At 62.4% G+C, this 57,396-nt stretch carries 54 protein-coding genes (1 of these 54 running past the window's edge); 28 read left to right on the forward strand and 26 right to left on the reverse strand.

Features of this window, described 5'->3' with window-relative positions:
- The first annotated feature begins 147 nt into the window (after positions 1-147).
- Positions 148-1,941: a hypothetical protein gene (locus QMK32_RS02580; RefSeq protein WP_283472790.1), complete on the forward strand. Its 1,794-nt coding sequence runs from the start codon at positions 148-150 to the stop codon at positions 1,939-1,941.
- Complete coding sequence (locus tag QMK32_RS02585; RefSeq protein ID WP_283472792.1) at positions 1,931-2,530, forward strand: class F sortase; 600 nt, start codon at positions 1,931-1,933, stop codon at positions 2,528-2,530. The genes QMK32_RS02580 and QMK32_RS02585 overlap by 11 nt, the downstream gene beginning before the upstream one ends.
- An 8-nt stretch (positions 2,531-2,538) precedes the next feature.
- On the opposite strand, the gene pyrE is transcribed toward QMK32_RS02585, so the two are convergent.
- The 8 genes from pyrE to QMK32_RS02625 form a co-directional block, all read right to left on the reverse strand.
- Positions 2,539-3,087, reverse strand: coding sequence for an orotate phosphoribosyltransferase (pyrE, locus tag QMK32_RS02590; protein ID WP_283472794.1), 549 nt, complete (start codon positions 3,085-3,087; stop codon positions 2,539-2,541).
- 95 nt (positions 3,088-3,182) lie between these two features.
- Positions 3,183-3,728, reverse strand: a complete 546-nt coding sequence (locus tag QMK32_RS02595) for a LemA family protein (protein ID WP_283472795.1) — start codon at positions 3,726-3,728, stop codon at positions 3,183-3,185.
- A 61-nt stretch (positions 3,729-3,789) separates the two neighbouring features.
- Positions 3,790-4,602 carry an SDR family NAD(P)-dependent oxidoreductase gene (locus tag QMK32_RS02600; RefSeq protein ID WP_502943509.1) on the reverse strand — a complete coding sequence of 271 codons (813 nt, stop codon included), beginning with the start codon at positions 4,600-4,602 and terminating at the stop codon, positions 3,790-3,792.
- A 79-nt stretch (positions 4,603-4,681) separates the two neighbouring features.
- A complete protein-coding gene (locus QMK32_RS02605; protein WP_283473164.1) occupies positions 4,682-5,500 on the reverse strand; it encodes a TtfA family protein in 819 nt (272 codons plus the stop codon).
- 67 nt (positions 5,501-5,567) lie between these two features.
- Entirely contained in the window at positions 5,568-6,557 is a 990-nt protein-coding gene (locus tag QMK32_RS02610; RefSeq protein ID WP_283472797.1) for a DUF5666 domain-containing protein, read from the reverse strand.
- A 76-nt stretch (positions 6,558-6,633) separates the two neighbouring features.
- The gene (gene clpB / locus QMK32_RS02615; RefSeq protein ID WP_283472799.1) at positions 6,634-9,180 is read right to left on the reverse strand and encodes an ATP-dependent chaperone ClpB; all 2,547 of its coding nucleotides are present in this window, start codon (positions 9,178-9,180) and stop codon (positions 6,634-6,636) included.
- A 96-nt stretch (positions 9,181-9,276) separates the two neighbouring features.
- Positions 9,277-9,900, reverse strand: a complete 624-nt coding sequence (locus tag QMK32_RS02620) for a response regulator (RefSeq protein ID WP_269302702.1) — start codon at positions 9,898-9,900, stop codon at positions 9,277-9,279.
- Complete coding sequence (locus QMK32_RS02625) at positions 9,897-11,081, reverse strand: sensor histidine kinase (protein WP_283472800.1); 1,185 nt, start codon at positions 11,079-11,081, stop codon at positions 9,897-9,899. Before QMK32_RS02625 ends, QMK32_RS02620 begins: the two co-directional genes overlap by 4 nt.
- 181 nt (positions 11,082-11,262) lie before the next feature.
- On the opposite strand from QMK32_RS02625, the gene QMK32_RS02630 reads away from it, so the two are divergent.
- The 3 genes from QMK32_RS02630 to QMK32_RS02640 all read left to right on the forward strand — a co-directional run bounded on the left by QMK32_RS02630 (position 11,263) and on the right by QMK32_RS02640 (position 14,268).
- Positions 11,263-12,348 carry an ABC transporter permease gene (locus QMK32_RS02630; RefSeq protein WP_283472801.1) on the forward strand — a complete coding sequence of 362 codons (1,086 nt, stop codon included), beginning with the start codon at positions 11,263-11,265 and terminating at the stop codon, positions 12,346-12,348.
- Positions 12,345-13,031, forward strand: a complete 687-nt coding sequence (locus tag QMK32_RS02635; RefSeq protein ID WP_283472803.1) for an ABC transporter ATP-binding protein — start codon at positions 12,345-12,347, stop codon at positions 13,029-13,031. Before QMK32_RS02630 ends, QMK32_RS02635 begins: the two co-directional genes overlap by 4 nt.
- A gap of 73 nt (positions 13,032-13,104) precedes the next feature.
- Positions 13,105-14,268: an FAD-binding oxidoreductase gene (locus QMK32_RS02640; protein WP_283472804.1), complete on the forward strand. Its 1,164-nt coding sequence runs from the start codon at positions 13,105-13,107 to the stop codon at positions 14,266-14,268.
- Positions 14,269-14,434: 166 nt separating this feature from the next.
- Here the strand turns inward: QMK32_RS02640 and QMK32_RS02645 are convergent, their stop codons facing one another.
- Entirely contained in the window at positions 14,435-15,463 is a 1,029-nt protein-coding gene (locus tag QMK32_RS02645; RefSeq protein WP_283472805.1) for an LLM class F420-dependent oxidoreductase, read from the reverse strand.
- Between the two features lie 67 nt (positions 15,464-15,530).
- On the opposite strand from QMK32_RS02645, the gene QMK32_RS02650 reads away from it, so the two are divergent.
- From QMK32_RS02650 to QMK32_RS02665, 4 genes are read left to right on the forward strand one after another with little or no spacing between them, the layout of a single operon-like run.
- Positions 15,531-16,493: a Zn-ribbon domain-containing OB-fold protein gene (locus tag QMK32_RS02650; RefSeq protein WP_283472807.1), complete on the forward strand. Its 963-nt coding sequence runs from the start codon at positions 15,531-15,533 to the stop codon at positions 16,491-16,493.
- Positions 16,494-16,504: 11 nt separating this feature from the next.
- Positions 16,505-17,554, forward strand: a complete 1,050-nt coding sequence (locus QMK32_RS02655; RefSeq protein ID WP_283472808.1) for a thiolase family protein — start codon at positions 16,505-16,507, stop codon at positions 17,552-17,554.
- The gene (locus QMK32_RS02660; RefSeq protein WP_283472809.1) at positions 17,555-18,724 is read left to right on the forward strand and encodes a thiolase family protein; all 1,170 of its coding nucleotides are present in this window, start codon (positions 17,555-17,557) and stop codon (positions 18,722-18,724) included.
- On the forward strand, positions 18,721-19,581 hold the full coding sequence (locus QMK32_RS02665; protein ID WP_283472811.1) for a TIGR03619 family F420-dependent LLM class oxidoreductase: 861 nt from the start codon (positions 18,721-18,723) through the stop codon (positions 19,579-19,581). The genes QMK32_RS02660 and QMK32_RS02665 overlap by 4 nt, the downstream gene beginning before the upstream one ends.
- Before the next feature lie 72 nt (positions 19,582-19,653).
- Here the strand turns inward: QMK32_RS02665 and QMK32_RS02670 are convergent, their stop codons facing one another.
- Positions 19,654-20,922, reverse strand: a complete 1,269-nt coding sequence (locus tag QMK32_RS02670) for a cytochrome P450 (protein WP_269302685.1) — start codon at positions 20,920-20,922, stop codon at positions 19,654-19,656.
- A 230-nt stretch (positions 20,923-21,152) separates the two neighbouring features.
- On the opposite strand from QMK32_RS02670, the gene QMK32_RS02675 reads away from it, so the two are divergent.
- On the forward strand, positions 21,153-22,283 hold the full coding sequence (locus tag QMK32_RS02675) for a steroid 3-ketoacyl-CoA thiolase (RefSeq protein WP_283472813.1): 1,131 nt from the start codon (positions 21,153-21,155) through the stop codon (positions 22,281-22,283).
- Between the two features lie 9 nt (positions 22,284-22,292).
- Here the strand turns inward: QMK32_RS02675 and QMK32_RS02680 are convergent, their stop codons facing one another.
- Positions 22,293-22,976, reverse strand: a complete 684-nt coding sequence (locus QMK32_RS02680; RefSeq protein WP_283472814.1) for a hypothetical protein — start codon at positions 22,974-22,976, stop codon at positions 22,293-22,295.
- A 204-nt stretch (positions 22,977-23,180) separates the two neighbouring features.
- Positions 23,181-23,600 carry a helix-turn-helix domain-containing protein gene (locus QMK32_RS02685; protein WP_269302679.1) on the reverse strand — a complete coding sequence of 140 codons (420 nt, stop codon included), beginning with the start codon at positions 23,598-23,600 and terminating at the stop codon, positions 23,181-23,183.
- A 259-nt stretch (positions 23,601-23,859) separates the two neighbouring features.
- Here QMK32_RS02685 and QMK32_RS02690 point away from each other — a divergent pair, with 259 nt between their 5' ends.
- Genes QMK32_RS02690 through ipdC form a run of 4 tightly spaced genes read left to right on the forward strand, consistent with a single transcriptional unit; the run spans position 23,860 to position 27,264 of the window.
- Positions 23,860-24,627 (forward strand): enoyl-CoA hydratase family protein, encoded by a 768-nt coding sequence (locus QMK32_RS02690; RefSeq protein ID WP_269302677.1) that lies wholly within the window; start codon positions 23,860-23,862, stop codon positions 24,625-24,627.
- 5 nt (positions 24,628-24,632) lie between these two features.
- Positions 24,633-25,457 carry a CoA transferase subunit A gene (locus QMK32_RS02695; RefSeq protein WP_442972315.1) on the forward strand — a complete coding sequence of 275 codons (825 nt, stop codon included), beginning with the start codon at positions 24,633-24,635 and terminating at the stop codon, positions 25,455-25,457.
- On the forward strand, positions 25,454-26,200 hold the full coding sequence (locus QMK32_RS02700) for a CoA-transferase subunit beta (protein WP_269302675.1): 747 nt from the start codon (positions 25,454-25,456) through the stop codon (positions 26,198-26,200). Before QMK32_RS02695 ends, QMK32_RS02700 begins: the two co-directional genes overlap by 4 nt.
- Entirely contained in the window at positions 26,197-27,264 is a 1,068-nt protein-coding gene (gene ipdC, locus QMK32_RS02705; RefSeq protein ID WP_283472817.1) for a (3aS,4S,5R,7aS)-5-hydroxy-7a-methyl-1-oxo-octahydro-1H-indene-4-carboxyl-CoA dehydrogenase, read from the forward strand. The genes QMK32_RS02700 and ipdC overlap by 4 nt, the downstream gene beginning before the upstream one ends.
- 56 nt (positions 27,265-27,320) lie before the next feature.
- Here ipdC and QMK32_RS02710 read toward each other — a convergent pair whose 3' ends face one another.
- From QMK32_RS02710 to QMK32_RS02720, 3 genes are all read right to left on the reverse strand, one after another.
- On the reverse strand, positions 27,321-27,599 hold the full coding sequence (locus QMK32_RS02710; RefSeq protein WP_283472819.1) for a DUF2277 domain-containing protein: 279 nt from the start codon (positions 27,597-27,599) through the stop codon (positions 27,321-27,323).
- Positions 27,600-27,632: 33 nt separating this feature from the next.
- Positions 27,633-28,208 (reverse strand): TetR/AcrR family transcriptional regulator, encoded by a 576-nt coding sequence (locus tag QMK32_RS02715; protein WP_283472821.1) that lies wholly within the window; start codon positions 28,206-28,208, stop codon positions 27,633-27,635.
- An 89-nt stretch (positions 28,209-28,297) separates the two neighbouring features.
- Positions 28,298-29,407 (reverse strand): ABC transporter permease, encoded by a 1,110-nt coding sequence (locus QMK32_RS02720; protein WP_269302667.1) that lies wholly within the window; start codon positions 29,405-29,407, stop codon positions 28,298-28,300.
- Between the two features lie 133 nt (positions 29,408-29,540).
- Here QMK32_RS02720 and QMK32_RS02725 point away from each other — a divergent pair, with 133 nt between their 5' ends.
- Positions 29,541-30,143: a TetR/AcrR family transcriptional regulator gene (locus QMK32_RS02725; RefSeq protein WP_269302665.1), complete on the forward strand. Its 603-nt coding sequence runs from the start codon at positions 29,541-29,543 to the stop codon at positions 30,141-30,143.
- A 306-nt stretch (positions 30,144-30,449) separates the two neighbouring features.
- Positions 30,450-31,838, forward strand: coding sequence for a cytochrome P450 (locus tag QMK32_RS02730; protein ID WP_283472822.1), 1,389 nt, complete (start codon positions 30,450-30,452; stop codon positions 31,836-31,838).
- Here QMK32_RS02730 and dinB read toward each other — a convergent pair.
- The 6 genes from dinB to QMK32_RS02760 form a co-directional block, all read right to left on the reverse strand.
- Positions 31,824-33,005 carry a DNA polymerase IV gene (gene dinB, locus QMK32_RS02735; RefSeq protein ID WP_283473165.1) on the reverse strand — a complete coding sequence of 394 codons (1,182 nt, stop codon included), beginning with the start codon at positions 33,003-33,005 and terminating at the stop codon, positions 31,824-31,826. The two genes, QMK32_RS02730 and dinB, sit on opposite strands and share 15 nt — an antisense overlap.
- Positions 33,006-33,115: 110 nt before the next feature.
- Entirely contained in the window at positions 33,116-34,264 is a 1,149-nt protein-coding gene (locus QMK32_RS02740; RefSeq protein WP_269302661.1) for an acetyl-CoA C-acetyltransferase, read from the reverse strand.
- Between the two features lie 12 nt (positions 34,265-34,276).
- The gene (locus QMK32_RS02745) at positions 34,277-34,906 is read right to left on the reverse strand and encodes a TetR/AcrR family transcriptional regulator (RefSeq protein ID WP_283472824.1); all 630 of its coding nucleotides are present in this window, start codon (positions 34,904-34,906) and stop codon (positions 34,277-34,279) included.
- A gap of 46 nt (positions 34,907-34,952) precedes the next feature.
- The gene (locus QMK32_RS02750) at positions 34,953-36,818 is read right to left on the reverse strand and encodes a Na+/H+ antiporter (RefSeq protein WP_283472826.1); all 1,866 of its coding nucleotides are present in this window, start codon (positions 36,816-36,818) and stop codon (positions 34,953-34,955) included.
- A 52-nt stretch (positions 36,819-36,870) separates the two neighbouring features.
- Positions 36,871-37,668: an SDR family oxidoreductase gene (locus tag QMK32_RS02755; RefSeq protein ID WP_186629594.1), complete on the reverse strand. Its 798-nt coding sequence runs from the start codon at positions 37,666-37,668 to the stop codon at positions 36,871-36,873.
- On the reverse strand, positions 37,665-38,861 hold the full coding sequence (locus QMK32_RS02760; RefSeq protein ID WP_283472828.1) for an acyl-CoA dehydrogenase family protein: 1,197 nt from the start codon (positions 38,859-38,861) through the stop codon (positions 37,665-37,667). Before QMK32_RS02760 ends, QMK32_RS02755 begins: the two co-directional genes overlap by 4 nt.
- 55 nt (positions 38,862-38,916) lie before the next feature.
- Here QMK32_RS02760 and QMK32_RS02765 point away from each other — a divergent pair, with 55 nt between their 5' ends.
- From QMK32_RS02765 to QMK32_RS02790, 6 genes are all read left to right on the forward strand, one after another.
- The gene (locus QMK32_RS02765) at positions 38,917-39,051 is read left to right on the forward strand and encodes a hypothetical protein (RefSeq protein WP_269302650.1); all 135 of its coding nucleotides are present in this window, start codon (positions 38,917-38,919) and stop codon (positions 39,049-39,051) included.
- Positions 39,048-39,884 (forward strand): enoyl-CoA hydratase, encoded by an 837-nt coding sequence (locus tag QMK32_RS02770; protein WP_084345462.1) that lies wholly within the window; start codon positions 39,048-39,050, stop codon positions 39,882-39,884. Before QMK32_RS02765 ends, QMK32_RS02770 begins: the two co-directional genes overlap by 4 nt.
- Positions 39,885-41,027: an acyl-CoA dehydrogenase family protein gene (locus QMK32_RS02775; protein WP_136170950.1), complete on the forward strand. Its 1,143-nt coding sequence runs from the start codon at positions 39,885-39,887 to the stop codon at positions 41,025-41,027. It abuts the gene before it with no gap.
- Positions 41,024-41,998, forward strand: coding sequence for an acyl-CoA dehydrogenase family protein (locus QMK32_RS02780; RefSeq protein WP_283472832.1), 975 nt, complete (start codon positions 41,024-41,026; stop codon positions 41,996-41,998). The genes QMK32_RS02775 and QMK32_RS02780 overlap by 4 nt, the downstream gene beginning before the upstream one ends.
- Positions 41,995-43,074, forward strand: a complete 1,080-nt coding sequence (locus QMK32_RS02785; RefSeq protein ID WP_283472833.1) for an acyl-CoA dehydrogenase family protein — start codon at positions 41,995-41,997, stop codon at positions 43,072-43,074. Before QMK32_RS02780 ends, QMK32_RS02785 begins: the two co-directional genes overlap by 4 nt.
- A 263-nt stretch (positions 43,075-43,337) precedes the next feature.
- Complete coding sequence (locus QMK32_RS02790) at positions 43,338-43,970, forward strand: acetoacetate decarboxylase family protein (protein WP_502943511.1); 633 nt, start codon at positions 43,338-43,340, stop codon at positions 43,968-43,970.
- Between the two features lie 6 nt (positions 43,971-43,976).
- Here QMK32_RS02790 and hsaB read toward each other — a convergent pair whose 3' ends face one another.
- From hsaB to hsaA, 4 genes are read right to left on the reverse strand one after another with little or no spacing between them, the layout of a single operon-like run.
- Positions 43,977-44,543, reverse strand: a complete 567-nt coding sequence (hsaB, locus tag QMK32_RS02795; RefSeq protein ID WP_269302641.1) for a 3-hydroxy-9,10-secoandrosta-1,3,5(10)-triene-9,17-dione monooxygenase reductase subunit — start codon at positions 44,541-44,543, stop codon at positions 43,977-43,979.
- Positions 44,544-45,443 carry an iron-dependent extradiol dioxygenase HsaC gene (gene hsaC, locus QMK32_RS02800; RefSeq protein ID WP_283472834.1) on the reverse strand — a complete coding sequence of 300 codons (900 nt, stop codon included), beginning with the start codon at positions 45,441-45,443 and terminating at the stop codon, positions 44,544-44,546.
- Between the two features lie 3 nt (positions 45,444-45,446).
- Positions 45,447-46,325 carry a 4,5:9,10-diseco-3-hydroxy-5,9,17-trioxoandrosta-1(10),2-diene-4-oate hydrolase gene (gene hsaD, locus QMK32_RS02805; RefSeq protein ID WP_283472835.1) on the reverse strand — a complete coding sequence of 293 codons (879 nt, stop codon included), beginning with the start codon at positions 46,323-46,325 and terminating at the stop codon, positions 45,447-45,449.
- On the reverse strand, positions 46,322-47,503 hold the full coding sequence (gene hsaA / locus QMK32_RS02810; protein ID WP_283472836.1) for a 3-hydroxy-9,10-secoandrosta-1,3,5(10)-triene-9,17-dione monooxygenase oxygenase subunit: 1,182 nt from the start codon (positions 47,501-47,503) through the stop codon (positions 46,322-46,324). The genes hsaD and hsaA overlap by 4 nt, the downstream gene beginning before the upstream one ends.
- Positions 47,504-47,658: 155 nt before the next feature.
- Here hsaA and QMK32_RS02815 point away from each other — a divergent pair, with 155 nt between their 5' ends.
- Both QMK32_RS02815 and QMK32_RS02820 read left to right on the forward strand, forming a co-directional pair.
- A complete protein-coding gene (locus QMK32_RS02815; protein ID WP_269302633.1) occupies positions 47,659-48,801 on the forward strand; it encodes a 3-ketosteroid-9-alpha-monooxygenase, oxygenase component in 1,143 nt (380 codons plus the stop codon).
- Positions 48,798-49,121, forward strand: coding sequence for a hypothetical protein (locus QMK32_RS02820; RefSeq protein WP_269302631.1), 324 nt, complete (start codon positions 48,798-48,800; stop codon positions 49,119-49,121). The genes QMK32_RS02815 and QMK32_RS02820 overlap by 4 nt, the downstream gene beginning before the upstream one ends.
- Before the next feature lie 48 nt (positions 49,122-49,169).
- On the opposite strand, the gene QMK32_RS02825 is transcribed toward QMK32_RS02820, so the two are convergent.
- Complete coding sequence (locus tag QMK32_RS02825) at positions 49,170-50,801, reverse strand: FAD-binding protein (RefSeq protein ID WP_283472838.1); 1,632 nt, start codon at positions 50,799-50,801, stop codon at positions 49,170-49,172.
- Between the two features lie 115 nt (positions 50,802-50,916).
- Between QMK32_RS02825 and kstD the strand changes: the two genes are divergently transcribed.
- The 4 genes from kstD to QMK32_RS02845 form a co-directional block, all read left to right on the forward strand.
- Positions 50,917-52,584 (forward strand): 3-oxosteroid 1-dehydrogenase, encoded by a 1,668-nt coding sequence (gene kstD, locus QMK32_RS02830; protein ID WP_283472839.1) that lies wholly within the window; start codon positions 50,917-50,919, stop codon positions 52,582-52,584.
- Positions 52,581-53,441 carry an enoyl-CoA hydratase ChsH3 gene (gene chsH3, locus QMK32_RS02835; protein ID WP_283472840.1) on the forward strand — a complete coding sequence of 287 codons (861 nt, stop codon included), beginning with the start codon at positions 52,581-52,583 and terminating at the stop codon, positions 53,439-53,441. The genes kstD and chsH3 overlap by 4 nt, the downstream gene beginning before the upstream one ends.
- Positions 53,442-53,482: 41 nt before the next feature.
- Positions 53,483-55,216: a cholesterol oxidase substrate-binding domain-containing protein gene (locus tag QMK32_RS02840; RefSeq protein ID WP_283472841.1), complete on the forward strand. Its 1,734-nt coding sequence runs from the start codon at positions 53,483-53,485 to the stop codon at positions 55,214-55,216.
- 122 nt (positions 55,217-55,338) lie between these two features.
- A protein-coding gene (locus QMK32_RS02845; protein ID WP_283472842.1) for a putative bifunctional diguanylate cyclase/phosphodiesterase crosses the window boundary here: on the forward strand, positions 55,339-57,396 show its 5' portion. The gene runs 246 nt beyond the window's last position; 2,058 of the gene's 2,304 nt are visible here — the first part of the coding sequence; the start codon lies at positions 55,339-55,341; its stop codon lies off the right edge, out of view.

The following is a 57,396-nucleotide window of genomic DNA, read 5'->3' on the forward strand; positions in this document are numbered from 1 at the left end:
TATAACCAAACCCGAAGTAAAGCTTTGAAGACCGTCAGGTCCGTTACGGTCTTGGAACGCTCGTATGCATGTCTCACTGACTTGAATTCCGTGTCGGGGCGGAAATACGGCGGCTCAGACCGCTACCGACTGAAGGGCTCCACATATATGTCGCACAAATCGATCTCTAGGTCTCGGCGTGCCCGCATTGCCGCGGCCGGCGCGGTAGTCGCAATGTCGTTGACGGTCGCCGCACCCGGCATCGCCTACGCAGAAGATCCCACTACGCCTCCCAGCGTCAGCGAAGAGACGACACCGACCGACGAAACGGCCCCTGATACCGGCGAGAGCGCATCCGAGAGCGTGGTGCCCAACGCCGCCGTTCCTGCGGCCAACGAGGGTGACGCCGCCGAGGTCGGACCGATCGCCCCCCTCGAGGCACCGTCCGCCGAGCGCCCACTGCCTCAGGTCACGGCCGGCGTAGTCATCAACGACGACGGCACCGCGACAATCGACGTCGCCGTCGTCCCGCAGCTATCCGAAGCGGAGAAGAAGGCGCTCGCCGACGCAGAGATCGCCAGCAAGGCCGCCGCAGAAGCCTCGGTCGCCGCCCAGACTCGCTACGACGCAGCAGTCGTCGCAGCAGCAGCCTCCGACACCGCGGCAGCCAAAGCCGAGCTCGATGCCGCAGGCGCCGCGCTGACCGCGACCGACGCCACGAAGGCAGCAGAAGCGGCCAAGGTTGCCAGCATCGCGGCCTCCGCCGCGGCCACCGTAGCCAAGGACGACAAGGCAGTGTTGGATGCCAAGGTCGCCGAAACGAAGACCGCCGCCGAAACAGCGAAGTCAGAAGCCGAGTCCGCCGAGAAAAAGGCAATCGAACTCGAGGCCACAGCCGCAGCAGCGGGTGACCCCGAAGCCGTCGCAGCCGCCGCCGAAGCACGGGCAGAGGCCGACGCGAAAGCAGAAATCGCGTTGACTGCACAAGCCGACTTCGACAAGTCGACGACGGAATTGCGCGAGTCCGTGGCCGCCGTCGAAGAAGCGTTCAAGAAGTTCAACCTCGCGAAGGTGACCGCAGCCGTCCGCGCGGCAGTGGCTACCGCGGCCCGCTCGGCCTCACTGGCCGTCGAGGCCAGAGCGACTGCGGAAGCGTCCGCGGCTGCAGACGCCAGAGCAACCGAGCTCGAAGCAGATGCTGCGGCGAGCACTGAGGAGGCCGCAGCCGCGACCAAGGCCGCCGAGGAAGCACGGACTGCCGCAACCAAGGCTGCTGCAGATCTGAAGACAGCGGAGGCCGAGGCCGCCGCTGCAGCCGAAGCTGCCGCGACTGCAGGTGACAACGTCGCCGATCTGGAAGCGAAGGCGACCGCAGCAGCCGCAGCACTCACCAAAGCCGAAGCCGACGCCACCGCCGCGACGGAGAAGGCCGACGCGCTCGCAGCCACCGCGGCCACCGCGGAAGCAGACGCAAAGACCAAGGCCGAGGCAGTGACCGCAGCGAAGGCCGAGGCTGCAACGGCCAAGACCGCAGCCGAGACCGCAGCCAAGGCCGAAGCAGACCTGAAGAATAAGGCCGCCGAGCTCGCCGCCAGTGGCCCGAAGCTCAGTTTGACCATCAACCTCGGTGGAACCGCACACGACGACGTCGACAGCACCAAGGTCGACGAGACCACCGTCGTCGTCGACGAGACCGGCGTCGAACTGATCGGTGTCTTCAACGAAGACGGTTCCTTCACCGTCGCCGACTACTTCACCACGAACGACCAGGGCGTCATGATGGTTGCCGGTGAATTGCCTGCCGTCGATCTGGCGCTGGGCGATTCAGCCGATTCGGCATCGAGCGGTTCTTCCGACTCCAGTACTCTGCCGGCGATCCTTGCCGGTGTCGGAGTCGTCGCCGTGGCCGCAGTCGGTGGCGGACTATACCTGCGTCGCCGCAACGGTGCCGATGCTTCGTAGATCCATCTGGGTCACCACTGCGGCACTACTCATCGCTGTATCCGGTTGCGCGAGTGACGGTTCCGACGTGAGCGGTCCCAGCAGGGAGTCGGTGGAGGCGCAGATTTCTGCGCCTTCACCGACTGCCGCGGTCGTCGATCCGGCCCAGCCCGACGCCATCGAACTGCGATCGTCCGACGGCGTCACCTACATGAGCAGCCCGGTCAATCCGGACGGACTCTTCCGCGGAGGAGACAGTGGACAGGTACTGAATCCTGTCGACGAGCGACCTGCATGGTGGGCCGAGAGCGGGCTACCGGGGACTGATGCTCAACAGACCGTAGTGGTTGTGGGCCACAACTATTCGAAGAAGGACGCACCGTTCAAGGCGCTCGGCGTCGCACAGCCGGGCGACCGAGTCGTACTCGATACCCCCAACGGAATTCTCGAGTACGCAGTGGAAAGCGTCGGCCCACTGCCGAAGGGTTCGCTACTGGGCGACAACGACCTTCGCCGCTCGGTGCCGGGAAGGTTGATCCTCGCCAACTGCGACGTTCGCGGCGGCGAACCGACGAACGACAACTTCATCGTGGTCGCTCAGTTGTTGTAGTTGGGCTCCTACAAACCTAGATCGCCCAGTCCGAGGAGCGAGCGATATTCGAGCCCCTCGGCGGCAATGACGTCGTGGGCGCCAGTTGCCCTGTCCACGACGGTGGCAACTCCGACGACCGTCGCACCCGCCTCCCGCAGCGCAGCGACGGCGGTCAGCGGCGAATTGCCGGTTGTTGTGGTGTCTTCGACAACCAACACGCGCTTGCCGACAATGTCGGGTCCCTCGATCTGGCGCTGCATTCCGTGCGCCTTCGCTGCCTTCCGCACGACGAACGCATCGATCGGGCGACCCGGCGCATGCATGACCGCGAACGCAACGGGATCGGCGCCCATCGTCAATCCGCCGACCGAGTCGAAATCCCAGTCCGCGACGAGTTCACGCATCAACGAACCGATCAGCGCGCTCGCTCGGTGATGGAGCGTCGCACGGCGTAGGTCGACGTAGTAGTCGGCCTCTTTCCCCGAAGACAACGTCACCTTGCCGTGAACGATGGCAAGTTCGCGTACGAGGCCGGCCAATTCGGCCCGCTCGGCATTGTCGGCGCTGATGGCCATGAAGAAATCCCTTCGGTCGTCTCCGGAGAATCTACCGACTCCTCTGTCGGTCGACCGACAGAGGATCAGGCAAGCTGCGCGGGCATGTTGTCAGATTATTCGCCGGCCGACGCGGCATGCTCGACGAACGGCTCTGGATCCGGCACCTTCAACGCCTCCGCTACCAACTTCGACGGGAACGTCGTACGCGCCAGCGAGAGTCGGTATGCGTTGTCGTTGTACACCCGCACTGCGCCTGCGATCCGTTTCTCGGTCGTCTCCAGATCCCCGGCCGGACCTTGAAAGGCCCAAGTGGTCTTGAGCTTGGGATGCATGTCCGACTCCGCGAGCACCGAGTGCACGGCGGCGGACAGCGCATTCTCCGCTGCAGCCTGTGCGTTGAGACCCAGTTCGCGTTCGCGGACTGCTTTGGACCACGACCGAGCACCGACCAGGGCCCGGACCGTTTTCCGATCGAGGCCCGAGGACTCGACGGCAGCGATGAACGGCTCCAGCTGAACGTGGCGGCGATCGAGTTCGACGGTCACGAGATGTCGACTCGCAGCGGTGCGCGAGGAATAGCGTCGGACCCGCCGTCCGAGGCTCACTATGTAAGCAAGAAGAACGAGTACGAGGATCGCAAGAACCACGAAAACAGTCACGAGGTATGAATTTATCGGTGTTCGGCCCGACACGCCCGCAGGCTCGCCCGCGTCGCGCGAATCAGGTCCGTCCGCGTCCTCGTCCGACAAGGTTGGTCAGCTTCCGGACCACACTTTTCGGCACCTTGCTGCCGACGGCCGTCAGTACTTTGTACTGCGCTCCGGGAATGCTGATGACCTTGCCTTTGTCCAGATCCTTCATCGAGGTCTGCACGACCTGGTCGACGTTCAACCACATGAAGCGCGGGATCGAAGACATTTCGATACCCGCCCGCTGATGGAACTCGGTCTTGATGAAACCAGGGCACAAGGCCTGAATCCGAACGCCGGTGCCGGCGAGACCACCGGACAATCCTTCGGAGAACGAGATGACGTATGCCTTCGACGCCGAGTAGGTAGAGCCTCGTCCAGCCAACAAGCCGGCCACACTCGCGACGTTGATCACGGTGCCCTTGGCCGCGGCAACCATCGACGGAAGCGCTGCTCGAGTGAAGTGCATGACGGCAGTGACATTGACGTCCAACTGCGACTGCAGCAGTTCGGGGTCCGCGGTCCAGAATTCACCCGAGGTACCGAAGCCCGCGTTGTTGACCAAATACTCGACTCCCAGTTCCAAACGCGCGATCACGGTCTCGCGCCCGGCCGAGGTTGCCAGATCCACGGCAATGATCTCCGAGTTCGCACCGAATCCGACGCGCAGATCGTCGGCGAGGGCTCGCAGCTTCAACTCGTTGCGAGCGACGAGCACGAGGTCGTATCCACGCGATGCCAGATGACGTGCAAATTCGCCGCCGAGTCCCGAAGTGGGACCGGTGACGAGCGCGACGGGGCGCGATGCGGGTGCGGACACAGGTTCGATCGACTCAGCAGTCATAGACGTGAAGGCTATCTTCTCGCAGCTACTTGTTGGCGTCTTGAAAGAACCCGATGTCGTTCCGATCGATCGATTGCCCTCAGGACTCGCGTCGGCGCCGTTCCGCGTCGCGATTGATCGGAGTCGGGCCGCTCGGGCGTCGCGGCGGGTCCACGGGTGCGGATAAGGGCGGGCGCGGAGCCTGCCGAGGTGCGGGTGCCGGTGCCGGTGCGGGTGGGTTCGGCGCATGCCCGCCCCCGTCGGCGTCGGAGTCGGGGCGGCGACGCGGCAAGTCGGCTCGGGGAGCGGCAGGGCGGTTCCGGACTGGTGGCAGTACGTGAAGAAGTCCCGACAGTCTCGCCACCGCGTCGATAGCGGCATCCCAATCTCTACCCGTGCTGCCCAGCGGCACCGACCCCAGTGCCCATTCACTTTCGCTCCACAGTAACGACACGTGCGCCGGGACGGACTCGGTGAAGGCCGCCATACGCTGATCGCAGACCCGGCGAGCGATTTCGATATCTGTGGCGAACACGACGCGCGGGCCGATCGACCCGAGCAATTCCATATCCTTCTCACGCGGAGGCGGAGTCGATTTGAGACGAAGATCGATATCGACGTCGGACCCGACGGGACGCTTGACCGCCACGATGGTCGAAGTCTCCTCGACGTCGAAGAGCACGAACTTCTCGCCCCTACGGACACCGCGGACTACGTCGAGAGCAATCGCATCGTCGAGCTTGGCCAGCGCTGCCCGATGAAAATGAGAGATCAGTTGATCATCCGTCGGGGCGTACGTATAGCCCTGGGCCTTCGCCCACATCTGTCGAACTCGCCCGAGCTGATCGCGGCGCGACCGATCGACATAGAGAAGGGCGACCGCGCCCGCAAGCGCGATCACTGCTAGTCCGAACCACATAACCGTCATCGGTGATCACCTTATAGCGTGCTGGGTGGGGTGCCTGCGTCGATGGAGCCGGGAGGGTTCAGCCACCGAATTTGGGCACTTCGATGATGACCTCGGCCGTGATGGATCCGCCTTCGACAGGTGCACCATTGACGACGACCAAGGATCCGACCTTCAGATCGGAGAGGTCGAATCCCGACAGGGAGATAACCTCGGTCTGCGGGGTCGTAGTGACCGTTACCGGAGCGCCGTCGACACCGTTGATCGAGATAGTGGCGCCGTCGATCGCAGTGATGGTTCCGACCGCAGCACCCGCCCCACCGAGTATCTCCGGAATCCCACCGGGCACGAGTCCACCGGGCGCCGAAGGAACGACGGGCGCGCGAGGCGGTGTACTGGGCAGCGGAGCCGAACTCTGGGGCAGCGTCCTGGTGATTCCGGGCGACGCAGTGACCTCGGAATCCGAGGACCGATTGGTGAGAAAGAGAATCCCAGCGAGTATCACGACGACAAGGACTGCCAGGGCAAGGAGTGCAACGAGCCACTTGTTGGACGAGTCACCGCCGGAACCACCGCCCGAGGCCTCGACCGGTGTCTCCCCCGTGTAACCGGGAGGCTGACCATACTGCTCCGGGTTTACCGCGTACTGCTGGTTCGCTGCATACTGCTGGTTCGCGGCGTACTGCTGGTTGGCTGCGTACTGCTGGTTGGGGTCGTACGGGGGCATGGCCTGAGTAGGGTTCGGCTGCTGTGGATACGGCTGCCCGTACTCATGACCCGGTGACTGCGGAAAACCGAACTGCTGAGTGGACTGGTCCGGATACGGCTGGCCAGTTGGGTAAGGCTGTGTACCGGGGTAGGGCTGGCCAGTCGGATAAGTCTGCCCAGCGGGATAAGTCTGGGAGTCCGGGTACTGCTGATACTGCTGGCCACCCGGGTGCTGCTGGGGTTGCCAGACCTCGGTGGGCTGATCGTTCTCGGATCCCTCGGGCAACGGGTTCGCGGTGCCATCTGCCCAGGACCGATCGCTGCCCCGAGGCCGATCACGCGGCTCATCCGGATTCGTCATGTTCACGAGGGTACGTCCGAAGTAGGGCCCACCGGAAAGTATCCGGTGGACCCTACTTCCATCAGCGAAGCATTCGTCAGCTCAGGATCAGCTGATCCCCGTCGGGAGAAACGTCCACCGAGACGGGGTCACCGTCGCGGACCTTGCCCGCCAGCAGCAGCTTGGCAAGCTGATCCCCGATTGCCTGCTGAGTCAGCCTGCGCAGCGGACGAGCCCCGTACAGGGGGTCGTAGCCGCGCGACGCCAACCACATCTTCGCCGCCGGGGAGACCTCGAGCGTCAGCCGTCGAGCAGCAAGACGCTTGGCCAATTGGCCGAGCTGGATGTCGACGATCGACTCGAGCTGTTCCTCGGACAAAGCGTCGAACACGACGACGTCGTCGAGACGGTTGACGAACTCGGGCTTGAACGCCCGCCGGACCGCATCCATGACCTGTTCCTTGTCACCACCTGCCCCGAGATTCGAGGTGAGGATCAAGATGGTGTTGCGGAAGTCGACCGTGCGGCCCTGGCCGTCGGTCAACCTGCCCTCGTCGAGCACGGCGAGCAGGATGTCGAAGACGTCCGGGTGCGCCTTCTCGACCTCGTCGAACAGCACGACGGTGTACGGACGCCTACGGACTGCTTCGGTGAGCTGCCCGCCTGCTTCGTACCCGACGTAGCCGGGAGGTGCACCGACCAATCGCGCTACTGCGTGCTTCTCGCTGTACTCGCTCATGTCGATGCGAACCATTGCGCGTTCGTCGTCGAACAGGAAGTCCGCGAGCGCTTTCGCGAGCTCGGTCTTGCCGACGCCGGTCGGACCGAGGAACAGGAACGATCCCGTCGGACGGTTCGGATCGGCGACCCCGGCGCGTGCTCGGCGGACCGCGTCGGACACCGCTTGGACGGCATCCTTCTGGCCGACGACGCGCTTACCAAGCTCGTCTTCCATGCGCAGCAACTTCGCCGTCTCACCTTCGAGCATCCGACCTGCGGGAATTCCGGTCCAGACCGCGACGACATCGGCGACGTCGTCCGGGCCGACCTCTTCCTTGAGCATGAGCCCTTCCTGCGCGGGCGTCGACTCGGTCTTGGCTGCGAGTTCCTTCTCGAGAGTCGGGATCCGGCCGTAACGCAGTTCCGCGGCCTTGCCGAGGTCACCGTCGCGCTCGGCGCGTTCGGATTCACCGCGTAGGTTCTCGAGCTCTTCTTTGAGAACACGCACGGAGTCGATAGCCGTCTTCTCGTTCTGCCAGCGGGTGCTCAACTGGTTGAGCTTCTCCTGGGAGTCCGCCAACTCGGCACGCAGCTTCTCGAGCCGAGCTTTCGACGCGTCGTCGGTTTCCTTCTCGAGTGCCATCTCTTCGATCTCGAGCCGACGAACCGACCGTTCCACCTCGTCGATTTCGACGGGCCGCGAGTCGATTTCCATGCGCAGCCTCGACGCAGCCTCGTCGACCAGGTCGATCGCCTTGTCCGGTAGGAACCGTGCGGTGATGTAGCGGTCGCTCAGTGTGGCGGCAGCAACGAGAGCCGAGTCGGTGATGCGAACGCCGTGGTGCACTTCGTAGCGCTCCTTGAGTCCACGCAAAATTCCGACGGTGTCCTCGACCGAGGGTTCGCCGACGTAGACCTGCTGGAATCGCCGTTCGAGGGCGGCATCCTTCTCGATGTACTTGCGGTACTCCTCAAGTGTCGTGGCTCCCACGAGTCGCAGTTCACCGCGGGCGAGCATCGGCTTGATCATGTTGCCTGCGTCCATTGCGGACTCACCGCTCGCGCCTGCGCCGACGATGGTGTGCAGCTCGTCGATGAAGGTGATGATCTGCCCGGCGGAGTTCTTGATGTCGTCGAGTACGGCCTTGAGCCGTTCCTCGAACTCACCGCGGAACTTGGCGCCCGCGACCATCGAGCCGAGGTCGAGCGACACCACGGTCTTGCCCTTCAGGCTTTCCGGCACGTCGCCGGCGATGATCCGCTGCGCAAGTCCTTCCACGATGGCTGTCTTACCGACACCGGGCTCGCCGATGAGGACGGGATTGTTCTTGGTACGGCGCGAGAGGACCTGGACGACGCGCCTGATCTCGGTGTCGCGGCCGATGACCGGATCGAGCTTTCCTTCGCGAGCCTGAGCAGTCAGATCGGTGCTGTACTTTTCGAGGGCCTGGTAGGTGCTCTCGGGATCTGCGCTGGTGACGCGCGCACTCCCCCGGACGGCCTGGAATGCGTCACGTAGCTCGTTGGCGCCCGCACCGTGGCCGGTGAGGAGGTTGGCGACATCGGAACCACCGGTCGCGAGGCCGACCATCAGATGTTCGGTGGAGACGTACTCGTCGTCCAGTTCGGTCGCCAGCGCCTGTGCTGCGGTGATGGCCGCAAGCGCCTCACGTCCGAGCTGCGGAGTGGTTGTCGAGCCCGTAGCGGAGGGCAGGCGGTCGACCAATTTTTGTGCTTCGGTACGCACTGCAATCGGGTCGACACCGACGGCCTTCAGCAGGGGCGAGGCGATGCCGTCTGTTTGGTCCAGCAACGCCACCAACAAATGCGACGGGCGAATATCCGGGTTTCCCGCTGCGGACGCGGCTTGCAGAGCGGCACTGAGCGCGGCCTGCGTTTTCGTTGTGGGGGTGAAGCTGTCCACTGGTCACCTACTTTCTCGACTGAGCGTTTCGTGTGTCGCTGGATGTAACACTACTCAAGTTGAGTCTGTTCCGCTCAAGTTCGCTGATGCGCTCTTTCAGCGACGCATCAGCCCGCGAGAAGTCGCGGCGGCAACCGCCGAGGTCCGCGAATCCACGCTCAACTTGGTGTAGATGTGCGCGAGGTGAGACTTGACCGTGGCTTGACTCAAGAACAATTTCTGACTGATCTGCAGGTTGGAGAGGCCGTCTGCCACCAACCCCAGTACCTCGATCTCCCGCAGAGTCAGCGCGTTGTCCGGCGTCCTCATCCGGTCCATCAGTCGTGAGGCGATCGAGGGTGCGAGCGCGGACTTGCCCGATGCCGCGGTGCGAACTGCAGCCGCGAGCTCCTCGGGGGGCGCATCCTTCAGCAGATAGCCCGCTGCCCCTGCCTCGATCGCGGCAAGGATGTCTGCGTCGGTGTCATAGGTCGTCAGCACCAACACATGCGGCCCGTCCGGGCGAGCACTGATCACCGCGATAGCTTCGGCACCGTGCATTCCGGGTCCGAACTGCAGGTCCATCAGCACGACGTCGACGTCGAGTTCGGCGGACACTTCGATCGCTTCCTCGGCGGTCCGTGCCTCGGCGATCACCTGAAAGTCGGGTTCGGTCTCCAATACGGCCCGCAATCCGGCGCGCACAACCGGGTGATCGTCTGCCAGCAGAAGGCGAATCATGCTCGCACCTCCAACGGCAGAGTGACGGCGATAGCGGTGCCCTCGCCGGGAGCGGTCTCCACCACCATCGTCCCGTGCAACGAGCGAGCCCGCGCGCGCATCCCCGGTAGCCCGAATCCTCGATCTGTGCGAGGAGGAAGCGCATCAGGATCGAAACCCGTTCCGTCGTCGACGACATCGAGGGCGACTTCGGTGTCCATGTAGCTCAGTGTCACCGCCACTCGGTCGGCATTACTGTGCTGAACGGCGTTGGCGAGGGCAGATTGCGCGATCCGAAGCAATGCGACCTCGTGCGCGATCGGCAGCGGAACCGGAGTGCCGGACAGCGTCCAATCGACCACCGGTCCACCTGCATGAAAGGCATTGGCGCACACGCGTTCCAAAGCTGCAGACAACGAACTGTTCTCGAGGTCGGGTGGGGTGAGGGCGCGAACGAAACGCCGCGCTTCCTCCAGATTGCTCACTGCTGTCTCCCGCGCATGGACGACGTGTTCTCGCGCTTCGTCCGGCCGCTCGGGGAGCATTCGTTCCGACGCACGCAGCAGTAACTGGATACTCGACAGACCCTGCGCCAAGGTGTCGTGGATTTCACGGGCGAGACGCTCGCGCTCTGCGAGGGCCCCTGCCGCATGCTCGGCCGCTGCCAGTTCTCCGCGGGTCGCAGTGAGCTCCTCGATGAGTCTGCGCCGCTGTTCACTCTCCCGGTACAGAGCGTCGTAGCCGAATACCACCGCGACGGCGACCGTCGCTCCGAGCGCCGGTCCGATGACGACTCCCACTGTGAGTGCACCTTGATGCCAGGAGAAACCACCGATCGCCGCGATCGTCGTCGCCACAACTGCGGTCAACCCCCATTTTGGGGAGAGCAGGTGTAGTTGCAGGAAGTAGAGCGGAAACGCGACGTAGACGGCCTCCGGACTCAACACGAGCAACGCGATCCACAGGACACCTACCGCTACCAACCACTGCGCGGCCGCCGAACGAGAGGTCCGCGCCCTCGGCCACAACGCACCTGCCGTGTACACCGCGCCGAGAAGCACCGCGATGACGACTATCGCGACCACGTCCGGCGCATCGTCCAGAACTGCCCGCACGATCGAAAGCGCAACCAATGCGACGAACATCAGATGGAGGCAGCCGCGCAGTACGCGAACGAGTGGGGTGAGCGAAGACGGATCCATAGACACCCCACCTTATCGACGTCGGCCGAGCAAACGCATCGTCCGAAAGGTGTAGCCGGCCCTCCCCCTAAAGGCCTCACCTATGCAGTCTGCCGGTCGATGCCATCCAAGCAGGTTCCGACCAGAGTTGAGCTCAGTCACCGGGACCCGATTCGGTGGCACGCAAGGAGAGGCAAAAGTCGTGTTCGTCGCCTGGAGAGATCTACTGTTCGCCAAGGGTCGGTTCGCCCTGATGGGCACCGTCATCATCCTGATCACCATGTTGGTCGGCCTGTTGTCCGGACTCACCGCAGGGCTCGGTAAAGAAAGCACATCGGCCATTACCGGTTTGTCCGCGGACCGTCTGGCATTTTCCCAACCTGCCGAGGGTAAGTCGGTGTCGTTCACCGACTCCACAGTCACAGAATCCATGTGGCAACAGTGGTCGAGCGTCGACGGGATCGACCGAGCCGATCCACTCGGCATCACCACTACCAAGGCCGAGGCCGGTGAGGACAGCGCTGCAATCTCCGCTTTCGGCGTACAGCAAGGCTCGGCACTGGCGCCGGAATCGGACCGCATAGTTCCCGGAACTGCTGTGCTGTCGACTTCCGCAGCGGATGAACTGAACGTAAACACCGGCGACGACTTCAGCCTCGGTGGGCAGCGTCTAACCGTCGCAGCGGTCGATGGTGACGCGTCCTACAGCCACACCCCGGTGATCTTCATGGACCTGGCAGCTTGGCAGACTCTGACCGGCGGCTCGTCGACCGGCCCTCTGTCGGCCACCGTGATCGGCTTGACCACCAGCGGCGACACTGCCGACCTGGCAGCAGCCGACACGCAGATCGGCACCGACACCGTGACCACGTCCGATGCCAAATCTGCAATCGGTTCCTACACCTCGGAAAATGGTTCGCTCCAGCTGATGCGCGCTTTCATGTTCGCAATCTCAGCCCTGGTCATCGGTGCATTCTTCACCGTGTGGACCATTCAGCGCACCGGCGACGTCGCGGTACTCAAAGCCCTCGGTGCCTCCACCGGCTACCTGTTGCGAGATGCACTGGGCCAAGCAGTCGTACTTCTGGTTGCAGGCACTGCAATCGGAACCGCACTGGCCGCCGGCGTCGGAGCACTGGTCGGCGGGACAGTCCCGTTCGTACTCGATATCGGCACAGTGGCACTACCCGCACTGGTCATCATCATCCTCGGCGCGATGGGCGCCGGGTTGTCCATCAACCGCATCACCTCGGTTGACCCACTTACTGCACTCGGGAGCGCACGATGAGCTTGAACCTGACCGACATCACACTCACTTACCCCGACGGCGCCGGCCGCCTGACCGCGTTGGACAGCGTGGACTTGACCGTGGAAAAGGGCACGATGACAGCGATCATCGGACCGTCCGGCTCCGGAAAGTCCAGTCTGCTCGCAGTCGCCGCAACCTTGATCACGCCCGATCATGGGCAGGTTGTCATCGATGGAGTATCGACCGAATCGCTTTCCCGCGGCGCCTTGACCACTCTGCGCCGCAACAAGGTCGGCATGGTTTTCCAACAACCGAACCTGCTTGCTTCGTTGACCGCAGTCGAGCAGCTACAGGTCATTGCACACATCAACGGTGACTCGCCGCGGGCTGCGAAAGAAAAAGCGTTGGCGATGCTCGATTCGGTCGGGCTGAGCAAGGAAGCCGACAAGCGACCGAACCAGTTGTCAGGTGGTCAACGTCAGCGGGTCAACATCGTCAGGGCCATGATGAACGACCCCGCGGTGTTGCTCGTCGACGAGCCCACCAGCGCGCTCGACCAAGAACGCGGTGCGGCAATCCTGGACCTCATCACCACCCTGACGCACCGCAACGCGACCGCTACAGTGGTCGTCACGCACGACCACTCTCACCTATCCGCCATGGACGATGTCGTCGAAATCGTCGACGGAGTTCTGCGGACCTCGGTGAAGAGCGGCGCCTGATCGAGGAGAGGTCGACGATGGTCACCTCCGTTCGTCTAGGTTGGTAGGCGGCTACTGGGACGGAGGTTGGTTCATGCAAAACGAGCGAGCAATTGCCCTGATCCGGGCCGGTTTCAAATCGGTGCAGGCCGCCGAGGATGGTCCGGATCGGTTGGCTCGCTCCTTTTTTGCACACCTGTTCGCACAGAATCCGGACTTCCGGACGCTCTTTCCGGTGTCGATGGATCAACTTCGTCGCCATTTCATTCTGGCTCTGGGCTACATCTTCGACAATCTCGACAAGACGGACCGGGTCGAACCGTTTCTGGAGCAACTCGGACGCGATCACCGAAAGCACGCAATCACCGGTGCGCACTTTCGCGCAGGGCAGTCCGCACTCATTGCAGCCTTCCGTGGTTTCGTAGGTAACGAGGTGTGGACCGAAGAAGTCGAAGCAGCCTGGGCCGACACGCTCGATGCAGTGAGCTGCAGCATGACGGTAGCAGCAGACAACGACGAGTTGCCGCCGTATTGGGGTGCAACCGTCGTTGAGCACCACCGGGTACTCGACGATCTGGCGATCATTCGACTGAAGGTCGACGCCTCGATTCCCTACTACCCCGGCCAGTACGTCAGCGTTCGGATTCCACAACGCCCCAATCTGTGGCGATACCTCTCGCCTGCGATTCCCAGTAATCCACAGGGGGAGATCGAATTTCACGTTCGCCGCGTATCGGGAGGATGGGTCAGTCCCGCGATGGTCTCCGAGGTGTCGGTCGGCGACAGGTGGGCGATAAGCCCTCCGCTCGGCGGCATGTCCATCGATCGGAACAGCCCCGAGGACGTGCTGATGATTGCCGGTGGAACCGGGATCGCGCCGCTACGAGCGCAGATCATGGGCATGGCATTGCGCAGCACCAACCCACGGGTTCACCTGTTCGTCAGCGGCGTATACCCGTGCGATCTGTACGACATCGAAACGCTGTGGCAGATTTCGCTGTCGAATCCATGGTTGACGGTGATTCCGGTGACCGAAGATTACGAGGACCCTTGGTGGCACTCCGGTCCGACGCGTGAACTGCCATGGGGAATGCACCGTCAACTCTACGGTCGGATCAGCACTGTCGTAACACAATTCGGCTCTTGGGCGGATCGGCAGATTCAGATATCCGGATCCCCCTCGATGGTGCGTACGACCATATACGCGCTGCGCAGAAACGGTACGCCGATGGAGCACGTGCAGCACGATCCACTCTAGATACTGTCGCCCCTTTCAGTGCGGATCCCGCCGATCCATCAGTATCACCCTGTGCCCCAGTTCAATCGAGCTAGCTACGAAGTTCAGAACAGCTGATAGAACGGCGACCCGCAGATAAGTCTGCGCACTGGTATCGACGGTCATAGCTCCCAATCTAGAACGCGTTCTACCCCATGAGCAAGGCCCCGAGTTCATGTACTCGATCTGGAGTATCCGCGGACACCAGAAGCATCGTGACGCCCGCATCCTCCCACCGCTTCACCTCTTCGCGGACGTAATCGGCATTTCCGATGATCATCGTTTCGGCAACCATCTCATCGGGCACCATCGCGGCGGCCTCGTCCTTACGCCCGGACTGATAGAGCTTGCCGATTTCGGCGACTTCGTGGTCGTAACCCATTCGGTTGTACACCTGGGCGTGAAAGTTCAATTCGGGCGCGCCCATGCCCCCCACGTACAGCGCGATGGTGGGTTTGAGCCGCGCGATGGTGGCAGCTCGATCGTCGGTGAGCACTACCTGGCAGGTGGCAGCAACCTCGAAATCGGCCCGGCTGCGTCGCGCGCCCGGGCGCGCGAACCCCTCGTCGAGCCACCCGTTGTACATCGGTGCAAGCCGCGGCGAATAGTAGATTGCCAGCCAGCCGTCGGCGATCTCGGCGGCAAGGGCAACATTCTTGGGGCCTTCCGCGCCCAGCCAGATCGGCAGATCCGCGCGCAGCGGATGCGTGATCGGCTTGAGCGGCTTGCCCATTCCCGTTCCGTCGACCGGCAGCGGATAATGCGGGCCGGCACTGGTCACCGGCGCTTCGCGGACGAGAACCTGCCGCACGATGTCGACGTATTCCCGAGTCCGAGCCAGGGGCTTGGCGAACGGTTGCCCATACCAACCCTCGACGACCTGGGGGCCCGAAACGCCCAGGCCCAGGATCGCTCGCCCTCCACTCAAGTGGTCCAGCGTCAAGGCGTGCATGGCGCAATTCGTCGGTGTACGAGCGGACAACTGCGCAACCGAAGTGCCGAGCTGCACCGATTCCGTCCGTGCGCCCCACCAAGCCAACGGAGTGAACGCGTCCGAACCCCAGGATTCGGCGGCGAAGATGGCGTCGAAGCCGGCGGCCTCGGCCGCGTCGACCAGTTCTCCCGTACCGGCAGGAGGCTGCGCACCCCAGTATCCGAGCTGCAATCCGAGCTTCATTCACGAGCCTTCCTGTAGCGCGGCCTTGCCACCATAATGAGAACCTGTTCTACTGAAAAATGTGACTATGGTGAGTACACCACTCAGCGCGCCCTTGAACAACGCCTTCGACTACACCCGCTCTGTCGGGCCTACCATCGGGGCATTTTTGACGGGCCTGCGCCGCAAGCAAATAATCGGCGGACGAGGAAGCGACGGGCGGGTATACGTACCCCCACCCGAATACGACTCCGTCACAAAAGAACCCATCACCGACTTCGTCGACGTCGGTTCCACAGGCACCGTAACCTCTTGGTCCTGGGTAGAGACTCCCTACGACGACCATCCACTCGACCACCCTTTCGCCTTCGCACTGATCCAACTCGACGGCGCCGACACCTCGCTCCTGCATGCCGTCGACGCCGAGTCTGCGGACCGGATGTCCACTGGAATGCGCGTACAACCGCGATGGGCGCAGGACCGTACCGGCGACATTCACGACATCGTGTGCTTCGAACCTGCGGAGCTAACGGAAGAGTCCGGACCGGAACCTGAAGGTGCGACCGGTGAACCCGTCGAGATGATCACCACCCCCGTCCGCCTCGAGTACACCCACACTGCCTCGGCCGAGGAAAGCTACTACCTTCGCGGTCTCGCCGAAGGGCGCTTCCTCGGAGGCCGGACAGATTCCGAGGGCAAGGTCTACGTCCCGCCGCGCGGCGCAAGCCCAACAGACGGGCGGCCGACGACGGAGAAGGTCGAACTACCAGATCACGGCATCATGACGACCTACTGCATCGTCAATGTTCCGTTCAAGGGCCAGAAGATCAAGCCTCCGTACATTGCGGCATATGTGCTGCTCGACGGCGCCGACATTCCGTTCCAGCATCTGATTCTCGAATGCGATCCGGCGGACGTCCGGATGGGAATGCGCGTCGAGGCCAAGTGGAAGCCGCGCGAGGAATGGGGTTACACGCTCGAGAACATCGAGTACTTCCGGCCGACGGGCGAACCCGACGCCGAGTACGACACCTACAAGCACCACCTCTGAGGGGCGAGAGCATGACCGATATCGCAGTGGTGGGCTTCGCACAGGCACCGAATGTCGCACAGACGGCGGGTACCACCAACGGCGTCGAGATGCTGGTTCCATGTTTCCAGCAGCTGTATGCCGAATTGGGAATCACGAAGTCCGACATCGGATTCTGGTGCTCGGGTTCTTCCGACTACCTGGCCGGACGGGCTTTCTCTTTCATTTCCGCCATCGACGCCATCGGTGCGGTCCCGCCGATCAACGAGTCTCACGTCGAGATGGATGCGGCATGGGCACTGTACGAAGCCTGGATCAAACTGATGACAGGCGAGGTCGAGACAGCGCTGGTGTACGGCTTCGGAAAGTCTTCGGCGGGGACTCTGGCGAAAATTCTTGCGATGCAACTCGATCCCTACCTCGTCGCTCCACTGTGGCCGGATTCGCTGTCCATCGCCGGACTCCAGGCGCGGGCCGGAATCGACGCCGGGAAGTGGGACGCGCGAGCAATGGCCGAGGTCGCCGTCCGCAACCGTGCCAGCGCTCATCCTTTGGCACAGTTGTCCGGCAACCTCGACATCGAGAAATTGCTACAGGCGGACTACATCGCAGACCCCCTGCGCGCACATGATTGCGCACCGGTGACCGATGGTGCGTCGGCGATCGTCCTCGCTGCGGGTGACCGTGCGCGCTCCCTTCGCGAAAACCCCGCGTGGATAAGCGGGATCGAGCATTTGATCGATTCGCCGAACTTCGGCGCACGGGATCTGACGACGGCGCCGTCGGCATACAACGCCGCAGTGAAAGCGTCGGGCGGTGATCTTGCCGGCATCGAGCTGGCCGAACTGCACGCACCGTTCACCCATCAGGAACTGATTCTGTCCGACTGGCTCCCCGAGACCGCGACGATCAATCCCTCCGGTGGCACGCTGGTGGGAAACCCGATGTTCTCCGCCGGACTCGAGCGAATCGGCCATGCGGCGTCGAGGATCTTCGACGGCAGTGCCGGTCGGGTTCTCGCGCATGCAACGAGCGGCCCACTGCTACAACAAAACTTGGTAGCCGTCATGGAGGGAAGATAAGTGAGCAAGCAACCCGCTGCGGTACTGGGTACCGGCCAGACTCACTATGTCGCCAAGCGACACGACGTCTCGATGTCCGGACTAGTGCGCGAGGCGATCGACCGCGCGATGATCGACGCCGAGGTGTCGTGGGACGACATCGATGCGGTCGTCATCGGCAAGGCACCTGATCTGTTCGAGGGCGTCATGATGCCCGAGTTGTTCATGGCCGACGCCATCGGCGCCACTGGCAAGCCGCTCCTGCGCGTCCACACTGCCGGTTCGGTGGGTGGCTCGACGGCCATCGTGGCGTCGTCGTTGGTGCAGTCCGGGGTGCACAAACGTGTTCTCGCCGTCGCTTGGGAGAAGCAATCGGAGAGCAATGCCATGTGGGCCTTGTCGATTCCGGTGCCGTTCAACATGCCTGTCGGTGCTGGCGCCGGCGGATACTTTGCCCCGCATATCCGCTCGTATATTCGCCGATCGAATGCACCCGAGCACATCGGCGCGATGGTGGCGGTCAAGGACCGGCTCAACGGTAGCCGGAATCCCTATGCGCACCTGAAGCATCCGGATATCACGCTGGAGTCGGTTCAGGCGTCACAGATGCTGTGGGACCCCATCCGGTACGACGAGACGTGCCCGTCGTCCGACGGGGCCTGCGCGGTGGTGATCGGTGACGAGGCCACGGCCCACGCTCGTGAGGCGGACGGCAAGAAGGTCGCGTGGATCCACGCTACGTCTATGCGCACCGAGCCGACGACGTTCGCCGGACGCGACCAGGTCAGTCCCCAGGCGGGCCGCGATGCGGCTGCGGCACTGTGGAAGGCAGCGGGAATCACCGATCCTCTCGAAGAGATCGATGTTGCTGAAATTTACGTTCCGTTCTCGTGGTTCGAACCGATGTGGCTCGAGAACCTCGGATTCGTGCCCGAGGGCCAGGGATGGAAACTGACCGAGGCAGGCGACACCGCCATGGGCGGTAAGCTCCCGGTCAACTGCTCCGGCGGCGTTCTGTCGTCCAACCCCATCGGGGCGTCGGGAATGATCAGGTTTGCCGAGGCGGCAATGCAGGTTATGCACCGCGCGGGCGACCACCAGGTGGACAATGCCAAGAAAGCCTTCGGCCACGCCTACGGCGGAGGGTCCCAATATTTCTCCATGTGGGTCGTAGGGAGCGAACAGCCATGAAGTACACGGTCGGTATTGCAATGACACCGCTACACGAACTGCCGGTGCTGGCGAAGACAGCCGAGGAGTGCGGTTTCTCCTCGATCGCACTACCGGATTCCTTGTTCTACATGGAAACACAGACGACGGATTATCCGTACACACCCGATGGCTCACGAATGTGGAATGCCGAAACTCCATGGGTCGATCCGCTCATCGCGGCAGCTGCAATGGGTGCGGTGACCTCGACCATCGAGTTCTATACCCAGGTCCTCAAGCTCGGGTCTCGCAATCCGGTTCTACTTGCCCGCCAAGTAGGTTCGGTTGCCGCACTGACCGACAATCGATTCGGATTCGGTGTCGGGATCGGCTGGGCTCCAGAGGAATTCGAATGGTGTGGGGCACCGTACGCCAGGCGTGGCAAACGAGTCGACGAGATGATCGAGGTCCTCAAGGCGATCCTCGGCGGCGGCATGGTGGAGTACCACGGCGAGTTCTTCGATTTCGACAAGCTTCAGATGAGTCCGGCACCTACGAAGCCGGTTCCTTTCTACGTCGGCGGTCACACCGATGTGGCGCTACGACGCGCTGCTCGAGTAGGTGACGGGTGGACGTCGGCGATGATCAAGTTCGACGATCTGGTCACCGTCATCACCCGCCTGCGAGAACTCCGAGAAGAGTACGGCACGGCCGACAAGCCGTTCGAGATCCAGACCGTGTGCATCGACCGCTTCGGTAAGGACGGTTACGCCGAACTGGAAGACGCCGGTGTCACCGACATCATCTCGGTACCGTGGGTATTCGACGGCATCGCATTCGACGGTCCGCTGGAAGCGAAGCAGGACTCGCTTCGGAAGTTCGCGGAGAAGTTCATCTAGACGCCATACGAATACGAGAGCGGCAGTACGTCTTACGAAGACGTACTGCCGCTCTCGTGTTCACTACCAGGTTTAGTGCGGGACTGGGCAGCCGCCCTTGTAGTCGACCTGAAATTCCTTGACTCCGTTGAGCCAACCCGAGCGTAGACGCCGGGGATCGCCGAGCTTGGAGATGTCGGGGATGTGGTCGGCGATCGCGTTGAACATCAGATTGATCTCCATCCGCGCGAGATTCGCCCCGATGCAGTAGTGAGCGCCGTGGCCACCGAAGCCGAGGTGCGGGTTCGGGTCTCGTAGGATGTCGAACTTGTACGGATCCTCGAAGACGTCTTCGTCGAAGTTCGCGGAGCCGTAGAACATCACGACTCGTTCACCGGCCTTGATCATAGTGCCGTTCAGGTCGAAATCCTGATTCGCGGTGCGCTGGAAGGAGGTGACCGGGGTGGCATAACGGACGACTTCGTCGGCCGTGGTGTCCGGGCGCTCCTTCTTGTACAACTCCCACTGCTCAGGATTGTCGATGAACGCACCCATCCCATGGGTGAGCGCGTTGCGGGTGGTCTCGTTGCCCGCGACGGCAAGGATGATCACGAAGAAGCCGAATTCCTCGGGTGCGAGGTGATCACCGTCGATGTCGGCGTTGATCAGGGTGGTGATGATGTCGTCCTTGGGGCACTTTCGACGCTCGTCCGCGATGCCGTACGCGTACCCGAGGATCTGGGTCGACGCCTCGACCGGGTCGATGTCGAACTCCGGGTCGTCGTATGCGGTCATCTCGTTGGACCAATCGAAGATCTTCTTGCGATCCTCCTGCGGGATCCCGAGCAGATCGGCGATGGCCTGCAACGGCAACTCCGAGGCGATTTCGGTGACGAAGTCACCGGTTGGATTCTCTGCCGCCTTCTTGACGATCTCCTGCGCACGACGCTCCAACTCGTCGTGCAGGCCACCGATCGCTCTAGGGGTGAATCCCTTGGCGACGATCTTGCGGGTCTTGGTGTGCTGGGGAGCGTCCTGGTTGATCATCACGAACCGCTGCAGTTCGACCTGCTCGCGTGTGATGTCGTCGTTGAATCGCGGCATCGCGGTGTTCTCGAAGCTCGAGAAGACGTCGCTGCGCTTGGAGATCTCTTTGATCTCGGCATGCTTGGTGACGACCCAGTATCCGTCGTCGTCGAATCCACCGACGTTGCGCGGCTGCGGGCACCACCAGACCGGAGCTGTTTTGCGAAGCTCGGCGAACTCTTCTACCGGTATCCTCTGTTCGTAGATACTGGGGTCGGTCGGGTCGAAGCCCTCCGGCAAATCGGGACGAATGAGGTCCTGATGTAGGTCTGTCACTTGCTCTCCTGACAGTTTCTTGGGTCGATACACAGGCTGCGGTCCTGTTCGGGGCCTCCGAGCAGGCTGCGCTGCTGCTCGGAGCCACTTTCACGGGCCGCGCTCTTTTGGAACACGTTCTAGCTTTATTCAAACACAAGGGGTCGAGATAGGGAAGAAGATACGGTCAACGCCCATTAACAGTAAGATGGAACCTGTTCTACTTTTGATTGAAGAGAGAGGAGCCCGCAGTGGGCAATCCCGTTATCGTCGAGGCCGTCCGTACACCGATCGGCAAGCGAGGTGGATGGCTGTCGGGTCTGCACGCTGCCGAATTGCTCGGCCTTGCCCAGACCGGCGCAATCGAGCGACTCGGCGTCGCCCCCGAGTTGGTCCAGCAAGTCATCGGCGGATGTGTCACCCAGGCTGGTGAACAGTCGAACAACATCACCAGGACTGCATGGCTTCACGCGGGCCTGCCGTGGCAGAGCGGTGCAATGACGATCGACGCTCAGTGCGGCTCGGCGCAACAGGCCAACCACCTGATCGCCGGTTTGATTTCGATCGGAGCCATCGATACCGGAATGGCCTGCGGTGTCGAAGCCATGAGCCGCGTTCCTCTCGGAGCCAATGTCGGCGAGAACGCCGGACCGAGACGGCCGGATTCGTGGAGCATCGACATGCCGAATCAGTTCGAAGCCGCAGAGCGGATAGCACGACGCCGCGGCATCACCCGAACTGACCTCGAAGTCCTCGGCGTTCGGTCGCAGGCCCTCGCCAAGGCGGCATGGGAGGAGGGTCGCTTCGACCGTGAAGTTATGTCGGTACAGGTCGGGGACGAGACCGTGAGCCGGGATCAGGGCTTGCGTGACACGACAGCGGAATCGCTGGCGAAGCTCAAGCCCGTGATGGACGGCGGAATGCACACTGCAGGTACCTCGTCTCAGATTTCCGACGGCGCCGCCGCCGTCATCCTGATGGATGAGGATCGAGCCAGAGAGCTCGGTTACACCCCTCGTGCACGCATAGTCTCGCAGTGCCTGGTCGGAGCGGAGCCCGAGTTCCACCTCGACGGCCCGGTGCAGGCCACCACGCGGGTCCTCGAGCAGAGCGGGATGAAGATCGGCGACCTGGACCTGTTCGAGGTCAACGAGGCGTTCGCTTCGGTTCTACTGTCCTGGGCTTCGGTGCACAAGCCCGACATGGACAAGGTAAATGTCAACGGTGGAGCCTTGGCAATCGGTCACCCGGTCGGCAGCACCGGTTCTCGACTGATCACGACGGCGCTACACGAGCTCGAGCGCCGCAACGGTTCGACAGCATTGATCACCATGTGCGCAGGTGGGGCATTGTCCACCGGCACAATCATCGAACGGATCTGAACCTCTCGACTATAAGTCACAGTGATTCGGGGGCATTTTCGTGTCGGGCAGCGTCACATCATCGCTGCCCGGCGCGAGCCATGGAATCCACGTTTCGGTGATCAAGCGCCCGTCTCCAGTGAGAATCGCGTCGGGGTCGGGATCTACGAGTACCGGAAATGCAGTGACTGCGTCGAGTTCGATGTTCTTTACGAGCTTGCCGTTCTCGAGCGTGTAGCGGACCGGTACTCGGCAGGACTCGGCGTCGAACGCCCACGGCGCGCCGAGGTAGATCATGCCTCTGCCCATCTCGTCGAGTGCTGTCACCGATCCGTCGACCTCCACCCGCAGCGCCCAGTAGGCGGGTAGCTCGACGTCGAATTCGAATCGGGTGGGCGCATCTGGTCCGGTCAACTGAATCATCAGCAGCGCACCCTGACCCGGGTTTCGTGACGGGACGATGATGTCGAAGGAGCCGAACGGATAGAACACTGAGTCGAACGGTCCACTGATGGCGTTGTCAATTCCGGTTGCGCACGCCATCCGTAGTCGTACCGCTGCAGCGCCGTCTTCGGAGTGCAGCGTTACCCACTCGGACGGGTGCGGAGCAGGTCGGCCGTTCGGGGTATAGGACAACACCGCGCGCAGGAGTGGCTGCTCGATGGCAATTCCACCGTCGCGTGCATCGAACGTTTCCCTGCGATCGTCCGTCACTGTAGTACTGCCCTCCAACGCCTCGCCAGCACTATCGACGGCGAACCAGCGACTCGACCATCCTGTGTTGAGGATTCAACCGCATCAGCTACTTTTCAGCAACCCTCAAGTTTCCTGAACAGCTGGCCTCGGGCATACCTATCTACAATTCTGCGTGCGAATGCCGTGCAAGACGCGCCCCATCCGGTGCCGTCCGGCGGAACCTCATCCGGTGCCGTCCGGCGGAACCTCCGGGAGACCTTCACTGGCTCGCAACTTCTCAGCCATCGAACTCAACAGGTTTTGCGATTCCTCGGACAGGTCGAAAGCCCTGATCGACAGCCTACGAAGGCCGTAGCCCTTCAGTTGCGCTAGAAGTTCGAGATCGTGATCGACTTTGGCGGCGTAGATGTCATTGAAGAAGTAGTCCGGTTCGACCTTGAAGAAGCGAGCCAGTGCGGCCACCGTTTCGTTCGACGGGTTGTTGCGCTGACCGGACCGGAGTTGCGAAATGTACGGCTTGGAAATCTGATGTCCGTTGCCGGCGAGCGCGTCGGCAACTTCGGCATTGGTGTGGGGCCTGCGGCCAGGGGGATGCACGACACTGAATAGCTTGTTCAGACGTGCCGCGAAGTCGATGGACATCGGGATATTTCATCCTTCCGAAACGGAGAGGCACCGCCCGCATGAGGCGCCGTAACGATAACGAAATGATAACCCTATACCCGGTAGTCGACCGTTTTCCCCTGATCGACGGACATGTTGATCTTGTAATTCGAGGCAAACCGTCGAAACGAGGCTTTCGGGCAGGACCCCGAACCCTCGAGAAGACCGATATCGCTGTCTTCGTGTTAACCTACCAAGCACTTGCTTGTTTTTCAGCTTACGTGAGGATCCTTGATCAATGGCAATCACTTCGAGCACCACCGACGGAATCACCGTCGTCACGGTCGACTACCCACCCGTCAATGCGTATCCGACGCAGGGATGGTTCGACTTCGCTGACATAGTCACCGCAGCAAGCCGCGACGAGAACACACGCGTCGTGGTCGTGCGAGCCGAGAACCGCGGGTTCTGTGCGGGCGTCGATATCAAGGAGTTCGCGCGCGACTCCGGGCACGGTCGCCTCATCGACGCCAACCGGGGATGTGCCGCCGCATTCGCGGCGGTCTACGACTGCGCAGTACCGGTCATCAGCGCCGTGCAGGGCTTCTGCCTCGGCGGGGGCATCGGGATCGTCGGTAACTCCGACATCATCGTGGCTTCCGACGACGCAACCTTCGGACTCCCCGAGGTCGACCGTGGCGCCCTGGGCGCGGCGACGCACCTGTCCCGACTCGTCCCACAGCACCTGATGCGCGCGCTGTTCTTCACCGCGTCCACCATCACCGCGCAGCAGTTGGAGCACCACGGCTCGGTCTACAAAGTGGTTCCGCGAGCGGAACTGGACGATACGGCGTTGGAAATCGCACGCGATATCGCCGCCAAGGACCCGCGGGTGATCCGAGCCGCGAAGGAAGCACTCAACGGTATCGATCTGCAGCCGGTACACAGAAGCTACCGCTACGAGCAAGGCTTCACCTTCGAACTGAACCTGTCGGGAGCAGCCGACGAGATCCGCGCATCGTTCGAGGACGATCTCGCACGCGCCAAAGGAGCAGCAGGAAAATGACAGCAATGCGCAACAAAGTGCTTACCGCCGACGACGTCGCGGGCCGGCTGAAGAGCGGCATGACGATCGGCATCGGGGGCTGGGGATCGCGTCGTAAGCCGATGGCCCTCATCCAGGCGATCCTTCGCTCGGACGTGACGGATTTGACTGTCGTCAGCTTCGGCGGACCCGACGTCGGCTTGCTCTGTGCCGCAGGGAAATTGAAGAAGCTCTACTTCGGCTTCGTCTCCCTCGACTCGATTCCGTACGACCCCTACTTCTCCGCAGCCCGGACAGCCGGAGCGATCGAGATACGCGAGCTCGACGAGGGCATGGTCAACACCGGCCTCCAGGCTGCCGCACAGCGACTACCGTTCCTGCCGATGCGTGCAGGTCTCGGTTCCGATGTGCCGAAGTACTTCCCCGAGTTGAAGACCGTTGTCTCGCCGTACGACGACGGCAGCGAACTCATCGCGATGCCTGCTCTCGAACTCGACGCCGCGCTGGTTCACCTGAACCTCGCCGACGCCCACGGCAACGCCGCATACCTCGGCCCTGACCCGTACTTCGACGACTTGTTCTGCCTCGCTGCCGAACAGCGTTTCGTCTCCGTCGAACGCATCGTCGATACCGCAGACCTCGTTGCTAGCGCTCCCCCTCAGGCTCTCCTGCTGAACCGAATGATGGTCGACGGCGTCGTGGAGGCACCGGGCGGTGCCGGATTCACCTCGTGCGTACCTGATTACGGTCGCGACGAAGAACTCCAGAAACAGTATGCGGAGGCAGCGTCCGAACCCGACGGGTGGAAGCGCTTCGCTCAGCTGACAAATCAGGAAGGGGCGTCCGCATGAGCGGCATCGACATCACCCGGGCGGACATCTGCGCAGTTGCATGCGCGGACATGTTCGCAGGCGCAGGCGAGATCATGGCAAGTCCGATGGGCCTCATGCCCAGCATCGGCGCCCGCCTGGCCAAACTCACCACCGAGCCCGACCTACTCCTCTCCGACGGAGAGGCGTATCTCATGGCCGACACACCGGCACTCGGTGCCACCGGCGCGATCGAGGGATGGATCCCGTACCGGAAGGTATTCGACGTTGTCGCCAGCGGTCGACGTCATGTAGTGATGGGCGCCAACCAGATCGACCGGTTCGGCAACCAGAATATTTCGCACTTCGGCCCGCACGACAAGCCGACGCGACAGATGTTCGGGTCCCGCGGCGCCCCCGGCAACACGATCAATCACCGCACCAGCTACTGGATTGCGCGGCACTCGGCACGCGTCTTCACCGAGACCGTCGATCTGGTGTCCGGTGTCGGTTACGACCGCATCACCGACAACGCAGGGTTCGCCCACCACGATCTGCACCGGGTCGTCACCAACTTGGGCGTATTCGATTTCTCCGGCGAGAACCACGCGATGCGCCTGCTCTCGGTGCATCCCGGAGTCACCGTCGACGAGGTGCTCGAGAACACCGGATTCGAACTCGACACTGCCGATGTCACAGACTCCAGGCTCCCCACCGACGAAGAGATGACCCTGCTCGGCGTCATCGATCCCAAGGGGTCGCGTAGCCGCGAGGTCAAGGGATGAGCGGCCTTCGCACGCCGCTGACCGAACTGGTCGGCATCGAACATCCCGTCGTTCAGACCGGCATGGGCTGGGTTGCCGGGCCGCGTCTGGTCGCGGCCACCGCCAATGCGGGCGGCCTAGGCATCCTGGCATCGGCGACGATGACCTACGCCGAGCTCGAAGCGGCAGTGGCGAAGACGAAGACGTTGACCGACAAGCCCTTCGGCGTCAACATCCGTGCAGATGCCACCGACGCTCGTCAACGCATCGATCTCCTGATTCGGGAGAACGTGCGTGTCGCTTCCTTCGCACTGGCACCCAAGGAAGAACTCATCGCGCTGCTCAAAAAGGCAGGCGTAGTAGTAATTCCATCGATCGGTGCTGCCAAGCACGCCAAGAAAGTTGCAGCCTGGGGCGCGGACGCAGTCATCGTCCAGGGCGGCGAGGGCGGCGGTCACACCGGACCGGTCGCGACGACGCTTCTGCTCCCGTCCGTGCTCGACGCCGTCGACATCCCTGTGGTGGCGGCAGGCGGCTTCTACGACGGCCGCGGCCTCGCTGCGGCACTGGCCTATGGTGCGGCGGGCGTTGCGATGGGTACCCGATTCCTGTTGACGCAGGAGAGCACGGTCCCCGATTCGGTGAAGCAGGAGTACCTCAAACGGGGTCTGCAGGACACGACCGTCTCGCGACGCGTCGACGGCATGCCGCACCGGGTGCTCAACACCGAGCTGGTGACGAGCCTCGAACAGTCGAACCCCGCTCGTGGCCTGTTCGCCGCTGTCGGTAATGCTGTCAAGTTCAAGTCGATGACCGGTATGACGTGGTCGAATCTCGCCCGCGACGGAATTGCGATGCGCCGCAGCAGCGATCGGACGTGGCAGCAGATCATCATGGCTGCGAACACCCCGATGCTGCTCAAAGCAGGCCTGGTCGACGGCGATACGCGTGCTGGTGTGTTGGCTTCGGGTCAGGTTGTCGGAATGATCGAAGACCTGCCGACGTGCGCCGAGCTGATCTCCGCGATCGTCGAGGACGCTGTGCGTCGTATCGACGACATCCAGAAGTTCACGACCGTTAGCTGATCAACCTTCTGTCACCGCCCTCCACCGATATCGCCACCTGCCAGACCAGCCGAGAGCTAGGAAGCGGAAGCCTTTGCGGCAGTCCGCGCCTGGACCTCGGGCCTGCGCAGGGGCGGGACGGTGGGGGGCGGTCGACGTCTATCGGGCAGCGCGTCGAGCAGCCGGTGCGTCGTGGCAGTTACCTCCGCAACGGCCTGCTCGAATGCCTCCCGGGTGGCGTCGGATGTCTTCTGGACGCCACTGATCTTGCGAACGTACTGTCTTGCCGCGGCCTCGATCTCATCGTCCGTGGCGTGCGGTTCGAGCCCGCGCAGGGTCGTGATGTTTCGGCACATGGACGCCACGATAGTCCTGGTCGTGCGATCCTTCTAGTGCCTGAGAAGTCCTTCGAGCGCCCGTAGGCACAGTGCGCGCAGATCATCTTCGGAGATGGTCCGGCGGTCCATCCAGTCGAGGCATACAGCCCGCACGAACGACACCCAACCCCGTAGCGCCGTTCTGAGAACCTCGTCCTCTCGGACCTCCGGGGGAAGGGCGGCAAGGATGCGATCCTGCTGCACCCCTAGTTCGGCCGTCACCATCGCCTGGATCTCGGTGTCTCCGGACATCGCCCCTCGGTTGACCGCGCGAACCCCGTGTTCGTGGGCGAGCACGTAACCGATATATGCATCGAGCCCCGCTGCAACCTGCTCGGTGATCGGGAGCGAGGTATCGGGGGCTGTCATCTCGAGAATCCGTGCCGACTCGACGCGAATGATCTCGGCGAAGAAGTCACGCTTCGAGGAAAAGTAGTGGTACATCAAGCCGCGTGAGACCCCTGCGAGGTCGGCGACTTCCTCGATCCACACGTCTTCGTACGGCCGCTCGGCAAACAGGCGGGACCCGATGTCGAGCAATTGTGCGCGTCGCAGATCAGGTGACAGGCGTTTACGTGGGCTGGACATCGTGTGTGCGATGTTACTCGGCAGCACTTCGAGACAAAGATGGACGTGGACTCCGCCGAATGCTCGGAGAGTCCACGCCCATTGTCGGGTCAGTGTGCGGCGTGCGCCGCAACATCCTTCGACGTCTTCTTGGGCCGGTGGGTGAAGACCAGCAGTGCCACGGTGAGGACGAGCCATCCGCCCAGGATGAACAGTCCCTTGTCGACGCCAGTACTACCGAAGTAAACGATGGAACGGGCCGCATCCATCGCCCCTGAGCCGATCCAGAAGTTGCTGACGCCCGACCAGAATCCGGGGAGGAAGTCGACCGGGATAGCCGCACCTGCGCTGGGGAAGTTCAGGAAGATCATGAGGAGCATCACCACCATGATCGCGGCGTGGCCGAATACCTTGTTGGCCAGGATACTGACCAGTCCGACGGTGAAGGTATAGGTGAAGATCACCGCGAGCATCGCCAGGTTCTCCACGAACGAAGCTGCGTAGAACCCCACGAATATCGACGACACGAGGTACGACAACGCGATACCGATGACGGACATCGCAGCGAGAATTCCAAGCTTGGGTCGCATCCGCATGGCCGGGGCAACCTGTGCGAGGACGGTGATCGTCAGATAGCCGATGATCGTGGACACGACGAGCAGGTAGAACAACGCTTGGCCGGTGGGGTCATCTGGTGCGAGCGGCGCGTGATCGACGATGTTCGCCGGCTGTCCCTGGGCGGCGGCGAGTGGTTGGGTCAACCCCTCGACGGCTTGCACGAGCACCGGCCCCTCAGCAGACGCGACGTGCACGGTCATAGGTGAACCCAGTTCGATGACGCCGGCAATCTCGCGGCCTTGCAGGCGTTCGATCGCTGCAGCGGTGTCTGTCGATGTCTGGAGGTCGAACTTGCCCTCGACTTTGCTCGCGAGTCGATCGACGAGTGCGGTGGTGGAGGACTCCGGACCGGTGACCACTATTTCCACATTCCGGGGCGTCGGATTGTGAAAGGCGCTCACATAACAGAGCGCGAACATCACGGCGAAGAAGATCGGAAACACCATCGCTTCGACGACGGAGCGCCACGCGGTCCGACTTTCCCCGGCGGCGGGCGCCGATGCTTGGGAATGCTCCAAAATATGAGCGGGTGCGATGGCTTCGGTGTCGGCCCCGAAGGCCTGATCCCAGTCGGGATGCCGGTGGTCACTGGAGTGTGGCATGCGCAACAGACCTTTCAGTTCAAGTGTCAACGATGATGACAAACAACAGTCAACAGTGTTGACCATGCATTTGTCAACACTGTTGACTACAATGGTTTCCCGAGGAGCGTTACATCGATCAAAGGACGCAGCAATGTCGGCAGAAATCTCGGACGAGGGTGCCCGGTCGGGTACCGCCCACAACCGCCAAGCCGTACAGGCCGCCGCGACGCAACTGTTCGCCGAACAAGGCTTTGCCGCCACCGGGGTCCGCGATATCGCCAGACATGCGGGCGTGGATCCAGCTCTCGTCATTCGATATTTCGGGTCCAAGGAAAAACTCTTCATTCGCACGATGACGATGTCCGACGCGTTCGTAGAGGTCATGCAGGGACCACTCGACGAATTGGGTAGCGCCTTGGTCGATTTCGTCGTCCGCAGAACACGTCAGCGACAGGTGGGCACTTCGGCTGCCGTCTACGCAGCACTCGTTCGCGCATCCGACCGCCCAGTGGTCCGCGAACACCTGCAGGAGGCGATCGAGCAGATGATCATTGCGCCACTCGCTCCGCGACTGTCGGGGGGCGACGCCGAGTTACGGTCTCATCTGCTCGCAGCGCAGCTGTCCGGGTTGATGACCGCCCTGTACGTCGTCGAGAGTCCGTGGCTGCTCGCAGCATCGACCGATGACATCGTCGAACGCTACGGCGACGCACTACAAACCGTCATCGATGGCGAGCCGCGTCACCGAGGATAGACGCTCGGGAGGGAGCCGATCGTGAAGATCGACTTCAAGAAAAAGATCCAGATGCACACAGAACCTCGAGGCAGATTCGAGGTCGTCACCGTTCCGGAAATGACGTTCTCGATGATCGACGGCCACGGGGATCCAACACCTCCACCGCCTACCGGGATACTTCGGCCACGATCTATCCCGTTGCGTACAAGCGCCAGCCCGTCGCACGGACCGACATTGCTTCGCCGAGTGAGAAGTTGACACTGATTCAGTAGCGAGTAGGTTCACTGTTGTATTCGAGTTCAGTAGTGAATCGAGAGGGTCAGCATGGTCACCGACGTCGACGTGGCGACGCACGCACTTCCGCACCCGAGCAGGCGCCTCCCATTCCTCGGCGATGTCCTCGGAGTACACGCATCGACGCCCGTTCAGGATTCGATAGCCCTCGCCGAGAAACTGGGCCCGATCTTCGAACGAGTGGTCATGGGGCGCCAATACGTGATGGTTTCAGGCGCCGACCTGGCCGGGGAGTTGTGCGACGAACATCGGTTCGTCAAACACGTATCCCCCGCTATCGTGGGCTTGCGCTCGATCGGAGGCGACGCTCTGTTCACTGCACATTCGGACGAGCCGAACTGGCAGAAGGCACACGATCTACTCCGACCGGCCTTCACCCAGCCCGCAATGCGCAGCTACCACCACATCATGGTCGACGTCGCAGCCGATCTCACGGCACACTGGCGCTCGCACACCAAGGTCGATGTGTCCGCCGACATGACCAAGCTGACCCTCGACACCATCGGCAGAACCGGATTCAGCTATGGGTTCGACTCGTTCAACCGCGACAAGCCGCACCCTTTCGTCGACGCGATGGTCGGGGTCCTTTCACACAATCAGCGACGCGAAATCGTGCCGATCCCATGGTTGGCCGACATCGTTTTTCGCAGAGCTGACCATGGGAACGAACGCGACAAGCACTACATCGCAACCCTTCTCGACGACATCGTGCGTACTCGCCGCGACGCCGGCACGTCCGGTCGAGGCGATCTTCTCGACATCATGCTCGATGCTGCGCGCGACGCCGACAATCCCAATGCCCTGAGCGAGATCAACATTCGCCAGCAAATAGTGACGTTCCTGATCGCCGGCCACGAAACCACCTCGGGCGCGCTGTCTTTCGCTCTGTACTACCTCTCGCAGCACCCCGACATTCTCGAGGCCGCGCGCGCCGAGGTCGACGAGGTATGGGGTTCACAGACCCCGGAGTTCGAACAGGTCCCCAAGCTCCGACTGGTTCGACGCATCCTGGACGAGAGCTTGCGGCTATGGCCGACTGCGCCTGCATTCGCCCGCGAGGCGCGCGAGGACACCTCGATCGGCGGCATCCATACGATGAAAAAGGGCGATTGGGCGTTCGTTCTCATCCCCGGTTTGCACCGAGACTCGGTCTGGGGCGACAACCCCGACGCATTCGATCCCGATCGGTTTCTGTCCGCCAATGTCCGGTCACGGCCGGGGCACGTCTACAAGCCGTGGGGTACGGGTGAACGAGCGTGCATCGGCCGGCAGTTCGCCATCCATGAGACTGTGCTCGTCCTCGGAACCATATTGCAGCAGTTCGACATTCGGGCCGACCCCGACTACCGACTGAAGATCGAGGAGCGGCTGACTCTGATGCCGAAGAACTTCGAACTGACCGTGTCAGTCCGGGAGTAGTGGAACCGACAGCCCGGAGTTGCGGCCCAACAGAACTCCCCTGGTGAGAGCACTCTTCCCGAATTTGGTGTGAACGCCGTCGAGAGCAGTATCGAGCGCAGAAGCACTCGGAGCGTCCTGGGGTCGGTCGAACTGCAACTCGAGTTGCTCGGCACCCGTGCGTTCGATATTCGAGACCGTGATACCCACCAGGGTGATCCCACGCTCGGCGATCAGAGACGCCGCGTCCTGCAGAAGCGTCAGGGACGCGTCGAGAATGGCCTGGGTGTCGGCTGTCGCACGGCCCAGCGTGTGTGAACGTGTGATGCGGGTGAAGTCGGCGAACCGGACGCTCAAAACCACTGTGCGGCCGGTGCGCTCAGCGGCGCGCATCCGCTGTGTCACTCGATCCACCAGGGCAATGAGGGAGACCTTCACCTCCGCCGACGACGTCGGGCCGCTCCCGAGTGCGTGCTGCGCACCGATGGAACTGCGTCCCCGATACGTCTGAACCTGTCGGGGATCGCGATTGTTGGCGAGCGAATACAGATGATGCCCCGCGCCTTTACCGAGAATCGACACGATGGAGGCTTCACTGTGGGCGGCGATGTCACCGATCGTCACGATGTCGAATGCATGAAGCTTGTCCGCGGTGATCTTCCCGACGCCCCATAGCCGCTCGATCTTCAGCGGATGGAGAAACTCGAGCTCACGGCCGGGCGGAACCAACAACAATCCGTCGGGCTTTCCGACTGCACTGGCCACTTTCGCCAGCAACTTGGTGCAGGCAATACCGACAGTGATGGGCAGGCCAACCTGCTCCTTGACCTCACGCCGCAGTCTTTCAGCGATCCGAACCGGAGTGCCTCGAATTTTGCTTAACCCACCGACCTCGAGGAACGCCTCGTCGACGGAAATGCCCTCCACGAGCGGAGTGGTGTTACGAAAGATCTCGAATACGGCCCGGCTCGCCTCGATGTACGCATCCATGCGTGGGGCAACGAAAATTGCGTGCGGACACAATGCTCGGGCCTGAGCGCCACTCATGGGCGTCCGGACCCCGAATGCTTTGGCCTCGTAGCTGGCGGCGAGCACGACCCCACCGCCGACCAATACCGGTTTGCCTCGAAGGCGTGGGTCGTCTCTCTGCTCTACCGACGCATAGAACGAGTCCAGATCGGCATGCATGATGCTGGCCCCAGCACTGCTCACCGGGGCATCGGGGGCGAACTCGGTCACGACCACAGGGTCGCACACAGGTCCGACATTCGCCCCGACGCCAGCGTGCTACGCGAGAATCAGAGCCGTTCGATGATCGTGACGTTGGCGGTACCGCCGCCTTCGCAGACGGTCTGCAGGCCGTAACGGCCACCGGTGCGTTCGAGTTCGCACAGCATGGTGGCAAAGAGCTTTGCCCCCGTCGCGCCGAGTGGGTGCCCTAGAGCGATCGCACCACCGTTGATGTTGACCCGGGCCGGATCAGCGCCGGTCTCCTTCAACCACGCCAAGACAACGGGAGCGAACGCCTCGTTGATCTCCACGACGTCGATGTCGTCGATCGTCAGGCCGGCCTTCTCGAGTGCGTGCTTAGTGGCCGTGATCGGCGCACTCAGCATGAAGATCGGGTCGGCACCGCGGGCACTCAGGTGATGTATCCGGGCGCGCGGAGTGAGTCCGTGTGCCTCGACTGCTGCTGCGGAGGCCACGAGCGTCGCGCTCGCTCCGTCGCAGATCTGGCTGGCGAGGGCTGCAGTGAGCCGTCCACCCTCGGTGAGTGGCTTGAGCGAAGCCATCTTCTCGAGAGTCGTCTCACGCGGGCACTCGTCGACCATGAAGTCGCCGACGCCGACGATCTCGCGATCGAATCGCCCTTCGGCTATGGCGTGCCGAGCACGCTGATGGCTGGCCAGAGCGAACTGCTCCATGTCTTCACGCGTGACGTCCCACTTCTCGGCGATGAGCTCGGCGCCGCGGAACTGCGAGACTTCCTGCTTGCCATAGCGGTGTTCCCACCCCTTCGATCCACTGAACGGGGTCTCGAAACCGTACTGCTGTCCCACGACCATCGCTGCCGCGATCGGGATCTGTGTCATGTTCTGTACGCCACCGGCGACGATCAGATCCGATGTCCCACTCATGACGGCCTGGGCGGCGAAGTGAATCGCCTGCTGGCTCGAGCCGCACTGACGATCGACGGTGACCCCTGGTACTTCCTCCGGGAATCCAGCCGCCAACCAGGCTGTGCGCGCTATGTTTCCAGCTTGCCCACCGATGGCATCGACGCAACCGAAAATGACGTCGTCGATCTGGGGCGGATCGATCGAGGACCGATCCATCAAGGAACGCAGGACGCTCGCACCGAGATCTGCGGGGTGCGTCTCGGCGAGGGAACCGCCGCGCTTACCGACCGGAGTTCGAACAGCGTCGATTATGTAGGCCTCGGGCATGGGAAGACTCTCCTAGGTTGACGCCGTGCGGGATCGTGTGACGGACTTGGGAGTGCTCGACAATCCGTCGAGCACGATGGCGAGATACTGCTGCGCGACGGCTTCCGCGGTGAGCTTGCCACCCGGGCGATACCACCGGACTGCCACCCACACTGTGTCGCGCATGAATCGGTAGACAAGTTCGACGTCGACATCCGGCCGGAAACTGCCGTCTGCGATACCGCGCTCGACGACACCGTTCCAGAGTTCACGAAACTCACTATTACGCTCGGTGATGTACTCGAAGCGCTCGGTGCCGACGAGGTGCTTGGCCTCGTCCTGATAGATCGCGACGGCCGAATGCGAACGGTCGATCGCGTCGAACGACGCCACTACGAGGCCTTCCAGGGTTTCCCGCGGACCCAATCCCTCTGCCACAATTTTGTGGTAGCTGTCGAAGAGTTCGTCGAGGAACCCCCGCAGAATCTCGTCGACCATCGACTCCTTGGAGTCGAAGTGGTGATAGAGGCTTCCGGAGAGGATCCCTGCTGCGTCGGCAATGTCACGGACCGTCGTTGCACGCATGCCACGTTCGGCAAAGAGCGTCGCGGCGAGCTCGAGCAGCTCTTCGCGTCGCCCTACGGCTTTGGGGGTTCGGGGCACCGGGACATCATACCAACCAAGCACTTGCTTTGCATACGTGCATGGGTCAGGCCGTCAGGTGATGCACGAAGCACCACCGCCAGTTCTCCCCCGGCTCGGCAGATTCCATGACGGGGTGACCTGTTTCGTGGAAGTGCGCCGTGGCGTGCTGGCGCGCCGAGGAGTCGCAACACCCGATGTGGCCACACTCCAGGCAGGCGCGCAGCGCAACCCATTCAGTCCCGTCGCGGACGCACTCGTGGCAAGTTCCGTCGGAGTGCGTTTGCGCTTCCGGGTAACGGTCGAGATCGGCGCACGCGACTGAAGGATGGCCACGCAGTTCGTTCGACGCTCGAATGTCTCGACGCGACTCGTTCGCTGCGTCGATCATCGATTCCTCGACGTCGAGCATCCCCAGCACTTCGCCGACGACCTCGGACGGCACCGTTCCCGAACTGCGGATCTCGAGAATTCGATCGCGTTCGGCCTTGATCATGGTCACCCGGACGCGGGCGTACAGCTCGCTGGGCGTCTCCTGATCAGCGGTGGTGCCGAGTCGTTCCCATGCTGCGTAGTTACGCTCCTCCACGCGTCGACGAACGAGTGTGTCGATGTCGTGAGGGTCCTCGTATTCGAGCTTGTCGAGCGCGGCGTATCCCGCTTTCGACGCCTGTTGCAGCAGGGTGGCGCGGGCCAACGCGTCACCCATCGGATCAGGTGACGGGACCTTCAGTCGCCGGGCGAGCAGCGGAAGCGACAGTCCTTGAAGGAACAGGGTCCCGGCCACGACCGTGAAAGCAATGAGAAGCAGAACTTCTCGATCTTGGGTGCCCAACGGAATGATGAAGGCAGCAGCGAGCGTGACGACCCCGCGCATTCCGGCCCAGCCGATGAGCAGCGTGTAGCGCCACGACGGGACCGTCCCTGTCGTGAGATCGGCGCCCGGGCGTACCAGGGCATAGCGGGAGACGAATACCCAGAAGATCCGGATCACGATGACGCCTACGAGCGTGGCTGCGCACACCGAGGCGATGGTCAGAGGCGAGAGCGAACTCTTGGCGACGTCGTGCACGATCCACGACGCCTGTAGGCCGATCAGCAGGAAGACTGCATTCTCGAGAATGAAGGCGATGGTTCGCCAGTTGATGCGCTCCGCGATCCGGGATTGCGCCGACTGCAGAATCGGGGCTTCGTGACCGAGCAACAGCCCGGCGACGACGACCGCCAGAACACCGGAGGCATGGATCTCCTCGGCCAAGAGATACGCAGCAAACGGCACGACGAAGGAAATAGCGGTGTCCAGCACCGGATTGGTCAGTCTGCGCCGAACCTTGGCGACAACGTAGAACGTCACCAGCCCGACTGCGACGCCGCCGCCTGCCGCGATGACGAAGTCGAGTCCGATCCGGCCGGCATTCACCGAGTTGCTCAGCGCATAGATTGCCGTGCTCAGCGCGACGAGGGCGGTCGCGTCGTTGAGCAGCGACTCACCTTCGAGGATCGTCACTATTTGACGAGGCAGGCCGATTCTGCGCCCGATGGCAGAGGCAGCGACCGCATCCGGTGGTGCGACGACAGCGCCGATCGCGAGCGCTGCAGGCCAGGAGATATCCGGCACGATGGTGTGCACGATTGCGCCGACGCCGATTGCCGTGACGGCGACCAGCACGACCGACAGTAGAAGGATCGATCGGCGATTGGCATTGATATCGACCAGTGAGGATTGGATCGCCGTCGCATAGAGCAGGGGCGGAAGCAGTCCGAGCAATACCACCTCGGGTTCGAGGTGGATCTCCGGCATTCCCGGCGCGTAGGACGCCGCGACCCCTACCACGATCAGCAGTAGGGGCGGCGGAACGCCCAGTCGCTCGGCCAGGCCCGCGACGGTGAGGACACCGACCGCGAGGGCCACGAGAAAGACAGCGATCTCCATAGCCAGTTATTGTCCCCGCACCCTCGCCGGACGACGAAGTGAGGGACCCGTCTCAGGCCCGCTGGCTGGAGACGGACACCACCTCGCCCGTCAGGTAGCTCGAGTAGTCGCTGGCCAGCATCGCGATGGTTGCGGCGATTTCCCACGGTTCCGCAGCGCGGCCGAAGGCTTCGTCCGCAGACAGTTGGTCGAGAAGATCCTCGGAGGTCACCTTGGCGAGGAAAGCGTGCTTTGCGATGCTCGGTGCGACGGCATTGATCCGCACTCCGAATTCGGCTGCTTCGACGGCGGAGCAGCGGGTCAGCGCCATGACGCCGGCTTTCGCGGCGGCGTAGTGAGCCTGTCCCTTCTGCGCGCGCCAGCCGAGGACGCTTGCATTGTTGACGATGACGCCACCGTGACCGGCAGTACGGAAGTACCGCAATGCCTCTCGCGTGCAGCGGAACGTGCCGTTCAGCGTGATGTCTAGTACCCGATCCCACTGCTCGTCGGTCATGTCCACGACGGGAACTTCGCCACCGAGACCTGCATTGTTGACGAGGATGTCGATGCGGCCCATCCGCTCGGCGGCCGTGTCGATGAGGTTGCGTACTTGTTCGGTGCTCGATACATCGCACACCGCGGACTCGACTCGGGCGTCGGGGAACTGCTCCGCCAAGCTCTCGCGGGTGGCGTCGAGCCTGCGCTCGTGCCAGTCGGAGACGAGGACGTCGCCACCTTCGGCAAGTATCCGACGTGCCGTCGCCGAGCCGATGCCGGTTCCCGCTGCGGCGGTCACGACGGCTACCCGGCCGACGAGTAGTCCATGGCCGGAGATCTCGGCCGGTGGGGTGGACAGTGGTCCGGTCATGGACGCGCCTCTCGGGGTAGGCCGAGCACTCGCTCGGAGATGATGTTGCGCTGCACTTCGTTCGATCCGCCGTAGATGGTGTCGGCGCGAGTGAAGAGGTACAGGCGTTGCAGGTTGGTCAGTTCTTCTTCGTAAGTCAGTGAATTCGCACCGAGCACATCCATCGCGAGTTCACCGAGTCCTCGATGCCAGTTGGCCCACAGGAGCTTCGAGACCGATGCCTCGCCGCCGCCCGTGCCGGCGTCGACGGTTGCCAGTGTGCGCAAGGCGTGCGCTCGCATCACCGACAGTCCGATCCTCGCCCGTGCCAGCCTGTCGCTCAGAATCGGGTCCGCGGCCGAACCGTTGCGCTGGGCAATTTCCTCGATACCGTCGAGTTCGCGGGCGAAGCCGACCTGCTGCCCGAGCGTGGATACTCCGCGCTCGAAGGTCAGCGTTCCCATGGCAATCCGCCAACCATCTCCGGGTTCGCCGACGACGAGATCCGCTTCGGTCCGGGCATCCTCGAAGAACACTTCGTTGAACTCGGACGTTCCGGTCAACTGGTTGATGGGTCGAACGGTCACACCGGGTTGGTCCATGGGAACGAGCAGATACGACAATCCTGCGTGCCGTTTGGATCCTGGCTCGGTCCGAGTAAGGACGAAACACCAGTCGGCGACGTGTGCCAGCGAAGTCCAGATCTTCTGGCCGTTGATCACCCAGCCCTGGTCGTCGAGGCGCGCCGTCGTGGAGACGTTTGCGAGATCCGAGCCTGCACCGGGCTCCGAGTAACCCTGGCACCAGAGTTCGGAGACCGTATTGATGCCGGGAAGAAAGCGCTTCTTCTGCTCCTCGGTGCCGAACGCGATGAGCGTCGGGCCCAGCAGTTCCTCGCCGACGTGGCTTACGCGCGCGGGCGCATCGGCCTTGGCGTACTCCTCGTGGAAGATTAACTGCTGATCGAGCGTCGCCGCCCGTCCGCCGTGTTCCTCCGGCCAGCCGAGGCACGTCCATCCGGAAGCCGCAAGGTGTCGATCCCACGCAAGCCGCTCTTCGAAGGCCTCATGCTCCCGCCCGGGTCCACCCAGCCCACGTAAGGCTGCGTACTCCCCGTTCAGATTCTCTGCCAACCATTGTCGAACCTCGGCGGCGAACTCCACATCGGACGCACCCGAGATACCTTGCCGAACCTGCCCCTGGCTTCCATCCACTTCAGTAGGATAACCTACCAAGCACTTGCTTGTTAACGAACCGCTCGAGGAGATCATGACTACGGAACCGAGCATCGGCCCGGACCCACTCCGACGTGCGGCCGGGCCGACCCCGATCAACACTCGTTACAAGTATTACGAGGCCCCCGGCAAGGCCTCCCGGATCGAACTAGGTAAGGAAATCCGATGAGCGAACCCGTGACATACGAAGTTGTGGACAAGATCGCGACGGTGACGTTGAACAGGCCCGAGTACCGCAATGCGCAGAACTCGGCAATGACGTACGCACTCGACGCCGCGTTCACCCGCGCGACCGAGGACCCCGATGTCGCGGTGATCATTCTGGCGGGCAACGGCAAACACTTCAGCGCCGGACACGACATCGGTACCCCCGAACGCGACGTGGACGTCCACTTCGAGAACAAGGCCGTCATGTGGTGGGACCACATCGATCGAGTCGGCGGTGACCAGCGTTTCGCTCGCGAGATGGAGGTCTATCTCGGAATGTGCCGCCGTTGGCGCGAAATCCCGAAGCCGATCATCGCTTCGGTGCAGGGCGCCTGCATCGCCGGCGGACTGATGCTCGCGTGGGTGTGCGATCTGATCGTGGCCTCCGACGATGCATTCTTCTCCGACCCCGTTGTGCGCATGGGCATCCCGGGAGTGGAGTACTTCGCGCATCCGTGGGTACTCGGCACCCGTGCCGCCAAGGAAATCCTGTACACCGGCGACCGCTTCTCGGCACAGCGCGCCTACGAGTGGGGCATGGTTTCGCGCGTCGTACCGCGAGATGATCTGGAGTCGGAGACCCGCGCTCTCGCCGGACGTATCTCGGCAATGCCGCAGTTCGGACTTGCGTTGACCAAGAAGGCCGTCAACCAGTGCGAGGACCAGATGGGAATGCGCGCAGGCATGGACTCGGTATTCGGTCTCCACCACTTTGCGCATGCACACAATGCCGAGGTCGACACCGACTCCCTCGGCGGCATGAACGCCAAGACGATGAAGGAGAAGGGCAAGTAAATGGATCTCGATCTCGATGACTCCACAATTGCGTTTCGCGACAGCGTGCGCGAGTTCCTCGCCGAAAACATCCCCGCGGAGCCGCTCGCCTCGATGGACACGGCAGAGGGCTTCGAGCAGCACCGGCAGTGGGAGAACACCCTCGCCGACGCCCGCCTCTCCGTCGTCTCATGGCCGAGCGCACTCGGTGGCCGTGACGCTTCGTTGCTGGAATGGGTAATTTTCGAGGAGGAGTACTACGCCGCCGGTGCCCCGGGACGCGTCGCGCAGAACGGAATCTTCCTGCTCGCTCCGACGCTGTTCGAGTACGGAACCGACGAACAGCGCGAGCGGTTCCTTCCGCGTATGGGACGCGGCGACGACATTTGGGCACAGGCTTGGTCCGAGCCCGAGGCCGGCAGTGACCTTGCCGGTATCCGGTCGAGCGCCAAGCAGGTCGAGGGCGGCTGGGTCCTGAACGGTCAGAAGACCTGGAGTTCACGCGCGAGCTTCGCGGACTGGGGCTTCGGTCTGTTCCGCAGCGATCCCGAAGCGCAACGCCACCGCGGCCTGACATACGTGATGTTCCCGCTGACCGCCGAAGGCGTAACGGTGCGTCCGATCCCGCAACTCGACGGTGAGGCCGGTTTCGCCGAGATCTTCTTCGAAGATGTCTTCGTTCCGGACGCCGACGTCATCGGGCAACCGAACGACGGATGGCGCGTTGCCATGAGCACCTCGAGCAACGAACGCGGACTCTCCCTGCGCAGCCCCGGAAGGTTCACTGCCGCAGCGGATCGCTTGATCGAGCATTGGAAAAAGAATTCCGATGCGGTGGCGAACTCGAACACGACCGATCGCGTCGTCGACGCATGGATCGGGGCGCGTGCCTACCGACTGCACACCTTCGGCACGGTGACACGCCTGCAGGAAGGCGGAGCACTCGGTGCAGAGTCCTCGGTCAACAAGATCTTCTGGTCCGAACTCGACGTCGCACTGCACGAGACCGCGCTCGACCTACTCGGCGACGACGGCGAGCTCGACGGCTCATGGCAGGACGGCTACCTCTTCTCTCTCTCCGGCCCGATCTACGCGGGTACCAACGAGATTCAACGCAACATCGTTGCCGAGCGTCTGCTCGGCCTTCCTAAGGCGGACCGATGAGATTCGCACTGTCCACTGAACAACAAGACTTCGCATCCAGTCTGCGTGAACAGCTCGCCGGTTCGGCCGGGGCAGTTCGAGCCTGGAGCCGCGACGAACTCGAACCAGGCCGCAAGCTACTGCGCGGACTCGCCGACACCGGCGTCACCGGGTTGACCATCGAGGAAAATCACGGCGGTCTCGGCGCACATCCGGTCGACCTCGTCGTCGGATTCATCGAGATCGGACGCGCAGCAGCGCCCGGCCCTCTGATCGAATCCGTCGCGGTGGCGCCGACACTGCTCGCACCGTTCGGCGATCTCGCCGAGAAATGGCTTCCCGGGATTGCCGACGGATCTTCGCTTGCAACGGTGGCAAGTCCTCGCGCCCTGGACGCAGACGTCTGTGACCTCGTGCTGCGCGTGAACGGGTCGCGAATCGAGAAGGTGCAGCCGGGGACTCGTCGCAACTCCGTCGACACTGCCCGCAGGCTGTTCGAGGTCACCGACGGCTCGACATTGGTCGAGGACCCCGCCGTCGCGCAGGCCTGGGATCGTGCGTTCGATCTGGCAGCGTTGGCCTGTTCGGCGCAGCTTCTCGGACTCGGCCGCCATCTGGTGGATACGACCACCGAGTACGCCAAGGGCCGTGTGCAGTTCGGCAAGCCCATCGGCTCCTTCCAGGCGATCAAGCACCAGTTGGCCGACGCACTCATCGGTCTCGAAATGGCGATGCCGCTCATCTACGGCGCTGCTATTTCCATCGCCGACGGCAGCGAGGACGCATCCCGTGACGTCTCGGCCGCGAAGGTCGCCAGTTCCGAGGCTGCCTACCGCGCGTCGCGCGTCGCACTCCAGGTGCACGGCGCGATCGGCTACACCGCCGAGTACGACCTGTCGCTGTGGCTGACGAAGACACGGGCCCTGTACACCGCATGGGGAACCGTCGCTGCTCACCGCGCACGGATCGCACGCGCTCTGGCCGCCGTATGAACGGGGTAGGAGTGTTCACCGAAGAGCAGAACGATCTGCGGGTCATGATCAGATCGCTGCTCGACAAGCGCTCGGACATGCGCGCCGCGATCGACACCGACCGCGGCTACCAGGAGTCGCTGTGGCAGCAACTGTGCGAGGTCGGCATTGCTTCACTGGCAATTCCGGAGGAGTTCGGCGGCGCCGGATTCGGGGCCATCGAATCGCATGTGGTGCTCGAGGAACTGGGTAGATCCCTGACGCCGTCGCCGATGCTCGGTTCGGTCGTACTCGCAGGCCAGGCACTGCTCGTGTCCGGCGACCGCGAGGCCTGTGAGCGTTTGCTCCCAGGCATCGCCGAGGGCAGTTCCATTGCAGCGCTGTGCTGGGCCGGTTCGGTATGGAGTGACGACGACGTCCCGGTGACCGTCACCGACGGAACTCTCACCGGTGTTGCGGAGTACGTCCTCGACGGTCTGTACGCCGATGTCCTCGTCGTCGCTGCCTCGGACGACGGCACGGTATCGCTGTACGAGGTGGACCCGTCCGCCGCAGGCGTCACCCGTCGCAACACTCCGACGATGGACCCCACGCGTCGACTGAGCACCGTCGAGTTCGCCGGCGTCACCGGGCGCAAGATCGACACCGCACCCGATACGCTCGCAAAAGTTCGCGATATCGCTTGTACCGCACTGTCTGCCGATCAAATCGGTGCTGCTGCGGCAAGCCTTGATATGACCGTGGAATACAGTCGCACCCGGGTACAGTTCGGTCGCCCGATCGGAAGTTTCCAGGCACTCAAGCACCGCATGGCGGATATGTACGTGCTGCTCGAGAGCGCGAAATCGGTGTCGTACGCCGCCGCGCGGTCACTCGCCGAGCAGCTTCCGTCAGCCCACGACGACGCGGGTGTGGCCAAAGTGCACTGCTCCGAAGCACTCTCGCACATCGCCGCAGATTCGATACAGATTCACGGTGGCATCGCGATCACCTGGGAGCACGACGCACACCTGTACTTCAAACGGGCACACGGTTCCGCACAGTTGTTCGGGCGACCGAGCGAGTACGTGAGCCGATACGCGCCTGCGGCTGTGTAGTCGGACGCGTCACCTGCTGTACAACCACCGGCGGAGAAGCGAACCGGCATGGACTCGCCACCATATGTCAAAAGCGAGTCCATGTCGGATGCCGGAACCTACGTGTCCAAAACTCATTCGACAATGATCTCTGTTTCCTACGATGGAGCAGACATTCCGGGTGAGAGTTAACCATGACCGAATTCGAACGTAAGTCGATACCTCCAACCTGCCACGGTCTGCGCGGAGTGGTTCGATGACCTCTTACATCGTGCTCGGCAGAGATGCCGGTGCAGGTCCGCCGATCCCGCGCCGCAATGGGAGTGTTCTCCGTCGACGCTGCTGCTGCGCAACGCTCCATCGACTACTCGGGTCACGCAATTCGGAAATATCGACCCCACCGCGGGCTATGCGCGTTGACCTTCATCCGATACGAAGACGGTGATCTCGGGCCCTACAACGAGTTCGGCGTCGTATTTCCGGTGTCCGGGGGTGTTCTCATCCATCGGCTTCCGGTGGACGGTGAATTCACCATGATGGCCGGCAGACAGATCTGGGGATTTCCGAAGGAGCTGGCCGACTTCGACGTCAGTTACGGTTCGAAGTTCACCGGCCGGTTGAGCCAGCACGGCCAGGAGATTCTGAGGCTGGACATCGCCCCGGGCATCCGTGCACCCGGGGCGATCTTTGTCCGACCCCTCGACGCCTTCTCGTGCCTCAACGAGGTATCCCGCACCACCAGCTGGACCATGACCCCGGGAGCCGTGCGCACGAGGCCCGGCGGCGCGAGATTGTCGCTCGGTGATCACCCGCTTGCGCACGAGCTCCGCGGGTTGGGCCTGGGCCGTCGCGCACTGCTCACGACGCACATGCCCAGGCTCCGCATGGAATTCGGCGATGCAATGCGGACTCCATGAATCGATCTACAACCAGGTATCCGGCGACGTCGCAGTCAGGAATGCTTCGAGGTCGTCCCGCCATGGCGCTGGAACGGTCTTGTCCGGTTCTATACCGGTGTACTGGCCGCGATAGAAGAGCAACGGACGCTCACCGGTGATCTCGCCGAGCGAGTGAACCCGACCGATGGCGATGTAGTGATCGCCACCGTCGAGAACCGTCTCCACCGTGCAATCTATGTGCGCTAGCGAACCTGCCAGAATGGGCGAACCCAGTTCCGACGTGCTCCACTCGATACCTGCGAACTTGTCCGGCTCACGAGATCCGAAACGCGCACAGGTGTCCTGCTGCTCTTCACCCAGAACATTGACTGCAAATTTTCCGCTTCGTTCGATTGCGGCCCATGACCTGGAACCCTTTGTGGGGCAAAATAATACGAGAGGTGGATCGAGCGACAGCGCGGCGAACGACTGGCAGGCGAAGCCCACCGGGACGTCCTCGTCGACCGTAGTGATGATCGTGATCCCGGTACAGAACTGCCCGAGAACCGTCCGGAACGTCCGCGGTTCGAAGTTCGCCACAGCTTCACTCACCTATCTGACTCCCACCGAGAAATCGTGTCCCCACAAGCTCACGGCCGTACTTTCGCGGGCAACCCACTTCTCGTCTTCGACCTGTCTTCCTTCGCAACCGAATTCTATGTCGAATCCGCCAGGAGTCTTCATGTAGAAGGACAGCATCAAATCGTTGACGTGACGTCCAAGCGTAGCGGACATCGGAACCTTCTTGCGCAAAGCGCGGTCGAGTCCGAGTCCGACGTCATCGGAGTTTTCGACCTCGATCATCAGATGCACGATTCCACTGGGGGTCGGCATCGGAAGGAACGCCAAGCTATGGTGCCGAGGATTGCACCCGAAGAACCGCAACCATCCGGGATCGCCGTCGGCAGGTCGACCCATCATCTGCGGAGGCAGACGCATCGAATCACGAAGCCGGAAGCCGAGGACATCGCGGTAGAACCGCAGTGAAGCGTCGTCGTCGTCGGTGGAGAGCACGACGTGACCCAGCCCCTGTTCGCCGGTGACGAAGGTATGGCCGTACGGGCTGACCACACGCCGATGCTCGAGAGCCGCCCCGTGGAACGCCTCGAGGGTGTTGCCCGACGGGTCCTCGAACACGATCAACTCGTCTACTCGACGGTCCTGAATCTGCTCGGCAGTGCCTTCCTCGTACGGAACACCGGCACTGTCCAAGGAACTTCGAATGCTCTGCAGCTCAGCAGCATTCGCAGTTTCCCAACCTGATACGAGCAGTCGATCCTTCTCACCCGGAACGATGACGAGCCGGGCCGGGAAGTCGTCCATACGTAGGTAGAGCGCACCCGGCGTGACGCCTTTGCCCTCGACCATGCCGAGCACCTTGAGCCCGTACTCGCGCCACGCGTTCATGTCGGTGGCCTCGATACGCATGTATGCCAGAGATCGGATACCCATCTCTCAGCTCCCCTCGGTAAGAAATGCAGCGGTCAAACGATTGAATTCCTCGGCCATTTCAACCTGAGCCCAGTGTCCGCATCGACCGAACACGTGCAACTGCGCACGCGGAATCGTCTTGAGTGCCACCAGTGCACCGTCGATCGGATTGACGCGGTCCTCGCGGCCCCAGATCAGCAGCACAGGCTGACGTAGCTTGTATGCCTCACGCCAGAGCATGCCCTTCTCGAAATCGGCGCCGGCGAACGACTTCCCCATGGCACGCATCGCGGCGATGGACTCCGGCGTCGATGCGGCGGCGTAGCGCTGCTCGAGCAACTCTTCGGTGATCAGCGACTGGTCGAACACCATCACTTTGAGGAACGCCTCGAGCTTTTCCTTCGACGGCCCCGGCGGAGCACTGAAGTTGCCGAGATGTTTGACGCCCTCGGTCGGGTCTGGGGCAAACAGGTTGATGCTCAACCCTCCGGGTCCCATGAGCACCAACCTGCCTGCGCTGGAGGGGAAATCGAGCGCGAATCGCACCGCGGTGCCGCCCCCGAGAGAATTTCCGAGCAAGTGGGCTCTCGCGATTCCGAGATGATCCAGCAAATCCTTGAGCGCAGACGACGAGTGCACGAAGTACTGAGGATGGTCGATCGGCTTGTCGGACAACCCAAATCCAGGCTGGTCGACGCACAGTACGTGGAACTGTTCCGCGAGCACCGGGATGTTGGCCGCGAAGTTCGACCATCCCGACGCGCCCGGTCCACCGCCGTGCAGCAGCACGATCGTCGTATCGTTCCCGACGCCCGCCTCGTGGTAGTGAAGTTTCATGTCCGGACGAATCTGCGCGAACTTCGACGTAGATTCGTAGGTGATCTCCTGCGTGGCCGCGGTCATACCATCGTGTCCTTGAGCGGGAGGCCGAACTCGCCTCCACCGAACATCTGGTACGCACGTTCCGGATCGTTGGCAGCATGCACTCGGCCCGCATGAGCGTCTCGCCAGAAGCGTTGCAGCGGAGCATCGTTCTGCAGCGCCGTCGCACCTGCGCTCTCGAACAGAAGGTCGATCGAGGCGACGGATCGGCCGGTCGCACGCACCTGATCGCGGCGAGCTCGGAGCCGTAGCTCGATCGGCACTTCCTCGCCTGCCTTCAGCAGTGCGTACTCCTCGGCGACATTGCCCGACAACTGACGCCACGCGGCATCGATGTCACTGCTGGCCTCGGCGATACGCACCTTCGCGAAGGGATCGTCCTTACCGGTCTCGCCGACGAATGCCTTGCGCACACGCTTGCCCTGATGCTCGACGTGCGCAGCGTATGCACCTTCCGCCATTCCGACGATCGGGGCAGAAATGGTGGTCGGGTGAATCGTGCCCCACGGCATCTTGTACACCGGAGCGGTGTTGCGCTCGAGCCCTTCGGCGGTGTGATCGTTCATCTTTCTGAAACTCAACACACGGTGCGCCGGAACGAACTGCTCCTCGACCACCACGGTGTTGCTACCGGTTCCACGCAGTCCGACGACGTTCCAGACGTCGTCGATGCGGTAGTCCTCGCGCGGAATGAGGAACGTCACGAAGTCGACGGGCCGACCATCCTTGATGACGGGACCGCCGAGCATCGCCCATGTCGCGTGATCGCAGCCCGAAGACCACTGCCACGCACCGGACACCCGGTATCCGCCGTCTACGACGGCGCCTGCGCCCATCGGTGCGTACGAAGAGGAGATTCGAACATCGGTGTCCTGTCCCCATACATCTTCCTGCGCCTGCTGCGGGAAGAGCGCGAGGTGCCAGTTGTGCACTCCGATGATGGAGGAGACCCAACCGGTGGATCCGCAGGCACTCGCGATCTTTTTCACTGCGGTGTAGAACAACTCCGGGTCTGCTTCGTAGCCGCCCCACTGCGCCGGCTGCAACAAACGGAAGAAGCCCGTCTCCTGTAGGGCCTTCACCGACTCGTCGGGTAGACGTCGTAGTTCTTCGGTCTCCTGCGCGCGTTCGCGCAGAGTGGGCAGCAAGGCGTCGATTCGGTCTAACACCTCGTGGCTGGCGATCGGCTCCTGCGTCACGATTGACTCCTACCTTCTCAGTGGTTTCCTAGCAAGACTAGAACACGTTCTCTCATGTGTCGAGAACACCATTCCGCGCTTTCACTAGCCATTTCTACCCGAATTCTATAACGTGTTCTAGTAGTAACAGCTCGAGTAGACCGTGAGGGGTTCACATGGCAAAGATCCGAGAGATCGACGTCGGCAGTACACCGACCCGCTACGCACGTGGTTGGCATTGCCTCGGCCTCACCACAACGTTCACCGACGGCAAACCGCACTCCATCGAGGCTTTCGGCACCAAACTTGTCGTCTTCGCCGATTCGGCCGGAAAAATCGTCGTCCTCGACGGCTACTGCCGCCATATGGGCGGCGACCTGACCCAGGGAACAGTCAAGGGTGACGAGATCGCCTGCCCGTTCCACGACTGGCGATGGGGCGCGAGCGGCAAATGCACCCAGATTCCGTATGCGAGGCGTGTCCCACCGCTGGCGCGTACGAGAACCTGGACGACGTTGGATCAGAACGGCCAGTTGTTCGTGTGGAACGACGCCGAAGGCAATCCGCCCCCGGAAGACATCACGATCCCGCGTATCGAGGGCGCATACAGCGACGACTGGACCGACTGGACCTGGAACTCGATGGTCATCCAGGGTGCCAACTGCCGCGAGATCGTCGACAACGTCGTCGACATGGCGCATTTCTTCTACATCCACTACGCCTTCCCGACGTACTTCAAGAATGTGTTCGAGGGCCACATCGCCTCGCAGTACCTCAACACCAAGGGCCGTCCGGATATCGGAATGGCCTCGCAGTACGGCGGCGACACCCTGCTGAAGTCCGAAGCCTCGTACTACGGCCCCTCGTACATGGTCAACCCGCTGATGAACAGTTACGGCGGGTACGAGGTCGAGAGCGTACTGATCAACTGCCACTACCCGATCGATCAGGATTCGTTCGTGCTGCAGTGGGGAATCACGGTCAAGAAGCCGGACGGCATCGACGACAAGACTGCAACCAAGCTGGCGAACAAGTTCACCGAGGGCATCAGCGCAGGCTTCCTGCAGGACGTCGAGATCTGGAAGAACAAGACCAAGATCGACAACCCGCTGCTCTGTGAGGAGGACGGGCCGGTCTATCAGTTGCGTCGTTGGTACGACCAGTTCTATGTCGACGTCGCCGATGTCGAAGACAAGATGACCGGCCGGTTCGAGTTCGAAGTCGATACCAGCAAGGCCAATGAGGTCTGGCAGATAGAGGTCGATGAGAACCTCGCCAAGCAGAAGGCCGACAAGACCGAGAACGCCGACGTGTCATGAGCCTGAGCTGGGCCAAGGCACCGGACTTCGCGCAGAATCCGGAGCGAATCGACGAGATTCACGCGCAGACCTTGCGCGACAAGGAAAATTATCTCGATTCGTCTCTCGCGCCCGTGGAATGCCGAGCATGTGGAACGAGCGTTCTGGTGCGCAAGAACAGTTCCAAGCAGACCTCGGTGCAGTGGACCACCAGGCCGGCCGATACTTGCCCGGTGTTTCGCGATGCTGGGAACTCTGCCACGCAGGATTCGTGCCCCCGCATGCAGGACAGCATCGACCATGCCGTGATGGAAGGGATTCTGTCGGTCCCTTCCGACTAGACAGTTCTACGTGTAGGGGCCCAGCGTTGCTGGGCCCCTACACCTCTCTCACAACGCTTCCAGGTCGACCTCGCGGTCATCGCTTGCCGATACCAGCGCGTGCGCACCTGCTCGGCGGCCCGAGAAGACACAGTCCGCAAGCGAGAGTCCGCTGACGTACGAATTCGAACACAGTCCGACGGCAGTGCGGCCGGCGGCAAACAATCCAGGAATGACCACCCCACCAGAATCTTTCACTCCTCCGGTGCGCTCGTCGACCACGAGTCCACCCAGGGTGATCATCGGACACGGATTCATCATCTTCGCGATCGCCGAGCCGCCAGGAATGCCCGCGTCGAAGAGCGTGAACGGCGCCGCGACGGCGGGCCGTCGGAAGTCGTCGTGCTTGCCCATCGGATCTACGGTTCCCGACGCGATGGCCTCGTTGTGTCGGTCTACTGTTTCCCGCAGTCCCGCGGGATCCAGACCGGCAGCGCGCGCCGCTTCTTCGATCGTGTCTCCACGCACAGCGGTGCGCATCAGCCCGGCGTTCTGGACTCGTTGGAACCACATCGCCTGTTTCGGCAGTTGGGCTTTGGCGTCCCGCACCAGATCCGCATCGGCGAGCAACCAGCCACGACCACCGCCCTTTTCGACGATGGCGTGACCGAGAGCTGCGCCGTAACGTGATTCGTCGACCATCCGCTCACCAGCCCGATCGACGAGTAGGGAGCCGAGGAACGGGACAGCGGGAACGATGAACCGCCAGGCCGAGATGTTGGCCAGCTTTGCCGTCCCAGCGTCGATGTCGGTGGCCAAGCCGATGCCGCTGCCGTCGTCGCCGGCCGTTCCGAGTGCAATTCCACCGGTGTACTTCGGTGCGTGCGTTTTCATCATCGTGCGGTTCGCGGCGAATCCACCTGCGCTGAGGATGACCCCTCCACGCGCTTGGATGCGGACGAGGCGGCCATACTTTTTCTCGATCCGAGAGAGTCTGCGCTCGAGCAGGTAACGAAGCTGCGGGGCGTAGATGCCCGGCTTCGCGGAGAGTAGTCCGATTCTTTTGTGAGCCAGCCGGATTCGAGCGGGGGCATCCTTCAGTGTCCGACACTCGATGCCTACGACTCGGCCATCCTCGACGACGAGCGAGACCGCGCGAGTTTGCGGTATCAACTGCACACCCTCGTTCAGCGCAGATTTCGCCATCGGACCGTACAACATCTTCCCCGAGGTGCCCTTGCCTTTGGCACGATGTCCACGCGGTGCAGGCGTAGCCACCTCTCGGAATTCTCCCGCAGCCTCGCTGCCCGAGTAGTACAGATAGTGACGATTGGTCGGATACGAAGTCTTGTAGGGACATAGCGACGCTTCGAACGGAACACCGTGATGGGAGAGCCACTCGATCATCTCCGGGCTCTGATCGCAGAACTCCCGCAGGGTGGCCGGGCTGACGGCGTCGCCGACCTCCTTGGCCAGATAGGCGAACATCTGTTCGGGGCTGTCCTCGACTCCAGCCTGCCCCTGAACGGACGTACCACCGCCGGCGTAGACGACTCCCCCCGAGATCGTGCTGGCCCCGCCCCCGGCGTACCGATCGACTGCGATGACGGAACTGCCCGCGGCGACAGCCTCGAGCGCAGCCGCTGCACCTGCCACACCGAACCCGACGACTACGACGTCTGCGTGTAGATCCCAGCTCACTTCAAACCTCCCGAACACGAACTGAAACGTGTTTTCGTTCTCGAATCGATTTTTTGCAATTCTTCCTGGCAGAAAGCATGGACTGACACCCACATCATTCTATAACGTGTTCTACATGAACAAGCAGGAATACGACATCGTCGTGGTCGGTAGCGGCGCGGGCGGAATGACGGCTGCGCTTACCGCGGCACATCGAGGACTCAGCGTCGTCCTCATCGAAAAGGCAGCAAAGTTCGGCGGATCCACCGCCCGGTCGGGTGGCGGTGTGTGGATCCCGAACAACGAGGTACTCGAACGAGACGGCGTAGACGACACCCCGGAGGCCGCGCGCGACTACCTGCACGCGATCATCGGCGACGTCGTGTCGAAGGAACGCATCGACACCTATCTCGAGCGCGGGCCCGAAATGCTGAGCTTCGTGTTGAAGAATTCGCCCCTGAAAATGCAGTGGGTCCCGGGATACTCGGACTACTACCCGGAGGCACCGGGCGGACGGGTCGGCGGACGATCGGTGGAACCGACCCCGTTCGACTCCTCCTGCTTGGGCCCCGAGGCAGACAATCTCGAACCCGACTACGGCAAAGCACCGCTCAACGTGGTCATCACTCAGGCGGACTACCGGGCGATCAACCTTTTGCGACGCCACCCGAGCGGACTGGCCCGCGTGATGCGCGTCGGGATGCGCTGGATGGGCGCCAAGCTCACCGGCAAGCACCTACTGGGCCGGGGCCAGGCACTGTCCGCCGGACTGCGTGCAGGCCTCCTCGACGCCAACGTGCCAGTGCTCCTCGAGACTCCGATGACGGACTTCCATGTCGAGGACGGCCGCGTCGTGGGCGTCGTCGTGGCCGGTTCCGGCTCGGTCATCAGGGCCAAACTGGGCGTAGTGCTGGCGTCGGGCGGTTTCGAGCACAACGCGGAGATGCGTAAGAAGTACCAGCGTCAGCCGATCGGGACCGAATGGACGGTCGGCGCCGCGGCGAACACCGGCGACGGCATCATGGCAGGGCAAAAGCTGGGTGCGGCAGTAGATCTGATGGACGACGCCTGGTGGGGGCCGTCCATTCCACTCACCGGCGGCCCGTGGTTCTGTATCGCCGAGCGCACACTGCCCGGCGGCATCATGGTCAATACCGCAGGAAAGCGGTTCCTCAACGAGGCTGCACCGTACGTCGAGGCCGTGCACATGATGTACGGCGGCGAATACGGCATCGGTGAGGGTCCCGGCGAGAACGTTCCGACCTGGATGATCATCGACCAGCGCTATCGCGATCGTTATATTTTCGCCGGGCTGACCCCGAAGAAGCGTTTCCCCTCTCGTTGGTTGGAGTCCGGTGTAGTGGTCAAAGCCGACACCGTCGCCGAACTGGCCGAGAAGACGGGAATGCCGGTCGAGCAGCTCAGCGCAACGGTGGAGCGATTCAACGGATTTGCACGCAGTGGAATCGACGAGGACTTCCGTCGTGGCGAGAGCGGCTATGACAAGTACTACGGAGACCGGACCAACAAGCCGAACCCGAGTCTCGGCGTGATCGACAAGCCGCCCTACTACGCCGTGAAAATGGTGCCCGGTGATCTGGGCACCAAGGGCGGGCTCGTCACCGACGCCGACGCACGGGTTCTGCGCGAGGACGGAAGCGTCATCGACGGCTTGTATGCAATCGGCAACGCCAGCGCGCCGGTGATGGGCCACACCTACGCAGGTCCTGGCGCAACCATCGGACCCGCGATGACGTTCGGCTACCTGGCCGTTCTGGACATGGCGAGCAGGGCGTCACAGTGAGCATCGATCCCGACCTCGCGATCGGCGCCGAGCTACCGGCGGAAGAGTTTTCGTGGACTGCGAACGACGTGCAGACCTTTCATCTGGCGATCGGGGCCGGTGGGTCCCCCACCGACCCTCGCGAACTGCGCTACCTGGACGACGCAAAACCACAGGTGCTCCCGACCTTCGCGACAGTGGCAGCCACGTTCCACGAGGTCGAAGCACCCCGGGTGCAGTTTCCCGGTGTCGACATCGACCTCGCCAAGGTGGTGCACGGCAGCCAGGGGGTGACAGTTTCCGGTCCCATTCCTGCTGTCGGACAGGCTCGGACGATCACTCGCATCACCGACATCTGGGACAAGGGCAGCGCAGCGGTCATAGTCCAGGAGAAGATCACCACCTCGCTCGACGGCACCGAATTGTGGCGGGCGCGGTCATCGATCTTCGCCCGCGGTGAAGGCGGATTCGGTGGCCAGCGAGGACCGTCCAACAAGACCGTACTACCCGAACGGGCGCCAGACGCCGAAACTGCGATAGCGATTCTGCCGCAACAGGCACTGATGTACCGCATGTGCGGCGATCGCAATCCATTGCACTCCGATCCCGAGTTCGCTTCCGCTGCAGGGTTTCCCAACCCGATTCTGCACGGACTGTGCACATACTCGATGGTGTGCAAGGCCGTCACCGACACTGTCCTCGACGGTGATGCCGACGCAATATGCAGTTTCGACGCCAGATTCGCAGGCGTCGTCTACCCTGGCGAGACCCTGGCCTGCCGTATCTGGCTCGAAGGCGGTAGATATTTGATCAGCGTCACCGTTCCCGCACGAGAGAACGCTCCGGCCCTCGCCGATGTCGTATTGACAACCCTCTAGCCCCCTTTTCATATCTTCGACACGACGGAGTACCCAGCACTATGTCCAGTCTGAATCGCCGAAAGTTCATCGCCGCAGGCGCGGGCGCACTTGCGGTGGCATCCGTGATGCGCGCTGCCCCTGCGGGTGCCGTGCCTTTCGGCAGTCCTGAAAGCACCATCCCGGCGCCCCCGAACTTTCCGTCAGGGATTCCGCTCTACCAGCAGCGCTATCAGAACTGGTCGAAGGAGATCATTCTCGACGCCATCTGGACCTGTTCCCCGGCAACACCGGACGATGTAGTCCGACTGGCGAATTGGGCACATGAGAACTCGTATCGCATCAGACCGCGTGGTGCGATGCACGGGTGGACGCCGTTGACTATCGTCAACGGTGAGAACCTCGATCGCATCGTGCTGGTCGACACCATGGTTCATCTGAACGGGATTGCGGTTGACCTCGCAGATTCGGATCGTCCCGCGACGGTGACCGCCGGTGCCGGCGCTACCCTGGAGGCGATCCTGCAGCAACTCGAAAACAACGGTCTCGGCTGGGTCAGCGTGCCGGCGCCGGGGGTACTGTCCATCGCAGGCGCGTTGGCCGTCGATGCCCACGGTGCTGCCATTCCTGCTGCAGGTGAGATCCCGGTACCCGGAACCACATACGGTTCGTTGAGTAATTTGGTGACCGCGCTCACCGCTGTGGTCTGGGACGGTGACGCCTATGCTCTGCGCTCCTTCGATCGTTCCGATCCGGAGATCACGCCACTGTTGACACACCTAGGTCGCGGGTTCCTGACTTCGGTCACGCTGATGGCCGGTGCCAATCCACGTATGCGCTGCCAGAGTTATACCGACATCGGTTGGCGCGAACTGTTCGGCGAAGCAAGCGCACCGGGACGGACGTTCGAGAGTTTTCTGAATCAAACAGGTCGCGTCGAGGCCATTTGGTATCCGTTCACCGAGAACCCATGGCTGAAAGTGTGGTCGGTCTGCCCCGAAAAGCCTTTGACGGCACGCGAGGTGACCGGTCCGTACAACTACGTTTTTTCCGATAACCTGCCCGAGATCGCGTCCGACCTAATTGGACAGCTGACTGCCGGAATAACCTCCATCGCACCGGCTTTCGGACAGTTCTTCTACACCGCCACCGTCGGGGGATTGGCTGCGACAGGGTCGAGCGACTTGTGGGGATGGGCGAAGAACGTCCAGTTCTACATCAAGCCCAGCACTCTCCTGTTGACCGAAGGTGGCGGCGCGGTCATCACCAAGCGGAGCAACGTTGCACGAGTTATCCACGACTTCACCATCTGGTTCGAACAGCGGGTGTCCTACTACCAGTCGATCGGGCAGTTCCCGATCAACGGCCCTGTCGAAATCCGCTGCTGTGGCATGGACGCGGAGTCGGACCTCCTCGTCGATTCTGCCGGGCCGCCGACGATCTCGGCGATGCGCCCGCGACCCGATCATCCCGACTGGGACACCGCGATATGGCTCAACGTGCTCGGCGTCCCCGGCACACCGGGCATGTTTGCGTTCTATCGCGAGATGGAACAATGGATGCGCTCGCATTACACGGGCGACTGGGCAACATTCCGTCCCGAATGGTCCAAAGGATGGGCGTTCAGCACCGAACTGCCCTACAAGGATGCCGACGTGATCGAGAACATTATCCCCGCGACCTATCGCGAGGGTGTTCCTGCAAGTGAGAATTGGGACACCGCCCGGGCGACCTACAACGATCTCGATCCACACCGGATCTACTCGAATTCGTTCATCGATCAACTGCTTCCCTGAGTCGAACGTCTCACTACCCCGGCTTCCCACATTCTGCATTCGAAGTGATTCGAGATGCGAAGTGTGGGAAGTTGGGCAGTGATGAGAAACCGACGGCACGACGCAGCTGAAGGATGCACCGGGTGAAATGGTGGTGGTATCCGATAGTGGCATCGGCCGCATGCATCGGCTACGTCTTCACCCCGGATGGCACCCTGTCCAATGTCCTCTACGTCGGTATCGGCCTATCTGCGGTGATCGCAGTACTCGTCGGGATCGCAGTAAATCGTCCCGTCTCCCGCGCGGCCTGGTGGGTGATCGCACTCGGCACCTCGATGTGGCTGGCAGGGGACGTCGCGTTCTTCTGGATCGAACACGTCGACGGCGAACTGCCTGTCCCATCGTATGCCGACGCCATCTACCTACTCGGCTACCCACTGTTCGCGGTCGGACTCTTCCTTCTGGTGCGACAGGGCTGGCGACGAGGCGAGTTCGGGCACGTCGCCAACAGCATCATCGTCATGATCGCGTTCGGTCTCGTCCTATGGGTATTCGTCATCCCGGACGATGGTGTGAACGTATCGACCATCCCTGGCATGGCTGCCATCGCCTATCCGGCTATGGACGTACTCATGCTCGGGCTTCTGGTGCATTTCCTCGGCACCTTTCAGTGGCAGAACATGTCTTTTCGACTTCTGGCTGCATCGGCTGCGGTAACCCTGGCTACCGATACCACCATGCGCGTGGGTTCGGCCGAGGCGCCGACCATGGCCCCGAATATCACCGTCAGCGGGTATATCGTCTGCTATATCCTACTGGGAACCGCTGCCCTCCATCCGTCGATGAAATACCTGACTGTCCCGCGTGGTCGGCGCGGCTCACCGGGCACTCTCGCTGCCTCGTTCAGCACGCCCACCACGATCGTCCTCACTATCGCGGTGTTGACGCCGGGCGCAATCATGGCAACCTTTCTCGCCCGCGGGACGCCCATCGACCAGTGGGGATGGGGCATCGTGCTGTGTGCGTCGGTGCTTGTCGCCCTGGCATTCGTCAGAGTCACCGAACTGCTGCGACTGCTTCGTATACAAACAGCCACCCTTCAATTGGCCGCTCAGACCGATCATCTGACCGGAACACGTAATCGTCGGGGGTTGGAAGAGTGGATCGACACAAGTGACGGCCCCCTCGCACTGCTGTTGCTCGACATAGATCGATTCAAGGAAGTCAACGACACTTTTGGGCACGCGGTCGGCGACGACGTGCTTCGCGCCGTCGCCGACCGACTTGCCGGCGTTGTCGCCACCGGTGGAGTACTCGCCCGACTCGGAGCGGACGAGTTCGCCGTTGCGCTCGCTGTGGAGGACACCCATTCCGAGGCTGTGGTCGCAGCACACGGGATGCATGCATCGCTGTCCTGCCCCATCAGTGTCGGAAGCACGACGTTGCTTGTGGAGGCGAGCATCGGTATCGCGCTGAGCGACCGGATCGCCGAGAGAAACGGCGCACGTACTTCCTCGGGCAACGAACTGTCCGGTGCACGCTCCGACGACTTGGTCCACCGATCCAATCTGGCGATGCAATCGGCCAAGATGGTGCAACCACGTATCGCAAGCTACGACCCGTCGATGGATCGCGACAGCAGCCGCCAGTTGCATCTGCTCAGTGAGCTCACCACCGCGATCGACGCCCGCGAACTCGAGCTGTACTACCAACTTCAAGTAGATCTCGACTCGATGGAGGCCACCGGAGTCGAAGCGCTGCTCCGATGGAACCACCCCCTCGAAGGCATCATCGAACCCGACCAGTTTCTCCCGATGGCCGAACACACCGGACTGATCAGGCCCCTGGCGAATTTCGTCCTGAGTGAGGCACTGACCCACCGGAAAGGATGGAGCGACGCAGGGGTCGAGTTGAACGTCTCGGTCAACATCTCCACGCGCAACCTGCTCGACAGCACTCTCGTCGAGCAAGTTCGACGCTCGCTCGCCGACGTCGGAACCGCTCCCGAAAAACTGACTATCGAGATCACCGAAACCTCGACGATGGCCGATCCACCAGTCGCCATCGAGTCATTGTTGGGCCTGCGCAAGCTCGGCATCACGCTTGCGATCGACGACTACGGCACCGGGTACAGCGCACTCGCCTATCTGCAGAGGCTTCCCGTGCAGCAATTGAAGATCGACAAGACCTTCGTCAGCGAC

It is taken from the genome of Rhodococcus sp. H29-C3 (assembly GCF_030063405.1).
Lineage (GTDB): Bacteria > Actinomycetota > Actinomycetes > Mycobacteriales > Mycobacteriaceae > Rhodococcoides.

Bases quoted from the DNA above. Each gene is read 5' to 3' on its own strand.
- QMK32_RS02820 (WP_269302631.1), top strand. From the start codon at position 48,798: ATGAGCCTGAGCTGGGCCAAGGCACCGGACTTCGCGCAGAATCCGGAG.
- QMK32_RS02655 (WP_283472808.1), top strand. From the start codon at position 16,505: ATGACCGATATCGCAGTGGTGGGCTTCGCACAGGCACCGAATGTCGCA.
- QMK32_RS02610 (WP_283472797.1), bottom strand. From the start codon at position 6,557: ATGACGAATCCGGATGAGCCGCGTGATCGGCCTCGGGGCAGCGATCGG.
- dinB (WP_283473165.1), bottom strand. From the start codon at position 33,005: ATGCATGCCGATCTGGACTCGTTCTATGCGTCGGTAGAGCAGAGAGAC.
- QMK32_RS02755 (WP_186629594.1), bottom strand. From the start codon at position 37,668: ATGACCGGACCACTGTCCACCCCACCGGCCGAGATCTCCGGCCATGGA.
- ipdC (WP_283472817.1), top strand. From the start codon at position 26,197: ATGAGCGGCCTTCGCACGCCGCTGACCGAACTGGTCGGCATCGAACAT.
- QMK32_RS02605 (WP_283473164.1), bottom strand. From the start codon at position 5,500: ATGTGGTTCGGACTAGCAGTGATCGCGCTTGCGGGCGCGGTCGCCCTT.
- QMK32_RS02720 (WP_269302667.1), bottom strand. From the start codon at position 29,407: ATGCCACACTCCAGTGACCACCGGCATCCCGACTGGGATCAGGCCTTC.
- QMK32_RS02775 (WP_136170950.1), top strand. From the start codon at position 39,885: ATGGATCTCGATCTCGATGACTCCACAATTGCGTTTCGCGACAGCGTG.
- QMK32_RS02780 (WP_283472832.1), top strand. From the start codon at position 41,024: ATGAGATTCGCACTGTCCACTGAACAACAAGACTTCGCATCCAGTCTG.
- hsaC (WP_283472834.1), bottom strand. From the start codon at position 45,443: ATGGGTATCCGATCTCTGGCATACATGCGTATCGAGGCCACCGACATG.
- QMK32_RS02765 (WP_269302650.1), top strand. From the start codon at position 38,917: ATGACTACGGAACCGAGCATCGGCCCGGACCCACTCCGACGTGCGGCC.
- QMK32_RS02815 (WP_269302633.1), top strand. From the start codon at position 47,659: ATGGCAAAGATCCGAGAGATCGACGTCGGCAGTACACCGACCCGCTAC.
- QMK32_RS02695 (WP_442972315.1), top strand. From the start codon at position 24,633: ATGCGCAACAAAGTGCTTACCGCCGACGACGTCGCGGGCCGGCTGAAG.
- QMK32_RS02700 (WP_269302675.1), top strand. From the start codon at position 25,454: ATGAGCGGCATCGACATCACCCGGGCGGACATCTGCGCAGTTGCATGC.
- QMK32_RS02725 (WP_269302665.1), top strand. From the start codon at position 29,541: ATGTCGGCAGAAATCTCGGACGAGGGTGCCCGGTCGGGTACCGCCCAC.
- QMK32_RS02715 (WP_283472821.1), bottom strand. From the start codon at position 28,208: ATGTCCAGCCCACGTAAACGCCTGTCACCTGATCTGCGACGCGCACAA.
- QMK32_RS02640 (WP_283472804.1), top strand. From the start codon at position 13,105: ATGCAAAACGAGCGAGCAATTGCCCTGATCCGGGCCGGTTTCAAATCG.
- QMK32_RS02740 (WP_269302661.1), bottom strand. From the start codon at position 34,264: ATGCCCGAGGCCTACATAATCGACGCTGTTCGAACTCCGGTCGGTAAG.
- QMK32_RS02790 (WP_502943511.1), top strand. From the start codon at position 43,338: ATGCCGGTGCAGGTCCGCCGATCCCGCGCCGCAATGGGAGTGTTCTCC.
- QMK32_RS02645 (WP_283472805.1), bottom strand. From the start codon at position 15,463: ATGAAGCTCGGATTGCAGCTCGGATACTGGGGTGCGCAGCCTCCTGCC.
- QMK32_RS02620 (WP_269302702.1), bottom strand. From the start codon at position 9,900: ATGATTCGCCTTCTGCTGGCAGACGATCACCCGGTTGTGCGCGCCGGA.
- hsaD (WP_283472835.1), bottom strand. From the start codon at position 46,325: ATGACCGCGGCCACGCAGGAGATCACCTACGAATCTACGTCGAAGTTC.
- QMK32_RS02580 (WP_283472790.1), top strand. From the start codon at position 148: ATGTCGCACAAATCGATCTCTAGGTCTCGGCGTGCCCGCATTGCCGCG.
- QMK32_RS02585 (WP_283472792.1), top strand. From the start codon at position 1,931: ATGCTTCGTAGATCCATCTGGGTCACCACTGCGGCACTACTCATCGCT.
- QMK32_RS02625 (WP_283472800.1), bottom strand. From the start codon at position 11,081: ATGGATCCGTCTTCGCTCACCCCACTCGTTCGCGTACTGCGCGGCTGC.
- QMK32_RS02600 (WP_502943509.1), bottom strand. From the start codon at position 4,602: ATGACTGCTGAGTCGATCGAACCTGTGTCCGCACCCGCATCGCGCCCC.
- kstD (WP_283472839.1), top strand. From the start codon at position 50,917: ATGAACAAGCAGGAATACGACATCGTCGTGGTCGGTAGCGGCGCGGGC.
- QMK32_RS02635 (WP_283472803.1), top strand. From the start codon at position 12,345: ATGAGCTTGAACCTGACCGACATCACACTCACTTACCCCGACGGCGCC.
- QMK32_RS02690 (WP_269302677.1), top strand. From the start codon at position 23,860: ATGGCAATCACTTCGAGCACCACCGACGGAATCACCGTCGTCACGGTC.
- QMK32_RS02770 (WP_084345462.1), top strand. From the start codon at position 39,048: ATGAGCGAACCCGTGACATACGAAGTTGTGGACAAGATCGCGACGGTG.
- QMK32_RS02730 (WP_283472822.1), top strand. From the start codon at position 30,450: ATGGTCACCGACGTCGACGTGGCGACGCACGCACTTCCGCACCCGAGC.
- QMK32_RS02750 (WP_283472826.1), bottom strand. From the start codon at position 36,818: ATGGAGATCGCTGTCTTTCTCGTGGCCCTCGCGGTCGGTGTCCTCACC.
- QMK32_RS02665 (WP_283472811.1), top strand. From the start codon at position 18,721: ATGAAGTACACGGTCGGTATTGCAATGACACCGCTACACGAACTGCCG.
- pyrE (WP_283472794.1), bottom strand. From the start codon at position 3,087: ATGGCCATCAGCGCCGACAATGCCGAGCGGGCCGAATTGGCCGGCCTC.
- QMK32_RS02840 (WP_283472841.1), top strand. From the start codon at position 53,483: ATGTCCAGTCTGAATCGCCGAAAGTTCATCGCCGCAGGCGCGGGCGCA.
- QMK32_RS02785 (WP_283472833.1), top strand. From the start codon at position 41,995: ATGAACGGGGTAGGAGTGTTCACCGAAGAGCAGAACGATCTGCGGGTC.
- QMK32_RS02685 (WP_269302679.1), bottom strand. From the start codon at position 23,600: ATGTCCATCGACTTCGCGGCACGTCTGAACAAGCTATTCAGTGTCGTG.
- QMK32_RS02650 (WP_283472807.1), top strand. From the start codon at position 15,531: ATGGTGAGTACACCACTCAGCGCGCCCTTGAACAACGCCTTCGACTAC.
- QMK32_RS02710 (WP_283472819.1), bottom strand. From the start codon at position 27,599: ATGTGCCGAAACATCACGACCCTGCGCGGGCTCGAACCGCACGCCACG.